At 63.3% G+C, this 56,337-nt stretch carries 54 protein-coding genes and 1 tRNA gene (1 of these 55 only partly in view); 21 read left to right on the top strand and 34 right to left on the bottom strand.

What is annotated here, in order from left to right; all coding sequences use genetic code 11:
• Positions 1 to 414: electron transfer flavoprotein subunit alpha/FixB family protein (locus GR167_RS06560; protein WP_212769873.1), on the top strand; the 414-nt coding region annotated here is incomplete at its 5' end.
• 92 nt (positions 415 to 506) lie between these two features.
• On the opposite strand, the gene GR167_RS06565 is transcribed toward GR167_RS06560, so the two are convergent.
• The 7 genes from GR167_RS06565 to GR167_RS06595 form a co-directional block, all read right to left on the bottom strand.
• A complete protein-coding gene (locus GR167_RS06565) occupies positions 507 to 1,145 on the bottom strand; it encodes a phage tail protein (protein ID WP_160972675.1) in 639 nt (212 codons plus the stop codon).
• A gap of 166 nt (positions 1,146 to 1,311) precedes the next feature.
• A complete protein-coding gene (locus tag GR167_RS06570; protein WP_160972676.1) occupies positions 1,312 to 2,142 on the bottom strand; it encodes a DMT family transporter in 831 nt (276 codons plus the stop codon).
• A complete protein-coding gene (locus tag GR167_RS06575; RefSeq protein ID WP_160972677.1) occupies positions 2,142 to 2,750 on the bottom strand; it encodes a DNA-3-methyladenine glycosylase I in 609 nt (202 codons plus the stop codon). Before GR167_RS06575 ends, GR167_RS06570 begins: the two co-directional genes overlap by 1 nt.
• A 62-nt stretch (positions 2,751 to 2,812) precedes the next feature.
• Entirely contained in the window at positions 2,813 to 3,301 is a 489-nt protein-coding gene (locus tag GR167_RS06580; RefSeq protein ID WP_160972678.1) for a GNAT family N-acetyltransferase, read from the bottom strand.
• A 71-nt stretch (positions 3,302 to 3,372) separates the two neighbouring features.
• Positions 3,373 to 5,010: a chaperonin GroEL gene (gene groL / locus GR167_RS06585; RefSeq protein WP_160972679.1), complete on the bottom strand. Its 1,638-nt coding sequence runs from the start codon at positions 5,008 to 5,010 to the stop codon at positions 3,373 to 3,375.
• Positions 5,011 to 5,048: 38 nt separating this feature from the next.
• On the bottom strand, positions 5,049 to 5,336 hold the full coding sequence (locus GR167_RS06590; RefSeq protein WP_160972680.1) for a co-chaperone GroES: 288 nt from the start codon (positions 5,334 to 5,336) through the stop codon (positions 5,049 to 5,051).
• 186 nt (positions 5,337 to 5,522) lie between these two features.
• Positions 5,523 to 6,194, bottom strand: a complete 672-nt coding sequence (locus tag GR167_RS06595; protein WP_160972681.1) for a DUF2161 domain-containing phosphodiesterase — start codon at positions 6,192 to 6,194, stop codon at positions 5,523 to 5,525.
• Between the two features lie 119 nt (positions 6,195 to 6,313).
• On the opposite strand from GR167_RS06595, the gene GR167_RS06600 reads away from it, so the two are divergent.
• The gene (locus GR167_RS06600) at positions 6,314 to 7,324 is read left to right on the top strand and encodes a TraB/GumN family protein (protein ID WP_160972682.1); all 1,011 of its coding nucleotides are present in this window, start codon (positions 6,314 to 6,316) and stop codon (positions 7,322 to 7,324) included.
• A 125-nt stretch (positions 7,325 to 7,449) separates the two neighbouring features.
• A complete protein-coding gene (locus GR167_RS06605; protein WP_160972683.1) occupies positions 7,450 to 8,370 on the top strand; it encodes a manganese-dependent inorganic pyrophosphatase in 921 nt (306 codons plus the stop codon).
• Between the two features lie 85 nt (positions 8,371 to 8,455).
• Here the strand turns inward: GR167_RS06605 and GR167_RS06610 are convergent, their stop codons facing one another.
• Complete coding sequence (locus GR167_RS06610) at positions 8,456 to 8,779, bottom strand: hypothetical protein (RefSeq protein ID WP_160972684.1); 324 nt, start codon at positions 8,777 to 8,779, stop codon at positions 8,456 to 8,458.
• Positions 8,780 to 9,029: 250 nt separating this feature from the next.
• On the bottom strand, positions 9,030 to 9,227 hold the full coding sequence (locus GR167_RS06615) for a hypothetical protein (RefSeq protein ID WP_160972685.1): 198 nt from the start codon (positions 9,225 to 9,227) through the stop codon (positions 9,030 to 9,032).
• Positions 9,228 to 9,324: 97 nt separating this feature from the next.
• On the opposite strand from GR167_RS06615, the gene GR167_RS06620 reads away from it, so the two are divergent.
• The 5 genes from GR167_RS06620 (at position 9,325) to GR167_RS06640 (ending at position 13,253) form a co-directional block, all read left to right on the top strand.
• Positions 9,325 to 10,200, top strand: coding sequence for a TIGR01459 family HAD-type hydrolase (locus GR167_RS06620; protein ID WP_160972686.1), 876 nt, complete (start codon positions 9,325 to 9,327; stop codon positions 10,198 to 10,200).
• A 102-nt stretch (positions 10,201 to 10,302) separates the two neighbouring features.
• Positions 10,303 to 10,746, top strand: coding sequence for a MaoC family dehydratase (locus GR167_RS06625; RefSeq protein ID WP_160972687.1), 444 nt, complete (start codon positions 10,303 to 10,305; stop codon positions 10,744 to 10,746).
• Positions 10,747 to 10,816: 70 nt separating this feature from the next.
• Positions 10,817 to 11,755, top strand: coding sequence for a bifunctional riboflavin kinase/FAD synthetase (locus GR167_RS06630; protein WP_160972688.1), 939 nt, complete (start codon positions 10,817 to 10,819; stop codon positions 11,753 to 11,755).
• Entirely contained in the window at positions 11,752 to 12,210 is a 459-nt protein-coding gene (locus tag GR167_RS06635; RefSeq protein ID WP_160972689.1) for a YcgN family cysteine cluster protein, read from the top strand. The genes GR167_RS06630 and GR167_RS06635 overlap by 4 nt, the downstream gene beginning before the upstream one ends.
• Complete coding sequence (locus GR167_RS06640) at positions 12,210 to 13,253, top strand: threonine aldolase family protein (protein ID WP_160972690.1); 1,044 nt, start codon at positions 12,210 to 12,212, stop codon at positions 13,251 to 13,253. The genes GR167_RS06635 and GR167_RS06640 overlap by 1 nt, the downstream gene beginning before the upstream one ends.
• Here GR167_RS06640 and GR167_RS06645 read toward each other — a convergent pair.
• Both GR167_RS06645 and GR167_RS06650 read right to left on the bottom strand, forming a co-directional pair.
• Positions 13,226 to 14,068: an alpha/beta fold hydrolase gene (locus tag GR167_RS06645; protein ID WP_160972691.1), complete on the bottom strand. Its 843-nt coding sequence runs from the start codon at positions 14,066 to 14,068 to the stop codon at positions 13,226 to 13,228. The two genes, GR167_RS06640 and GR167_RS06645, sit on opposite strands and share 28 nt — an antisense overlap.
• Positions 14,069 to 14,071: 3 nt before the next feature.
• Positions 14,072 to 14,671: a 2-hydroxychromene-2-carboxylate isomerase gene (locus GR167_RS06650; RefSeq protein WP_160972692.1), complete on the bottom strand. Its 600-nt coding sequence runs from the start codon at positions 14,669 to 14,671 to the stop codon at positions 14,072 to 14,074.
• A gap of 106 nt (positions 14,672 to 14,777) precedes the next feature.
• On the opposite strand from GR167_RS06650, the gene GR167_RS06655 reads away from it, so the two are divergent.
• On the top strand, positions 14,778 to 15,794 hold the full coding sequence (locus GR167_RS06655) for a ribose-phosphate pyrophosphokinase (RefSeq protein WP_160972693.1): 1,017 nt from the start codon (positions 14,778 to 14,780) through the stop codon (positions 15,792 to 15,794).
• A 95-nt stretch (positions 15,795 to 15,889) separates the two neighbouring features.
• On the opposite strand, the gene GR167_RS06660 is transcribed toward GR167_RS06655, so the two are convergent.
• From GR167_RS06660 to GR167_RS06695, 8 genes are all read right to left on the bottom strand, one after another.
• Entirely contained in the window at positions 15,890 to 16,513 is a 624-nt protein-coding gene (locus GR167_RS06660) for an RNA ligase family protein (RefSeq protein WP_160972694.1), read from the bottom strand.
• 84 nt (positions 16,514 to 16,597) lie between these two features.
• Positions 16,598 to 16,927, bottom strand: a complete 330-nt coding sequence (locus GR167_RS06665) for an H-type lectin domain-containing protein (protein WP_306419558.1) — start codon at positions 16,925 to 16,927, stop codon at positions 16,598 to 16,600.
• Positions 16,928 to 17,049: 122 nt separating this feature from the next.
• Positions 17,050 to 17,487, bottom strand: coding sequence for a F0F1 ATP synthase subunit epsilon (locus tag GR167_RS06670; RefSeq protein WP_160972696.1), 438 nt, complete (start codon positions 17,485 to 17,487; stop codon positions 17,050 to 17,052).
• 11 nt (positions 17,488 to 17,498) lie between these two features.
• Positions 17,499 to 18,923, bottom strand: a complete 1,425-nt coding sequence (gene atpD / locus GR167_RS06675) for a F0F1 ATP synthase subunit beta (protein WP_160972697.1) — start codon at positions 18,921 to 18,923, stop codon at positions 17,499 to 17,501.
• Positions 18,924 to 18,941: 18 nt separating this feature from the next.
• The gene (locus GR167_RS06680; RefSeq protein WP_160972698.1) at positions 18,942 to 19,817 is read right to left on the bottom strand and encodes a F0F1 ATP synthase subunit gamma; all 876 of its coding nucleotides are present in this window, start codon (positions 19,815 to 19,817) and stop codon (positions 18,942 to 18,944) included.
• Positions 19,818 to 19,830: 13 nt separating this feature from the next.
• Positions 19,831 to 21,369, bottom strand: coding sequence for a F0F1 ATP synthase subunit alpha (gene atpA / locus GR167_RS06685; RefSeq protein WP_160972699.1), 1,539 nt, complete (start codon positions 21,367 to 21,369; stop codon positions 19,831 to 19,833).
• The gene (locus tag GR167_RS06690) at positions 21,370 to 21,930 is read right to left on the bottom strand and encodes a F0F1 ATP synthase subunit delta (RefSeq protein ID WP_160973370.1); all 561 of its coding nucleotides are present in this window, start codon (positions 21,928 to 21,930) and stop codon (positions 21,370 to 21,372) included.
• Positions 21,931 to 22,388: 458 nt separating this feature from the next.
• Complete coding sequence (locus tag GR167_RS06695; RefSeq protein WP_160972700.1) at positions 22,389 to 23,135, bottom strand: methyltransferase domain-containing protein; 747 nt, start codon at positions 23,133 to 23,135, stop codon at positions 22,389 to 22,391.
• A gap of 61 nt (positions 23,136 to 23,196) precedes the next feature.
• On the opposite strand from GR167_RS06695, the gene gloB reads away from it, so the two are divergent.
• From gloB to GR167_RS06710, 3 genes are all read left to right on the top strand, one after another.
• The gene (gloB, locus tag GR167_RS06700; protein ID WP_160972701.1) at positions 23,197 to 23,964 is read left to right on the top strand and encodes a hydroxyacylglutathione hydrolase; all 768 of its coding nucleotides are present in this window, start codon (positions 23,197 to 23,199) and stop codon (positions 23,962 to 23,964) included.
• A 171-nt stretch (positions 23,965 to 24,135) separates the two neighbouring features.
• Positions 24,136 to 26,466, top strand: a complete 2,331-nt coding sequence (gene clpA / locus GR167_RS06705) for an ATP-dependent Clp protease ATP-binding subunit ClpA (RefSeq protein ID WP_160972702.1) — start codon at positions 24,136 to 24,138, stop codon at positions 26,464 to 26,466.
• On the top strand, positions 26,466 to 27,425 hold the full coding sequence (locus tag GR167_RS06710) for a M23 family metallopeptidase (RefSeq protein WP_160972703.1): 960 nt from the start codon (positions 26,466 to 26,468) through the stop codon (positions 27,423 to 27,425). The genes clpA and GR167_RS06710 overlap by 1 nt, the downstream gene beginning before the upstream one ends.
• A 151-nt stretch (positions 27,426 to 27,576) precedes the next feature.
• Here the strand turns inward: GR167_RS06710 and GR167_RS06715 are convergent, their stop codons facing one another.
• From GR167_RS06715 to GR167_RS06725, 3 genes are all read right to left on the bottom strand, one after another.
• On the bottom strand, positions 27,577 to 29,400 hold the full coding sequence (locus GR167_RS06715; RefSeq protein WP_160972704.1) for a peptidoglycan -binding protein: 1,824 nt from the start codon (positions 29,398 to 29,400) through the stop codon (positions 27,577 to 27,579).
• A 2-nt stretch (positions 29,401 to 29,402) separates the two neighbouring features.
• Positions 29,403 to 30,614 (bottom strand): biopolymer transporter ExbB, encoded by a 1,212-nt coding sequence (locus GR167_RS06720; RefSeq protein ID WP_160972705.1) that lies wholly within the window; start codon positions 30,612 to 30,614, stop codon positions 29,403 to 29,405.
• Positions 30,615 to 30,682: 68 nt separating this feature from the next.
• Positions 30,683 to 31,213, bottom strand: a complete 531-nt coding sequence (locus tag GR167_RS06725; protein WP_212769875.1) for a gamma-glutamylcyclotransferase — start codon at positions 31,211 to 31,213, stop codon at positions 30,683 to 30,685.
• A 66-nt stretch (positions 31,214 to 31,279) separates the two neighbouring features.
• On the opposite strand from GR167_RS06725, the gene GR167_RS06730 reads away from it, so the two are divergent.
• Positions 31,280 to 32,278 (top strand): DUF2125 domain-containing protein, encoded by a 999-nt coding sequence (locus GR167_RS06730; protein WP_370741260.1) that lies wholly within the window; start codon positions 31,280 to 31,282, stop codon positions 32,276 to 32,278.
• Positions 32,279 to 32,377: 99 nt separating this feature from the next.
• On the opposite strand, the gene GR167_RS06735 is transcribed toward GR167_RS06730, so the two are convergent.
• The 8 genes from GR167_RS06735 to GR167_RS06770 form a co-directional block, all read right to left on the bottom strand.
• Positions 32,378 to 33,160 carry an extensin-like domain-containing protein gene (locus GR167_RS06735; RefSeq protein ID WP_160972706.1) on the bottom strand — a complete coding sequence of 261 codons (783 nt, stop codon included), beginning with the start codon at positions 33,158 to 33,160 and terminating at the stop codon, positions 32,378 to 32,380.
• Entirely contained in the window at positions 33,157 to 34,074 is a 918-nt protein-coding gene (locus GR167_RS06740; RefSeq protein ID WP_160972707.1) for a prephenate/arogenate dehydrogenase family protein, read from the bottom strand. Before GR167_RS06740 ends, GR167_RS06735 begins: the two co-directional genes overlap by 4 nt.
• Entirely contained in the window at positions 34,071 to 35,156 is a 1,086-nt protein-coding gene (gene hisC, locus GR167_RS06745; RefSeq protein WP_160972708.1) for a histidinol-phosphate transaminase, read from the bottom strand. The genes GR167_RS06740 and hisC overlap by 4 nt, the downstream gene beginning before the upstream one ends.
• A 118-nt stretch (positions 35,157 to 35,274) precedes the next feature.
• On the bottom strand, positions 35,275 to 35,811 hold the full coding sequence (locus GR167_RS06750) for a TIGR00645 family protein (RefSeq protein ID WP_160972709.1): 537 nt from the start codon (positions 35,809 to 35,811) through the stop codon (positions 35,275 to 35,277).
• A 149-nt stretch (positions 35,812 to 35,960) separates the two neighbouring features.
• Positions 35,961 to 36,581: a 30S ribosomal protein S4 gene (rpsD, locus tag GR167_RS06755; protein WP_160972710.1), complete on the bottom strand. Its 621-nt coding sequence runs from the start codon at positions 36,579 to 36,581 to the stop codon at positions 35,961 to 35,963.
• Between the two features lie 210 nt (positions 36,582 to 36,791).
• Positions 36,792 to 37,856, bottom strand: coding sequence for a Hint domain-containing protein (locus GR167_RS06760; protein WP_160972711.1), 1,065 nt, complete (start codon positions 37,854 to 37,856; stop codon positions 36,792 to 36,794).
• A 141-nt stretch (positions 37,857 to 37,997) separates the two neighbouring features.
• Positions 37,998 to 38,909 carry a lipid A-modifier LpxR family protein gene (locus GR167_RS06765; protein ID WP_160972712.1) on the bottom strand — a complete coding sequence of 304 codons (912 nt, stop codon included), beginning with the start codon at positions 38,907 to 38,909 and terminating at the stop codon, positions 37,998 to 38,000.
• Between the two features lie 143 nt (positions 38,910 to 39,052).
• The gene (locus GR167_RS06770) at positions 39,053 to 39,481 is read right to left on the bottom strand and encodes an Lrp/AsnC family transcriptional regulator (RefSeq protein ID WP_160972713.1); all 429 of its coding nucleotides are present in this window, start codon (positions 39,479 to 39,481) and stop codon (positions 39,053 to 39,055) included.
• Between the two features lie 141 nt (positions 39,482 to 39,622).
• Here GR167_RS06770 and rocF point away from each other — a divergent pair, with 141 nt between their 5' ends.
• Together rocF and ocd are read left to right on the top strand one after the other, a co-directional pair.
• Complete coding sequence (gene rocF / locus GR167_RS06775; RefSeq protein WP_160972714.1) at positions 39,623 to 40,552, top strand: arginase; 930 nt, start codon at positions 39,623 to 39,625, stop codon at positions 40,550 to 40,552.
• Positions 40,549 to 41,592, top strand: a complete 1,044-nt coding sequence (ocd, locus tag GR167_RS06780) for an ornithine cyclodeaminase (RefSeq protein WP_160972715.1) — start codon at positions 40,549 to 40,551, stop codon at positions 41,590 to 41,592. Before rocF ends, ocd begins: the two co-directional genes overlap by 4 nt.
• Here ocd and GR167_RS06785 read toward each other — a convergent pair.
• Together GR167_RS06785 and GR167_RS06790 are read right to left on the bottom strand one after the other, a co-directional pair.
• Positions 41,576 to 42,238 carry a glycosyltransferase family 29 protein gene (locus GR167_RS06785; protein WP_160972716.1) on the bottom strand — a complete coding sequence of 221 codons (663 nt, stop codon included), beginning with the start codon at positions 42,236 to 42,238 and terminating at the stop codon, positions 41,576 to 41,578. The genes ocd and GR167_RS06785 overlap by 17 nt on opposite strands.
• Before the next feature lie 101 nt (positions 42,239 to 42,339).
• Positions 42,340 to 45,747, bottom strand: a complete 3,408-nt coding sequence (locus GR167_RS06790; protein WP_160972717.1) for an indolepyruvate ferredoxin oxidoreductase family protein — start codon at positions 45,745 to 45,747, stop codon at positions 42,340 to 42,342.
• A gap of 129 nt (positions 45,748 to 45,876) precedes the next feature.
• Here GR167_RS06790 and GR167_RS06795 point away from each other — a divergent pair, with 129 nt between their 5' ends.
• Positions 45,877 to 46,341, top strand: a complete 465-nt coding sequence (locus GR167_RS06795) for an Lrp/AsnC family transcriptional regulator (protein WP_160972718.1) — start codon at positions 45,877 to 45,879, stop codon at positions 46,339 to 46,341.
• A 17-nt stretch (positions 46,342 to 46,358) separates the two neighbouring features.
• Here GR167_RS06795 and GR167_RS06800 read toward each other — a convergent pair whose 3' ends face one another.
• On the bottom strand, positions 46,359 to 49,070 hold the full coding sequence (locus GR167_RS06800; protein WP_160972719.1) for an ATP-binding protein: 2,712 nt from the start codon (positions 49,068 to 49,070) through the stop codon (positions 46,359 to 46,361).
• Positions 49,071 to 49,494: 424 nt separating this feature from the next.
• On the opposite strand from GR167_RS06800, the gene GR167_RS06805 reads away from it, so the two are divergent.
• The 4 genes from GR167_RS06805 to GR167_RS06820 are packed head-to-tail and all read left to right on the top strand — an operon-like array spanning position 49,495 to position 55,350.
• Entirely contained in the window at positions 49,495 to 50,547 is a 1,053-nt protein-coding gene (locus GR167_RS06805) for an efflux RND transporter periplasmic adaptor subunit (RefSeq protein WP_160972720.1), read from the top strand.
• Positions 50,544 to 51,608, top strand: coding sequence for an efflux RND transporter periplasmic adaptor subunit (locus GR167_RS06810; protein ID WP_160972721.1), 1,065 nt, complete (start codon positions 50,544 to 50,546; stop codon positions 51,606 to 51,608). The genes GR167_RS06805 and GR167_RS06810 overlap by 4 nt, the downstream gene beginning before the upstream one ends.
• The gene (locus tag GR167_RS06815) at positions 51,605 to 54,652 is read left to right on the top strand and encodes an efflux RND transporter permease subunit (protein ID WP_160972722.1); all 3,048 of its coding nucleotides are present in this window, start codon (positions 51,605 to 51,607) and stop codon (positions 54,650 to 54,652) included. Before GR167_RS06810 ends, GR167_RS06815 begins: the two co-directional genes overlap by 4 nt.
• Entirely contained in the window at positions 54,649 to 55,350 is a 702-nt protein-coding gene (locus tag GR167_RS06820) for a TetR/AcrR family transcriptional regulator (RefSeq protein WP_160972723.1), read from the top strand. Before GR167_RS06815 ends, GR167_RS06820 begins: the two co-directional genes overlap by 4 nt.
• 79 nt (positions 55,351 to 55,429) lie before the next feature.
• Here GR167_RS06820 and GR167_RS06825 read toward each other — a convergent pair.
• A tRNA-Pro gene (locus GR167_RS06825) sits at positions 55,430 to 55,506 on the bottom strand.
• 300 nt (positions 55,507 to 55,806) lie between these two features.
• Between GR167_RS06825 and GR167_RS06830 the strand changes: the two genes are divergently transcribed.
• On the top strand, positions 55,807 to 56,337 hold the beginning of the coding sequence (locus tag GR167_RS06830; RefSeq protein WP_160972724.1) for an ATP-binding protein. The gene runs 1,629 nt beyond the window's last position; the window shows 531 of its 2,160 coding nt (coding positions 1-531); the start codon lies at positions 55,807 to 55,809; its stop codon lies off the right edge, out of view.

A 56,337-nucleotide genomic window follows, 5' to 3' on the forward strand; every position in this document is an offset into this window, starting at 1 on the left:
GGCCTGTCGGAATGGGTCGAGGACAAGGTCGCGGCCAGCGACCGTCCGGAACTGACCTCTGCGGGCATCGTGGTGTCGGGCGGCCGTGGCGTCGGGTCGGAAGAAGACTTCAAGATCATCGAAGCGCTGGCCGACAAGCTGGGCGCCGCCGTCGGTGCCTCCCGCGCCGCGGTCGATTCGGGCTTTGCGCCGAACGACTGGCAGGTGGGCCAGACCGGCAAGGTCGTGGCGCCGGAACTCTACATCGCCTGCGGCATCTCGGGGGCGATCCAGCACCTGGCGGGGATGAAGGATTCCAAGATCATCGTCGCGATCAACAAGGACGAAGAGGCGCCGATCTTCCAGGTCGCCGATTACGGCCTGGTCGCCGACCTGTTCGAAGCGGTGCCGGAACTGACCGAAAAACTGGGCTGAGCCCGGTTCGGACACGAAATGCGAAAGGCCCGCCAATCGGCGGGCCTTTCTGCTTTCAATCCCCCGCTGTCCGGGGCTCCTCCGCCTCAGCGTCAATTCCGCGAAGGGAAGACGCCCACGGTCGCAATGCAGAACTTCATCGACAGGGACGGCTGGTAAATCTCGACCGGCTGACTGCCACCGGAATTACCGATCATCGTGGTCACCTGCGTTGTCACCACCCCGTTTTCCATCGTCTGATCCAAAGCACCGCCGGAATTGTAGATGTCGCCGGCGCTGAATTCGCCGAACTTGTTGCCTTGCGGAGAGACGGCATTCACCGTTGCCGAAGTCGCATGCATTTCCGACGCGGCCGTGCTCGTGGCGGCATGGTTGTGCATCGGCAGTTGCGCTTGGGTCAATATCGTTGTTCCGGTCCCGAACTTCTCGCCCTGAACAAACGCAGGCTGGCCAGGCCCTTGTCCCATGCCGACCGGCACCCGACCGCGCAGATCCGGCAGGGCGAAGGTCGTACGCCCGTCGCCGCCATACATGGTGCCAAGGAGCGAAAACAGCGCCGTGTTCGCCGAAATCGGAAGCAGATCGCCATTGGCTTCCCTCCAGCCACGCGGGCAGAAATTCTGCCCGACCATGACGATATCGCCGATATAAGGTTCGGGCCCCGCCTGTGCGGGGGCAGCAATCAAACCGGACAAACAGGCCAAGACACAGGGAAGTAACGGAAAACGCATAATAACTCTCCTATAGGTTAATCAATTTTAACGCAGACCATACTGCAAACAAATCAACCCTAGGGCGACCCAGCTTTCCGGCCAAGAAAATTCCAAAAGACGGTTAAAAGCGGCCTTTCGACACCGCGGCTTCTAAAACTGACGGATGCGCCGCTTGCCTTGTCTGTCACCGGGCCAGGCTGGACAGGGCCACTCCGGCCAGCACAACCGTCGTTGCCATCAGGAACGCCAAGGACGGTACCTCGCCCAGGAACAACACCCCGCCCGCGATCGCGATCACCGGAACCGTCAGCTGCGCGACCGCCGCCCGCGTCGCCCCCAGCATCGGCAGGATCGCATACCACAGCGCATAGCCCAGCCCCGAGGTCACCGCCCCGGACAGGACCGCCAAAAGCAGGCCCGCCATATTGGCCCCGCCCATCCCCTTCGCAAGCAGCAGGATCAAAGCAATCGGCACCGCCAGCACGAAATTCGCCGCTGTCGCCTGCAACGCGTCCCCGGCCCCGCGACCGTTCAGCGAATAGATTCCCCAGCCGATCCCAGCCAACACCATCATCCCCGCCTGGATGAACGGCAGGGTGACACCGCCACCCGGCCACAGCAGCCAGACGAGCCCGGCAAAGGCCACCAATGCCCCGGCCCAGCGTATCGCTGGCACTCTCTCGCCCAGCCACAGCGCGCCCGCGAACATCGTGACCTGCACCATGCCGAACAGGACCAGCGCGCCGATCCCGGCATCCAGCGCGGTATAAGCCATGGAGAAGCCGAAGACATAAAGGCTCAGCGACAGCACCCCGATTAGCCGCCCGCGACCGCCAAGCGGCACACCGCCGCGTAGGATGAAGGACAGCAGCGCCAGCATCGCCGCTCCGGCCATCAGGCGGACGGTACCGAACAGCACCGGGTCCAGCCCCGCCTGCGCCAGCCCCATCCGGTTCAGCACCGAATTCGCCGCAAAGGCGATCATGGTCAGCACGGTGAGGCCGAACAGCCGCATCAGACCGGCTTGTCGAAGGCGGCGCGGGCGGCGGCGGCCTTGGCCCGCATCGCGCAACCCTCAGCGTGATCGTTGATCAGCCCCATCGCCTGCATGAAGGCATAGACCGTGGTCGGGCCGACGAATTTCCAGCCGCGTTTCTTCAGCGCTTTCGACAGCGCGACGGAGGCGGGCGAGGTCGATTGCGTCTGCGGTTCGCCTAAACCCGCCGGATCTGGTTCATAGCCCCAGACGAACGCGGCGATCGACCCGGCCTCGGCGACCAGGTCCTGCGCGCGGCGGGCGTTGTTGATCACCGCCTCGATCTTGCCGCGGTGGCGCACGATACCCGCGTCCTGGAGCAGGCGGTCCACGTCGGTTTCGTCATAGGCGGCCACCTTGTCGAAATCGAACCCGTCGAAGGCGCGGCGGAAGTTTTCCCGCTTGGCCAGAATGGTGCGCCAGCTCAGCCCCGACTGGAAACTTTCCAGGCACAGCTTTTCGAACAGGCGGATGTCGTCGCCCACCGGATAGCCCCATTCGTTGTCGTGATAGGGCAGGAATTCCGCCACGTCGCCGCACCATTTGCAGCGTGGCTTGCCATCCGGGCCGGTGATCAGATTGTCCATGACGTGCCCTCCCCTGCACCCCTGTAGGACCGACCCTACCGGGCGTCCGGGCCCCGCTCAACTTACAAACCGTCGAAGGCCGCCGGATAGACCAGTTCAAGCGCCGGGGCGTCGGTGCCGGGGCCCGCGATCAGCGTGTGTTCGACCGGATAGGGGCTTTGCAGATTGGCGGCGCGGGCCTGGCTGAACCCGGCCTTTTCGTAAAACCCCACCTCGCCCAGCACCACGACATAGGTGCCGCTCAGCCGCGCCCATTCGCTCAGCAGCCCCATCATCCGCTTACCCTGTCCTTGCCCCTGCCAATCGGGATCGACGGCGACCGGCGCCAGGCAAAGCCAGTTCTTCGGCGACCGCATCCAGGACAGCGCGTAATAGCCGATGAGGTCATCGCCGGCGGGCACCACGGTTTCGCCCGCCATCGCCTTGGATTTGCGCAGCTTGCGCACCAGCCTGACCTCGTCCTGCCCGCCGAAGGCGCGCTGCAGCAACCGGTCGACCTTGGCCTCTTCGCCCTTGCGCAGCTCGCGCTGAAAATCGCCCTGTATCGGCATCCCTGTCCTCCTGAAACGAAAAGGGGCAGCCCGAAGGCTGCCCCAATGTCTTCCGATATGGAAGGCAGATCTTACATCATGCCGCCCATGCCGCCCATGTCGGGCATTGCCGGTGCGCCGCCATCCTTGGAAGGCTTGTCTGCAACCATCGCTTCGGTGGTGATCAGCAGGCCAGCAACCGAGGCCGCGTCTTCCAGAGCGGTCCGGGTCACTTTCGCCGGATCGATCACGCCGAAGGAGAACATGTCGCCATATTCTTCGGTCTGAGCGTTGAAGCCGAACGAAGAGTCGGTCGATTCGCGGACCTTGCCGGCCACGACGGCACCGTCGACGCCTGCGTTTTCGGCGATCTGACGCAGCGGCGCTTCCAGCGCGCGGCGCACGATGGCGATACCTGCGTTCTGGTCAGCGTTGGCGCCTTCCAGACCGTCCAGCGACTTGCCGGCCTGAACCAGGGCAACACCGCCGCCCACGATCACGCCTTCCTGCACGGCTGCGCGGGTTGCGTTCAGAGCGTCGTCCACACGGTCCTTGCGCTCTTTCACTTCAACCTCGGTCATGCCGCCGACCTTGATCACGGCAACACCGCCGGCCAGCTTGGCCACACGTTCCTGCAGTTTCTCGCGGTCGTAGTCCGAAGAGGTTTCTTCGATCTGGGTGCGGATCTGAGCGACGCGCGCTTCGATCTCGGCCTTTTCGCCGGCACCGTCGACAACGGTGGTTTCGTCCTTGGTGATCTGGACCTTCTTGGCGGTGCCCAGCATGTCCATGGTGACGTTTTCCAGCTTCATGCCCAGGTCTTCGCTGATCACCTGACCGCCGGTCAGGATTGCGATGTCCTGCAGCATGGCCTTGCGGCGATCGCCGAAGCCCGGTGCCTTGACGGCTGCGATCTTCAGACCGCCGCGCAGCTTGTTGACCACCAGGGTCGCCAGCGCTTCGCCTTCAACGTCTTCCGCGATGATCAGCAGCGGCTTCTGCGACTGGATCACCGATTCCAGCAGCGGAACCATCGGCTGCAGCGACGAGAGTTTCTTCTCGTGCAGCAGGATCATGCAGTCTTCCAGATCCGCGATCATCTTGTCGGGGTTGGTGACGAAATAGGGCGACAGGTAGCCGCGGTCGAACTGCATCCCTTCGACGACAACGGTCTCGGTTTCCAGACCCTTGTTTTCCTCGACGGTGATGACACCTTCGTTGCCGACCTTCTGCATCGCGTCCGCGATCTGCTGACCGATTTCGGCTTCGCCGTTGGCCGAGATGGTGCCGACCTGGGCAACTTCAGCCGAGTCGGTCACTTCGCGGGCCATGTCCTTGATCGCCTGCACGACTTTGTCGGTGGCCAGGTCGATACCGCGCTTCAGGTCCATCGGGTTCATGCCGGCGGCAACCGATTTCATGCCTTCCTTGACGATGGCCTGGGCCAGAACCGTCGCGGTGGTGGTGCCGTCGCCGGCTTCGTCATTGGTGCGCGAAGCGACTTCTTTCACCATCTGCGCGCCCATGTTTTCGAACTTGTCTTCCAGTTCGATTTCCTTGGCGACAGATACACCGTCCTTGGTGATGCGGGGGGCGCCGAAGCTCTTGTCGAGGACCACGTTGCGGCCTTTCGGGCCCAGGGTCACCTTGACGGCATCGGCCAGGATGTTCACGCCAGCCAGCATGCGGTTGCGGGCATCGGTGTTAAATTTGACGTCCTTAGCAGCCATGTTCTTTGCTCCTGTTTCTTAAATCTGTTGCGCGACGATCAGGACAGGATGCCCATGATGTCGGATTCTTTCATGATCAGCAGCTCTTCACCGTCGATGGTGATCTCGGTGCCGGACCATTTGCCGAACAGGATCTTGTCGCCTTCCTTGACGTCCATTGCGATGCGATCGCCGTCGTCGTCCTTGGCGCCTGCGCCGACTGCGACAACCAGGCCTTCCGCCGGCTTTTCCTTGGCGCTGTCGGGGATGATCAGCCCACCTGCGGTTTTCTCGTCGCCTTCAACGCGGCGAACCAGCACGCGGTCATGAAGCGGAGTAAATGCCATCTCTGAGTCTCCTTGGCTCAGTGTTTCTCCCGGGCTCCCTTCGTCATGAAGCAGAGCCGTTAGCACTCACCCTTGTCGAGTGCTAACGGCGCATAGTTAGGAAGATGGCGGGGGTGAGTCAACAGCCGCGATGTGAAAATTGGACGAAGCTCAAACGCCAGTGGGAACAGGGGTGGAACGCCGGTGTTACCCCGCCGGGGACAGCGCCGCCCGGCCCGCACCGGACAGCGCGTAGATGCCCGTTTCCACCCGTTCGAACCAGCCGTAGTGATTGTCCGCCATCACCCTTGTCGCCCGCTTCACCCCGGTTTCCCGCGCCACCACGGAGCCCTTCGACGCACCGTTTTCGGCCAGGAAGGCGGCGCAGCGCAGCGCCTCCTGCCGATAAGACGTCACCAGCCCGCTGCGCACCGCACCGCCCTTGTTGGGATCGCCTTCGCGGCGTTCGAATTCATTCATCAGCGACGCCTGCCGCTTCTTCACCTTGCGCGGCTGGAACGGCGCGGGGTCGTGATGCACCTGCACCTCGCCCGCCTCCAGGTGGACCGAGATCACCCCCAGCCCCAGCCGCTTGCACAGTCCCAGATTGCCCTTGAACGCCCGCCACCCGGCCCGCCCCTTCCAGCGCGGTACCGCGACATAGACCTGATCGGTGATCTTCTGCCGCTCCACCGCCTGCTGCAGCAGGGTCAGCGAAAACCCGGTTTTCAGTTCGATCACCACGGGCGCTTCGCCGTCCCGCACCGCCATCACGTCGGCCGCGCCGATTTCCGCCTTCACCTCGAAGCCGAGGGTCTCGAAGAACGCCTTCACCGGGCCGTAGAGATCGGTTTCGACGGGTTTTGTTTTCTCGCTCAACGACAGGCTCCAACGGATCACGACACGCAAAGCAACCAGATGGCGAATTCTTTCCGCCAGACACTCTTGCCGAGATTGCGCTTTCTGCTAACCTCCCGCGAAATTAGAGGAGAATTCAAGTGCTGCGCCTTTGGCTTATTCTTTCTTTTGTCCTGTTTGCCCATCCGGCTTTCGCCGTTTGCGACGGCGAATCCGGTTTCTGGTCCTTGCCCGAACCAAAACAGCAGCAATTGCGGGACCGGGCCAATCAGAAGCCCTTCCCCGAAGGCATTCTCTGGCAGATCGAAAAGAATGGCGTGACGTCTCACATCGTTGGCACGATGCATCTTTACGATCCGCGTCACGACGATACGATTGCCCGCGTGAACCCGCTCCTGGACCAGGCCGAACAGGTCTTCTTGGAGATGAGCAGCGATAAGGAAGCAGTCTTCCAAGAAGACCTGACCAGCAATCCCGATCTTTTTCTCCTAAACGAAGGCCCCAGCCTTATCGATCTGTTGGGCGAAGACAGCTGGAACCGGCTGCTTCCGCAGCTCAAGTCACACGGCATCCCGGGCTTCATGGCGGCCAAATTTCAACCATGGTTCCTCGGCATAACCCTGGCAATCCCGACCTGCGCGACCCGCGATCTGAGCCAAAAGAAAAAGGGACTGGACCGCATGGTAGAAACGGCATCAGAGCAACGGGATCTCATCATCCGTTCGCTTGATGACGTGCAGGGCATGATTGCGCTCCTTACTCAGGATCCGCTGGAAAAGCAGGTGGAAGAGATGAAATGGAGCCTGCAATTCGAGCTGTCGGATGTGATGTCGGGTGGCAGCGACCTCGCGGATCACTATTTTCGCGAACAAACCCAGCTCGGCTGGGACTACCTGACCTACAGGGCCGTCAGCCACTACGGCGAAAAACCCGAGGACCGGGACAGGATTCTGTCGCTTCTTGACGAATTCCTGGTCACTCTGGTCGACAAGCGCAACGCGTCCTGGGTCGAAACCCTGGCACAGGAACTGGCCCGCACGCCGTCCTTCGTCGCCGTGGGCGCGCTGCACCTGCCGGGGGAAAACGGCGTGCTGGCACTGCTGGAACGGCAGGGGTTCACCATCACCCGGCTGCCGCTGACCGAGGGCTAAAACCGATCCCGGTGCCGCACTGCGGCATCAAGGTCACACCGCAGCGCAGATAGGTGACAATCCGCCCCGGCCCTTCTATAAGGCGCGCAAAATCGACTTTCCGCGCATATGAAGGATTCTCTGACATGACCATCCAGGTTTTCGGCCACAAATCCCCCGATACCGATTCCACCGGGTCGCCCATCGTCTGGGCCTGGTACCTGAACGAAGTCAAAGGCGTTGCCGCCGCCCCGAAACTGCTGGGCGAACCCAACACCGAAGCCGCCTTCGTGCTGAAGCGCTGGAACCTGGACAAGCCGGAAATCATTTCCGACGTCGAAGCCGGCGCGCCGGTCGTCATCGTCGATACCAACAACCCCGCCGAACTGCCGGCGTCGATCAACGACGCCGACATTCAGGCGATCATCGACCACCACAAGCTGGTCGGCGGGCTGGAAACCAAGGGCCCGATCGACATCACCATCCGCCCGCTGGCCTGCACCGCGACCATCATGGTCGACCTGATGGGCGACGACGCCGCCAAGATGCCCGACGCGATCAAGGGCGCGGCGCTGAGCTGCATCCTGTCCGACACGCTGGAATTCCGGTCGCCCACCACCACCGATCACGACCGTGAAGTGGTCGAAAAGCTGGCCGCCGACCTGGGCATCGACATCAAAGCCTATGCCGCCGAGATGTTCGAAGCCAAATCGGACGTGTCGGCGTTTGCCGATGCCGAACTGCTGCGGATGGATTCGAAGGAATACACCATCGACGGCACCGAATTCCGCGTTTCGGTTCTGGAAACCACCGCGCCGAAGATGATCCTCGACCGCAAGGACAGCCTGATGGCTTCGATGGTGGACGTCGCCAAGGAAGATGGCGCCGATCAGGTGCTGCTGTTCGTCATCGACATCCTGAATGAAGAAGCCACCCTGCTGGTGCCGAACGACCTGGTGAAAACCGTGGCCGAGAAAAGCTTCGGCGCCACCGTTGACGGCGACACCGTCGTCCTGCCCGGCATCATGAGCCGCAAGAAGCAGATCATTCCGAACCTCAAGGTCTGATCACCGTCTGGTCACGGCCCCGAGCTTCAAACGACAACACCCGCGGACATCTCCGCGGGTGTTTTTCTTTGGCAGGCAGGGGGGATTAGTCGCGACCGCCATTCCCGTTGCCGCTGCCCGCACCATCACCCGCACCACCAGCGGAAGCCGTTTCCTCACCGCCCTTGTAGCCGCTGCCATCCTCCGGTGCGTCCCCGCCCAGGCCGCCACCGGCTTGGCTGCTCACGTCCTGCACCATGTTGCCCAGCTGTTCGTCCTCGCCGGGGGTGTCGATGCTCTGTTCCTGATTCACATCATGATATTGCGCATTCACGACATCATCCTCGTCGGCCCAGGGGTTCGCGTGCGAAGCCATCACCGGCGCCGCCGTACCCAATGCGATCACGATAGCCAGAGTCGTCTTTTTCATATCGACTTACCTTTCACATACATTCGTTGTCTGCTGCGTCTTCACGCTGGAAAGGCATATATAAGATTTAACTTTTATTTTGATCATATATTTCAGAAAGATGCCGCCCGTAGGCGAAAAACGGCGGCTTTCGGCCTTCAGCCTGGGCGGGTTACCGCCACGGGCAGGCGGCAGAGTGTCGCGCCAAGACAGTTTCACACGGCACCGCACGGCGCGGGATACCGCTTCGCCACCCCTGACCGCCCGGCCCTCAGCCGCGCCGGGAAATATCGCAGGCCGGATGGGTCAGATGCACGCCGTTGGCCAGGCAATCGGCGCAGAAATAGCCGCAGCCGGCCTTGGCCCAGACCTCTTCGGGTTCCGCCGTCAGCGCCTTGCCGCAGCCATCGCAATGCAGGTCCTTGTACAGCTCGGCCAGCTTGACCGAGGAAATCTCGAATATCTCCATCCGACCCTCGCAAAAATCCTAGTTTACGGGTGGCGCCGGTCCGGCACCCCTGTCATATCTTCGCCCCGTATGGTGACCCCAGAACAGGCACGTTTGCATGACACAGATCATTTCCGCCCTTTCCGAAGTTTCCGACCGCTACGACGCGCTGTTCGTCGATCTGTGGGGCTGCGTCCATAACGGCGTCACCGCCTATCCCGAAGCGGTCGCGGCGCTGCAGGCCTATCGCCAGAAGGGCGGCATCGTGGTGCTGGTGACCAATTCGCCGAAACCCCGGCTGGGCGTGGTCGAGCAGCTGAAAATCTTCGGCGTGCCGGAAGACGCCTATGACACCATCGCCACCAGCGGCGACAGCGCCCGCGCCGCGATGTTCGAGGGCTATGTCGGGCAGAAGGTTTACTTCATGGGCGAATGGGATCGCGACGCGGAATTCTTCGAGCCGCTGCATATCCTGGAACACCCGATCGACATCACCCGCGTGCCGCTGGACGAGGCCGAAGGCATCGTCTGCTGCGGCCCGAACGATCCGATGGCCGACCCGGAGGTGAACCGGGCCGATTTCCTTTATGCCAAGGCCAAGGGGCTGAAGCTGCTTTGCGCAAATCCCGATATCGTGGTCGACCGTGGCGAGGTGCGCGAATGGTGCGCCGGTGCCCTGGCAAGGCTTTATACCGAGATGGGCGGCGAGAGCCTGTATTTCGGCAAGCCGCACCCGCCGATCTATGACCTGGCGCGGATGCGCCTGGCCGCGATCAACCCCGACATTGCCGACAGCGCGATCCTGGCCATCGGCGATGGGGTGCATACCGATATCCAGGGCGCGATGGGCGAAGACATCGATTCCCTGTTCATTTCCGGCGGGCTGGCGCGCGAGGATACCAAAACGTCGCAGCAACCCGACCCGGAGGCGCTAGAAGCCTACCTGAAAAGGGAAAAATCGGCCCCGACATTTACGATCGGGCAGCTGCGCTAAGCGAAAAAGGGCTTGATTTTCTGCGTCTGCAAAGTAATAAAGTTGCCGAAACGCCCTTCGGGGCGGTGATTTATTACTCGCCCAGAAAAATCGGAGGGTCGGATGTTGGACAACCTGCCGCGCGGAACGATCTGCATCGAAGATATCGAAATGGGGATGACGCGCCATCTGCGCAAAGTCGTCACCGATGAAGATATCGAGATGTTCGCCAAGGTATCGACCGACCACAACCCGGTGCACCTGGACGACGATTACGCCCGCGACACGATCTTCAGCGGCCGCATCGCCCACGGGATGCTGACCGCCGGTCTGATCTCGGCGGTGATCGGTGAACAGCTGCCCGGTCACGGCACCATCTACATGGGCCAGACGCTGAAATTCCTCGCCCCGGTGCGCCCCGGCGACATGGTAACCGCCGAGGTCGAGGTGATCGACATCGATTTCACCAAGCGCCGGGTGAAGCTGGATTGCCGCTGCATGGTCGATGGCAAGAAGGTGCTGGCGGGCGAAGCCACCGTGCTGGCGCCGTCGCGTAAATTCGACTGATCCGTCCCGCATGGCAGCCCTGACCGCAACAAGGCTTGCGCCTGCCTGCGCGCGGGGCTAACCCTGCGCCATGCGTATCATCCGGGATTACAGCTTTGTCACCGATGAAGATCGCGGCGCCTCGGCCGCGATCGGCAATTTCGACGGGGTCCATCTGGGCCACCAGTCGGTGATCGAAATCGCCCGGCGCGAGGGCGCAAAGATCGGCGCGCCGCTGGGCGTGATGACGTTCGAACCCCACCCGCGCCAGTTCTTCGCCCCCAACGCCCCCGCCTTCCGCCTGATGAGCCGCGAAGCCCGCGCGCACCGGCTGGAAAAGCTCGGCGTCGAAAAGCTCTATGAGCTGAATTTCAACGCCACCCTGTCGTCGCTGACGCCCGAAGATTTTGCGGCGAAGGTGATCCACGAAGGGCTGGGCCTGAAACACGTGGTGGTGGGTGCCGATTTCTGCTTCGGCAAGGGCCGGGCCGGCGATGTCGAGGACCTGAAACGCTTCGGCGCGGAACTGGATTTCGGCGTCACCGTCGCGGAGCTGCTGAAGGGCGACGGGATCGAAGTGTCCTCGACCGCGATCCGCAACGCGCTGAGCGAAGGCCGCCCGCGCGACGCCGCCAAGATGCTGGGCCACTGGCACCGGATCGAGGGCGAGGTGATCGGCGGCGATCAGCGCGGCCGCGAACTGGGCTTCCCCACCGCCAACATGTCGATCGACGGGCTGCACCCGCCGAAATTCGGTGTCTATGCGGTGCTGGTCGATATCCTGGAAGGGCCGCACAAGGGCCGCTATCACGGCGCCGCTTCGATGGGGGTGCGGCCGATGTTCGGGGAAAACCGCCCCAACCTGGAAACCTACCTGTTCGATTTCAAGGGCGACCTGTACGGCACCAACCTGTCCATCGGGTTGGTCGATTACCTGCGCCCCGAGGCGAAGTTCGACAGCCTGGACGCATTGATCGATCAGATGAACGCCGACTGCGCCAAGGCGCGCGACATCCTGGAAGCGCTATGAACAGCCCCAAGCTTCGATGCCGGTTCTGGGAAACCGTCCCGCTGGAAAAGATGACCCATGACGAATGGGAAGCGCTGTGCGACGGCTGCGGCAAATGCTGCATGAACAAGCTGGAAGACGAGGAAACCGGCGAAGTGGCGCTGACCAATATCGCCTGCCGGTTGCTGGACGACGAAACCTGCCGCTGTTCGCAATACCCGATCCGCCACCAATTCGTGCCCGAATGCATCGTTCTGAAGCCGCAGAATATCGAGGAAAACCTCTATTGGATGCCGCAGACCTGTGCCTATAAATTGCTGTGGAACGGGCAGAAGCTGAAGGATTGGCACCCGCTGATCAGCGGCGATCCGGAAAGCGTGCACCTGGCGGGCGTATCGATGCGCGGCCGCACGGTGCCCGAATTCGAAGTGCCCGAAGAAGACTGGGAAGAATATATTATCGAGGAGCCGACCTGATGTTCTTTGCCTCTGACAATGGTGGGCCGACCCATCCGCAGATCCTTGAAGCGGTCACCAAGGCCAACGAAGGTTACCGCAGCGGCTATGGCGCCGATGCCGAAATGGACCGCGTGCGCGCGATGATCCGCGAGTTGTTCGAGGCGCCCGAGGCGGCGGTTTACCTGGTGGCGACCGGCACGGTGGCCAATTCGCTGGCGCTGGCCACCCTGTGCCAGCCCTGGGACGCGATCTTCTGCACGCCGCTCGCCCATATCGAGGAAGACGAAGGCAACGCGCCCGAATTCTACACCGGCGGCGCCAAGCTGACGCTGGTGGGCGAAGGCGACAAGATGACGCCCGAGCAGCTGCGCGCCGCGATCGCGGCCAAGGGCGGCAGCGTCCACAACCCGCAGCGCGGGCCGGTGTCGATCACCCAGGTGACCGAACGGGGCCGGGTCTATAGCCTGACCGAGATCGAGGCGCTGTGCGGCGTGGCCAAGGAATTCGACCTGCCGGTGCATCTGGACGGGGCGCGCTTTGCCAATGCGCTGGTCGCGCTTGGCTGCACCCCCGCCGAAATGACCTGGAAGGCCGGTGTCGACGCGGTCAGCTTCGGCGGCACCAAGAACGGCTGCATGGGGGTCGAGGCGGTGATCTTTTTCGATCCGAAACACGCCTGGGAATTCGAGCTGCGCCGCAAGCGGGCCGGGCACCTGTTTTCCAAGCACCGCTACCTGTCGGCGCAGATGCTGGGATACCTGACCGGTGACCTGTGGCTGCAAACCGCGCAGCAGGCCAATGCAAATTGCGACCGTCTGGCGGCCGGGATGCGGGAACTGCCGGGGGTGGAATTCATCGCCGAACCGCAGGCCAACATCATCTTCGCCAAGATGCCGCGCGCGCTGCACAAGCGCCTGTATGACGCCGGAGCCTATTACTATCTCATCGAGGGCGAGCTGGAAGGCGACGACCCCGACGAATTGCTTCTGGGCCGGTTCGTCTGCGACTGGTCGATCGGCGCCGAGGGCGTGGATCAGTTCCTTTCCGCCGCGAAGGGCTGATCCCCCACCGCTTCGTTTTCCAGGAAGTCGCGGATCATCGCCGCCACCACATCGGGATGGGTGATCGGGGCCATGTGCCCCGCCCCCGCGACCGTTTCCACCCGGCAATTGCCGATCCGCCGGTTCAGGCCGGCGGCCACCAGACGGGCCACTTCGGGCGTCTTTTCGCCCTCGATCACCAGCACCGGCATCGCCAGGTCTTCCAGCGCGCCGCTGTGCAGCAGTCCCGGCGCGTCCTCGATGATTTCGGGGGCGGCGGCGTCGATCATTCCGATGGTCTGCGCCATCTTCTTGCGCAGGTTTTCCGGCAGGCTGTCCCAGTCGCGGCCATCGCCCCAGACATCGGAAAACACCCGCGCCGCCGTCATCAGGTCGCCCGCCTCCAGCGCCTCGGCATAACCGGCCAGTTCCGCGTCGTGACGGTCCCGCGCCGCCGGATCGTCGGCATAGGCCACGGCGAAGAACACCGGTTCGATCAGCACCAGCGAGCGCACCAGATCGGGGTGTTCGGTCGCCAACCGCAGCGCCACGGTGGCGCCGAAGGAATGGCCGATCACATCCATCGGCCATTTCAGGAATTCCGCCGCCATGTCGGTGGTGATCCGCTGCAGCGGGCCGCGATCGTCCCAATCGCCGCTTCTGCCGTGACCGGGCAGATCGAAGGCCGTCATGTGCAGCAGGTCGCTTAATCCCGCCGCCATCCCCTTCCACGCGCCGGTATGGCCCAGGGTGCAATGGATCAGCAGCGCCTCGCGCGGGCCGTTGCCGAAATCGGTCCAATAGGTCGGGAAGCCGCCTTTCAATCCTTCGGGCATCGCTCAGATCTTACCTGCGAGATACAGCTCCAGGTCGTCCAACCGGTCCTGGCCCCAGAACTTTTCGCCGCTGTCGGTGATGAAGAAAGGCGATCCGAACACGCCCTCGGACACCGCCTGTTCCAGGTTGGCAGCATAGGTTTCCGCCCCGCTCAGCAATCCGCTATCGGCCAGCGAAGGATCGAAGCCCGCGCCTTCAAGGCAGGACTTGATCACCGCGTCGTCGGCAATGTCCTTGTCCTCGACCCAGCAGGCTTTCAGCAGGCAATGCACCAGCCCCGGAAGATCGCCGCCCCCCGCCTTCTGCGCAGCGATGATCGCGTAGGAGGACGGCGCGGCATTGGTCGGCCAGAAGGCCGGTGTCATGTTCAGCTCCATCCCCAGCTTGCGCGCCTGGCGCGGCAGTTCCTGCGCCCGGTAGGCGATCCGGCTCGGGTGCCGGGCGGGCAAGGGGGCGCCGCCGGTGCGCGGAAAAGCGGCGACAATATCGAAGGGTTTGTAAGTGACGGTGGCACCGTGGCGTTTCGCGCTTTGCTCTAATCGATCACCTACGAGATAGGCATATGGCGAAAGCATCGAAAAATAGTAATCAATATGTGCCATCTGCGACTTTCTCTCCCACTGCATAGGTTTGCCTGACCGTAGTGAGATGGTAAGCGGTGTCAACGACACGATTCTGTCATCTCGACCAACCTGGGGAACCGTCGACATGTCCAACCTTAAAGAACCTAAACTCATCGCCGGCAACGCAAACAAGCCGCTGGCGCAGAACATCGCGCGCCGGATGTCGATGCATCGGGGCAAATCCATTGGCCTGGTCGATGCCCGGGTCGAACGTTTCAACGATCAGGAAATCTTCGTCGAGGTCTATGAAAACGTCCGCGGCGAGGACATGTTCATCATCCAGCCGACCTCGAACCCGGCGAATGACAACCTGATGGAACTGCTGATCATGTCCGATGCGCTGCGCCGTTCGTCGGCGTCGCGGATCACCGCCGTGATCCCCTATTTCGGTTATGCCCGCCAGGACCGCCGCACCAAGGCCCGCACCCCGATCAGCGCCAAGCTGGTCGCCAACATGCTGGTCGAGGCGGGGATCGAACGGGTTCTGACGCTGGACCTGCACGCGACCCAGATCCAGGGCTTCTTCGATATCCCGGTAGACAACCTCTATGCCTCCCCGATCTTCGCGCTGGACATCAAGCATCAGTTCGCCGGATCGCTGGAAGACGTGATGGTGGTGTCGCCCGACGTCGGCGGCGTGGCCCGCGCCCGCGAACTGGCCAAACGGATCAACGCACCGCTGTCCATCGTCGACAAGCGCCGCGAAAAGCCCGGCGAAGTCGCCGAAATGACCGTGATCGGCAATGTCGAAGGCAAGAAGTGCATCATCGTCGATGACATGTGCGACACGGCCGGGACGCTGTGCAAAGGCGCCGAGATTCTGATGGAACACGGCGCCAGCGAAGTACACGCCTATATCTCGCACGGGGTCCTGTCGGGCCCGGCGGTGGAACGGATCACCAATTCGGTTATGAAATCGCTGGTCATCACCGATTCGATCCAGCCGACCGAGGCGGTTCTGGCGACCCCGAATATCCGCATCCTGCCGACCGCACCGATGTTCGCCCAGGCGATCCTGAACATCTGGAACGGCACCAGCGTGTCGTCGCTGTTCGAAACCGAAACGTTGGACCCGATCTACGAGGGTCAGTTCAAGAGCTGATCTGAATTACAGGTCTGAAAAGGGCGCCCTATGGGCGCCTTTTTTGTTTGGCGGGTTGCTATCTCAGAAAGTCCCCTGCTCGGGCGAACCGGACGTCAGACATCCGCCAAACGGTTTGGGATCAGGTCCGCTTTCATCAAGTGCGTTTCGGACTGAACGTGCCCTTCCCTCACATACTTCCCCATACGGGTTGGCATGTCGGCTTCTTGGAAGGCACCGGCGATCCTCACCACGAAACCCTCCTGACTGGTCAGGTCCAAAGAGCCGGCAAGCTCGACGACTAGGTCAGCCGTATAAGCGCCGCGATAAAGCGTCGGAACGGGCGTGATGCCCAATTCCTCAAACCGCAGCAACGTCAAATCCCACGGCTGGATTTCATCACCTATGATCCATGCAAAGCCGAGAAAATATGAGGGCAGCGCATCATAGGCCACGGAATGACGCGCGTAGAGGTTTTCACCCACGATGCGTTCATTCTCTGCAAGCTGCGGTGAAACCGCTGCCGCGAAGGCCTTAAGCCAGTCTCGGGACGGATGATAGCGGCTATCAGGGCTGCGGGCATGAGAACCGCCGGAATGGATGGTGGTATTCTCACCGTCCATCTTTTCGGTCACCACGAGATCGGATTCATTCAACCCTTCAAGTGACGACATGATCTTGTCATCGCTTGTCGCGCCGGGGGAAATCGGCAGGTGGAATGTGCGGCCATATTTTTTCATAGAGAACCTATTACATTCAATATCGGCAATCCGGCGACCAAGGCCGCACCGGTACAAAAGCAGCCGCCCAATCCTCGGCCTATCTCAGGGAATGTCCCATTCGTCGTCGTCGCGCAATTCACCGATCGCCATCCACGACACTCGGATACGCGCGATCCTAGTATTGTCCCAGGTGCTGAAGACCATTTCGAAATCGCTTGTCGTGATGTTCTGCGCGGTCAGGTCGGCGCGGATATTGGTGGAATAGTCCACGTCCCACAGCGACACAGAACAGGTCACCGACGGGGCCGATTTGAAAGGTTCGCTGAAATGAACCTTGGCGCGGCGTTCGCGGCTGCCTTCGCCGGTCCACATATCGCCGCCATCTTCGAAATCGGAAAACAGGGCCACGTCGCCCTGATCGATACCAATCAAATTCGATTTTATTTTCTTCATGGCCGGAAAGTTGCCCCGCGACATCCGGCGCGGTCAACCATTAGTCGTGAAAAAGGCCCCTCGAAAGGGGCCTTTTCGCATTCCGGTCTGAACCGTTCCAATCAGAAATTGGGCTGGTTCGGATCGAGCCCGATATGGGTGCCCATGGCAACCATGTCCGCCAGCAATTTGGCGGCATCGTCAACCGGACCGGGTTCGTTATGGAAGAATTCCTTCGCCTTGTTCAGCGCATCGGCAGCGGCCTGGACCATGCTGTCGATGTCTTCCTGCGTCACGTCGGCACGCGGGATCGCGCGCTCGGCCAGGACCGAGATCGAGGTGGCGCTGATTTCGGCGAAACCGCCGGTCACGACATATTCGATCTCGCCTTCCGGGCCGCTGACATGCAGCACGCCGGGGCGCAGGGTGGTGATGGTCGGGGCATGGCCGGCCATCGCCGTCATGTCGCCATCCGCACCCGGAATCTGAACCTGCTCAACCACGAGCGAAGCAAGGCTCCGCTCGGGGCTGACCAGATCGAATTGCACTGTCTCAGCCATTAAGGGCCTCCTTAGGCTGCTTCAGCAGCCATTTTCTCGGCTTTTGCGATCACTTCGTCGATGCCGCCAACCATGTAGAAGGCTGCTTCGGGCAGGTGGTCGTATTCGCCGGCCACAACCGCCTTGAACGACGAGATGGTGTCTTCCAGCGGAACCTGAACACCGTCCGAACCGGTGAACACTTTCGCAACGTCGAAGGGCTGCGACAGGAAACGCTGGATCTTACGGGCGCGGGCAACGGTCAGTTTGTCTTCTTCCGACAGTTCGTCCATGCCGAGGATCGCGATGATGTCCTGCAGCGACTTGTAGCGCTGAAGAATACCCTGAACCTGGAAGGCCACGTTGTAGTGTTCTTCACCCACAACCGCCGGATCCATCAGACGCGACGAGCTATCGAGCGGGTCAACGGCCGGGTAGATACCCAGTTCCGAAATCGCACGGTTCAGAACGGTGGTTGCGTCCAAGTGGGCAAAGGTGGTTGCCGGTGCGGGGTCGGTAAGGTCGTCCGCAGGCACGTACACGGCCTGGATCGAGGTGATCGAACCGTTCTTGGTCGAGGTGATGCGTTCCTGCATCGCGCCCATGTCGGTTGCCAGAGTCGGCTGGTAACCCACGGCCGAAGGAATACGGCCCAGAAGCGCCGACACCTCGGAACCCGCCTGGGTGAAGCGGAAGATGTTGTCGACGAAGAACAGAACGTCGGTACCGGACTGGTCGCGGAACTGTTCTGCCAGCGTCAGGCCGGTCAGAGCAACACGCGCACGTGCCCCCGGAGGTTCGTTCATCTGACCGTAAACCAGGGCAACCTGCGATTCTTCCAGGTTGTCGGGCTTGATCACGTTGGATTCGATCATTTCGTGGTACAGGTCGTTCCCTTCACGGGTCCGTTCACCAACACCCGCGAACACCGAGAAACCCGAGTGCACTTTTGCGATGTTGTTGATCAGTTCCATGATCAGAACGGTCTTGCCCACGCCGGCGCCGCCGAACAGGCCGATTTTACCGCCCTTGGAATAGGGGGCCAGCAGGTCGATCACCTTGATGCCGGTCACCAGGATTTCCGACTCGGTCGACTGTTCGTCGAATTCCGGGGCGGGCTGGTGGATGGCGCGGTATTCTTCCGCGTTCACCGGGCCTTTTTCGTCAACCGGTTCGCCGACGACGTTCAGGATGCGGCCCAGGGTCGCGTTGCCGACCGGCACCGAGATCGGTGCGCCGGTGTCGACCACTTCCTGACCGCGGACCAGACCTTCGGTCGCGTCCATAGCGATGGTACGGACGGTGTTTTCGCCGAGGTGCTGAGCAACTTCCAGGATCAGGGACTTGCCGTTGTTTTCGGTGGTCAGTGCGTTGAGAATTGCCGGCAGTTCGTTTTCGAACTGCACGTCCACAACGGCGCCGATCACCTGGGTGATTTTGCCTTTTGCGTTAGCCATTGTTTCGTCTCCGTTCTCTTAGAGCGCTTCAGCGCCCGAGATGATTTCGATAAGTTCGCTGGTGATCACGGCCTGACGCGAGCGGTTGTACTCGATCGTCAGTTTGTCGATCATCTCGCCCGCGTTCCGGGTCGCGTTGTCCATTGCGGACATCCGCGCCCCTTGTTCGGACGCACCGTTTTCCAGCAGTGCCGAGAAGATCTGCGTTGCCACGCCACGCGGCAGCAGGTCGGCCAGGATGGCCTCTTCGTCGGGCTCATAATCGTACAGGGTGGCGTCCCCTGCATCTTCCTGCGCTTCGAAAGAAGCCGGAATGATTTGCTGAGCGGTCGGGATCTGGGAGATCACCGACTGGAAGCGGTTGTAGAAGATCGTTGCCACGTCGAATTCACCGGCATCGAAGCGATTCAGAAGATCGCGCGCGATGTCCTGCGCGTTGACGTAGCCGACGTTTTTCACCTCGGACAGATCGACATGGCCGATAGAAAGGTCGCCCAGGTCACGTTTCAGTTGTTCACGGCCTTTTTTGCCGACGGTCAGGATCTTGACCGTCTTGCCTTGAGCGATCAGCTGTTCGGCTTTGGCGCGTGCCAGTTTTGCGATCGAGCTGTTGAAGCCGCCGCAGAGGCCACGCTCTGCGGTCATGACCACCAGAAGCTGCACCTGGTCGGAACCGGTACCCGACAGCAGCTTGGGCGCGCTGTCAGAGGAACCGACCGAGGCCGCCAGCCCGGCCAGAACGGCGTTGAACCGTTCCGTGTACGGGCGCGAGGCTTCTGCAGCATCCTGCGCGCGGCGAAGTTTCGCCGCGGCAACCATCTGCATGGCCTTGGTGATCTTCCGAGTGTTCTTCACACTCTCGATCCTGTTTTTTAGGTCCTTGAGACTCGGCATTGCCTAATCTCCCTTATGCGAAGTCAGCTGCGAAATCGTCCAGCGCGGCTTTGACTTTGTCGGCCAGCTCACCTTTGACCTTACGGTCGTTGTTGGTGATGTCTTCCAGCAGATCGGCGTTCTTGCCGCGCAGGTGCGCCAGCAGGCCCGCTTCGAAGCGCGCAACGTCGCTCACTGCGACCTTGTCGAGGTAACCATTGGTCCCCGCGAAGATCATGCAGACGATTTCGGCGTTGGTCAGCGGCGAATACTGCGGCTGCTTCATCAGCTCGGTCAGACGGGCGCCACGGGCCAGCAGCTGCTGGGTCGAAGCGTCGAGGTCGGAACCGAACTGGGCGAAGGCCGCCATTTCGCGATACTGAGCCAGCGACAGTTTCACCGGACCGGCAACCGAGGACATCGCCTTGGTCTGGGCCGACGAACCCACGCGCGACACCGACAGACCGGTGTTCACAGCAGGACGGATACCCTGGTAGAACAGTTCGGTTTCCAGGAAGATCTGGCCGTCGGTGATCGAGATCACGTTGGTCGGAATAAACGCCGACACGTCGCCGCCCTGGGTTTCGATGATCGGCAGCGCGGTCAGCGACCCTGCGCCGTGATCTTCGTTCAGCTTCGCCGAACGTTCCAGCAGGCGGGAGTGCAGGTAGAAAACGTCGCCCGGATATGCTTCACGCCCCGGCGGACGGCGCAGCAGCAGCGACATCTGGCGATAGGACACGGCCTGCTTGGACAGGTCATCATAGATGATCAGCGCGTGCTTACCGTTGTCGCGGAAGTATTCCGCCATCGCGGTTGCGGCGTAGGGGGCCAGGAACTGCATCGGCGCAGGGTCCGAAGCGGTCGCGGCAACGACGATCGAGTATTCGATCGCGCCGGTTTCTTCCAGCTTCTTCACCAGCTGGGCAACGGTCGAGCGCTTCTGACCGATTGCGACGTAAACGCAATACAGTTTCTTGCTGTCGTCGTCGCCGGCGGCGTCGTTGTAGGATTTCTGGTTCAGGATCGCGTCCAGAGCAACGGCGGTCTTACCGGTCTGACGGTCACCAATGATCAGCTCACGCTGGCCACGGCCGATCGGGATCATCGCGTCGACCGATTTCAGGCCGGTTGCCATCGGTTCGTGAACCGATTTACGCGGGATGATGCCGGGGGCTTTCACGTCGGCGATGCGACGCTCGGAAGCGGCGATCGGGCCCTTGCCGTCCAGCGGGTTGCCCAGACCGTCAACGACGCGGCCCAGCAGGGCTTCACCGGCGGGAACGTCCACGATGGCCTTGGTCCGCTTGACGGTGTCGCCTTCTTTAATGTCACGGTCGGAACCGAAGATCACGACACCGACGTTATCGTTTTCCAGGTTCAGAGCCATCCCGCGGATACCACCGGGGAATTCGACCATTTCACCAGCCTGGATGTTGTCGAGGCCATAGACGCGGGCAATACCGTCACCGACGGAGAGCACGCGACCAACCTCGGCAACTTCGGCTTCCTGACCGAAGTTCTTGATCTGGTCCTTCAGGATCGCAGAAATCTCTGCTGCTTGGATACCCATTTATCCGACCTCTTTCATTGCATTCTGGAGGGAGTTGAGCTTGGAGCGGATCGAGGTATCGATCATCTTCGAGCCCACTTTAACGACAAGACCGCCGATGAGATCTTCATCAACGGTCGCATTGATTTTAACATCTTTCCCGACCCGCGCGGCCAGGGTTTTCGCCAGTTTGTCCGCCTGGGTCTTGGTCAGCGCCTTGGCGCTGGTGACCTCGGCGGTCACTTCGCCCTTGTCTTCGGCGATCAGCGCGGCCAGCTGATCCAGCAGCTGCGGCAGAACGAACAGGCGGCGTTTCTGCGCCATCAGCGCCAGGCCGTCCCGCAGGACCGGTTCCAGGCCCATCTTCGCGGCCAGCGCGGCGATGGCGTTTTCCTGGTCGTCGCGCGACAGCAGCGGCGAGCTGATCACGGCGCGCAGATCGTCGCTTTCAGCCAGCGCGGCGGCAAGATCGGTGACATTGGGTTCGATCTTCGCGAGAGACTTGGCCTCTTTCGCGAGCTCGAAGATGGCGGTGGCATAGCGCGCGGCAATGCCTGAGGAGATCGAAGCTGGTTCGGACACGTCCACCCTTCCGACTTTTATGGCCCCGTCTCGGGCCGCTCGGACCCGCCCCGGGGGCGTTTGGATCATTGACCTTCGTCAAAGTATCGAAATCGGCGTGGGTGTAGCAGAGCATTCCTCACCTAGCAACATACTATGAAATCTTTGTATGCGAAAGAATACCGCACCTTTTCATGCACTTAAGCAAGGTGCGACTGTTTGGACGCCTTTTAGAGGGCAAAAAAAACAGCGCTTTTCCACAGCTTTTTCGATTCCCTGCCCGAGATGGCGGCAAATCCGTCAAAAACTGTTATCGCTATCGGGATCGATCCGCGCCGATGCGGGGCCGTTTCAATGCCGCCGGACGGTATCGTTCTACCTCCCGCAGGGGGCAAATCACAAATTGGCGACTGGGCCGCATTTCGCCGAACCGACCCCAGAACGCGCCGAGGCCCCGGCCATGGGAACATCGCCCGCGCCTAGACCGGTTTCGGTTCCTTCGCCGGGCTGGGCGACAGGATCGACAGCGGTTTCTTGACCGCCTCGCGCAACCCCGGCCCGCTGGGGGCGTGGACGCGCTTGGACACCTCGACCATGATCACCCCGCCGGACACCACCACCGAAAAGGAATGGCCCATCCGTTCCAGCATATCGCCGGTCTTGCGCCAGAACCGGCGCGGCGACGGTGGCTGGTACAGCGCGGTTTCGTTGCGTTCGGGCATGAAGTGGTGCCGCTTGAGCTGGGTTTCCAGCTGGCTCAGCGTATAAGGGCGGCCGAAACCGAAGGGCGTCGCGTCGCTGCGCGACCACAGGCCGGCGCGGTTGGGCACGATGAACAGCGCCTTGCCGCCCGGCCCCAGCACCCGGAAACATTCGTCCAGAACGGCGGTGGGCTGTTCGCTGGTTTCCAGCCCGTGCATCAGCACCAGCTTGTCGACATGGCCCGTCTCGATCGGCCAGGACACTTCTTCGCAGAGCACCGATAGGTTGGGCATCCCGGCAGGCCAGGGCATCACTCCCTGCGGCCCGGGCATCAGGGCGGTCACCCGCCGCGCTTCGTTCAGGTAAGGGCGCAGCAGCGGCACGGCGAAACCGAACCCCACCACGGTCTGGTTATGAGCCTCGGGCCATATCTTCAGCACCTGATCGCGCACGGCTTTCTGCGCCGCACGGCCCAACGTGCTGCGATAATAGAAATTGCGCAGGTCCTGCACATCAAGATGCATTGCAGCCGGTCCCTCGATCCGCCACTGTAGGGACAGAATAGCAGTCGAAGGAAGAAACGCCATGCCCCTTGAGCTTGTCACCATCCCCTGTCTCAAGGACAATTACGCCTATCTGGTGCATGACGCCGAAAGCGGCGAAACCGCCGTGATCGACGTGCCCGAGGCCGGGCCGATTTCCGCCGCGCTGAAGGAACGGGGCTGGACGCTCAGCCATATCCTGCTGACCCATCACCACTGGGACCACATCGATGGGGTGGCCGACCTGCTGAAGGATCACCCCGCGAAGGTGATCGGGGCGGAGGCCGACGCGCACCGCTTGCCGCCGCTCGACATCGCGGTGGCCGAGGGCGACACGCTGAGGATCGGCGGCGAGCCGGTGCAGGTGATCGACGTGTCGGGCCACACGGTCGGCCATATCGCGTTCTATTTCGCCGACAGCAAACTGGCCTTCACCGCCGACAGCCTGATGGCTTTGGGTTGCGGTCGGCTGTTCGAGGGCACCCCGGACCAGATGTTCGACAGCCTGTCGAAACTGGCCGCCCTGCCCGCCGATACGCTGATCTGCTCGGGTCACGAATACACCCAATCGAACGGGAAATTCGCGCTGACCATTGATCCCGACAATCCGGCGCTTATCTCTCGTATAGAGCAGGTCCAAAAGGCGCGTGCAGAAGGCAAGGCAACGGTCCCCAGTCTGTTATCGGAGGAACTGGCGACCAATCCTTTCCTGCGCTGCAACGATCCCAAGGTGAAGGCCTCGGTTGGCATGATCGATGCACAACCTTCTTCAGTCTTCGCCGAGATCAGGAAGCGCAAGGATAGTTTCTGAGCGCACGCCCAGCGGATCGGCAAACGGACGTTTTGTGAGGTTACACCGGTAGAAAACACTTGAAGCCGCCGCCATATCGACCAAACTTTAATCCTAACAGGTGATGGTCGGACGGACGTTGTAGGTTACAGGCTTCGATTTTTTCGACCCAACTATGGAAGGAGCACTGCCGTGCCTTCATTCTCGAATACGCTGGAACAGGCAATTCATGCCGCGCTGGCCCTGGCCAATGCGCGCAAGCACGAATTCGCCACGCTGGAACATCTGCTTCTCGCCCTGATCGACGAGCCCGATGCCCTGCGCGTTCTCAAGGCCTGTTCGGTGGATACCGAGGAACTGCGCGGCACCCTGATCGAATTCGTCGATGACGACCTGTCCAACCTGGTCACCGAAATCGACGGGTCCGAAGCGGTGCCCACCGCCGCCTTCCAGCGGGTGATCCAGCGCGCCGCGATCCATGTCCAGAGCTCGGGCCGCACCGAAGTGACCGGCGCCAACGTGCTGGTCGCGATCTTCGCCGAGCGCGAATCGAACGCCGCCTATTTCCTGCAAGAACAGGACATGACCCGCTATGACGCGGTCAACTTCATCGCCCATGGCGTGGCCAAGGATCCGTCCTATGGCGAAACCCGCCCGATCACCGGATCGGACGATGCCGAGGACGAAGGCCCGCAAAGCACCGGGCCGGAAACCATCGATCCCAAGGAATCGGCGCTCGGCAAGTATTGCGTCAACCTGAATGTGAAGTCGCAGCAGGGCGATATCGACCCGCTGATCGGCCGCCAGCACGAGGTGGATCGCTGCATCCAGGTGCTGTGCCGCCGCCGCAAGAACAACCCGCTGCTGGTCGGTGACCCGGGCGTCGGCAAGACCGCCATCGCCGAGGGCCTGGCGCGCAAGATCGTCGCCGGCGAAACGCCCGAGGTCCTGGCCCATACCACCATCTATTCGCTCGACATGGGCGCGCTGCTGGCCGGCACCCGTTACCGCGGCGATTTCGAGGAACGGCTGAAGGCGGTGATGACCGAGCTGGAAGAACACCCCGACGCGGTGTTGTTCATCGACGAGATTCACACCGTGATCGGCGCAGGCGCCACCTCGGGCGGCGCGATGGATGCGTCCAACCTGCTGAAACCCGCGCTGCAGGGCGGCAAGCTGCGCTGCATGGGGTCGACCACCTACAAGGAATTCCGCCAGCATTTCGAAAAGGACCGCGCGCTGTCGCGCCGGTTCCAGAAAATCGACGTGAACGAACCGTCGGTGGAAGACGCGGTGAAGATCCTCAAGGGCCTGAAACCCTATTTCGAAGATCACCACGGCATCAAGTTCACCAATGACGCGATCAAGGCGGCGGTTGACCTGTCGGCGCGCTATATCAACGACCGCAAACTGCCCGACAAGGCGATCGACGTGATCGACGAAGCCGGCGCGGCGCAGCACCTGGTCGCCGAATCCAAGCGTCGCAAGACCATCGGCGTCAAGGAAATCGAGGAAGTGGTCGCGAAGATCGCCCGCATCCCCCCGAAGAACGTGTCGAAGGACGATGCCGAGGTTCTGAAAGACCTGGAAAAATCGCTCAAGCGCGTGGTGTTCGGCCAGGACAAGGCCATCGAAGCGCTGGCGAGCGCGATCAAGCTGGCCCGCGCCGGGCTGCGCGAACCGGAAAAGCCGATCGGCAACTACCTGTTCGCGGGCCCGACCGGCGTCGGCAAGACCGAGGTGGCGAAACAACTGGCCGATCAGCTGGGCGTGGAACTGCTGCGCTTCGACATGTCGGAATACATGGAGAAACACGCGGTATCCCGCCTGATCGGCGCGCCTCCGGGCTATGTCGGTTTCGACCAGGGCGGCATGCTGACCGACGGCGTCGACCAGCACCCGCATTGCGTGCTGCTGCTTGACGAGATCGAAAAGGCGCACCCGGATGTCTACAACATCCTGCTGCAGGTGATGGATCACGGCAAGCTGACCGACCATAACGGCCGCACGGTGGATTTCCGCAACGTGATCCTGATCATGACCTCGAACGCGGGCGCCGCGGAACAGGCCAAGGCCGCCATCGGGTTCGGCCGCGACCGCCGGACCGGCGAGGATACGGCGGCAATCGAACGCACCTTCACGCCGGAATTCCGCAACCGTCTGGACGCGGTGGTCAGCTTCGCGCCGCTGCCGAAGGACGTGATCCTGCAGATCGTCGAAAAATTCGTGCTGCAGCTCGAGGCCCAGTTGCTGGACCGCAACGTGCATATCGAACTGACCAAGCCCGCCGCCGAATGGCTGGCCGACAAGGGTTACGACGACAAGATGGGCGCCCGCCCGCTGGGCCGCGTGATCCAGGAACACATCAAGAAGCCGCTGGCCGAGGAATTGCTGTTCGGCAAGCTGGCCAAGGGCGGCCTGGTCAAGGTCGGCGTCAAGAACGGCGAGATCGAGCTGCGCATCGAAGGCCCCGGCCAGCCCCGGCTGTCCGGCGACAAGCCGCCGCTGCTGACCGCGGACTGATGAAACCCGGCCCGATTATTCTGGCCCTCGCCCTCGCAGCGACATCCGCTGCGGGGGCGCCGCTTTTTCAGTGGCCGGTCGACTGCACCCTGGGCGACGATTGCTATATCGAGGATTACGTCGATCACGACGCGGACACCGGCGAAATCCGCGATTTCGCCTGCGGCATCAAAACCCGGGACGCCCATAAGGGCACCGATATCGCGCTGCTGTCCTTCGACGAAATCGACACCGGCGTCACCGTCCGCGCCGCCGCCTTCGGCCGGGTCGAGCGCATCCGCGACAGCATGGCCGACGACCGCCTGATGCGCGGGGTCACGTCGCAAAACGCCTGCGGCAACGCGGTGCTGATGACCCATGGCGACGGCTGGCAAACGCTGTACTGCCACATGAAACTAGGGGCGATTTCGGTGAAACCGGGCGACGTACTGCAACCGGGCGACCCATTGGGGCTGGTCGGGCTTTCTGGGCAGACCAACCACCCGCATTTGCATTTCCAGGTCATCAAGGACGGCAAGATCATCGATCCCTTCGATGCCAGTGCGGAGGCAGGCGAAAGCTGCGGCGATCCGGTGGAAACGCTGTGGGCCGACCCGGCGGAATATGATCGCACCGGGCTGCTGACCGCGGGCTTTGCCGACAAGGTGCCCTCGATGCAGGCGGTGCGCTCTGGCGCGGCCCGGCTGGAGGACGCGAAGGCAGACGCGCCGCTGGTCGTCTACACGCTGGCGGGCGATGCCGAACCGGGCGATCTCCTGACGCTTTGGGCGACGGGGCCGCAGGGCGAAGTGTTCCGCCAGCAAATCCCGCTCGACGATCCGCAACGCGCCGTGATGCGCGCCATCGGCCGCAAGGCTCCCGCCGGGGGATGGCCGAAGGGCGCCTATCAGGGCGAGGCGCTGCTGAGCCGCGACGGCGCGGTGATCGCGCATCGCTTTGCCCATGTGACGGTGGAGTGAAGACCCGGTTTTGAACGCGGAGGGAACCCGGCGCTCGCGCGCCGGGCTTGGGGGCCAGCCCCCAAACCCCCGAGGTATTTCAGCCAAGATGAAACGGGAAATCGCCGCGTGTCCGGCGTGGCGCAGGCATGCCGCGATGCCGGAGGGCGCTCTACCGCTCGGTCAGCTTCAGCTCGATCCGGCGGTTCTGCGCCCGGGCCTCATCTGTATCGTCGGTGTTGACCGGCTGGTACTGGCCGAACCCATTGGCGCTCAGCCGTTCGGGCGGGATGCCGAGGTTCTGCACCATGAAGCGCACCACCGACAGCGCCCGCGCCTGGCTGAGTTCCCAGTTGTCGGCGAATTCCGCCCCCGGCCAGATCGGCCGGTCGTCGGTATGGCCGTCGACCCGGATGATCCAATCGATTTCTTTCGGAATATCGGCCGAGATGTCGCGCAGGATCGAGGCCACATTGGCGATCTGCGCCGCGCCCCCTTCGGACAGGTCGGCGCTGCCCGAAGCGAACAGGACCTCGGACGAGAACACGAAACGGTCGCCGACGATGCGGACCCCTTCGCGGTCGCCCAACAATTCGCGCATCCGGCCGAAAAATTCGCTGCGGTAATTCTCCAGGTCCTTCTTTTCGGCCTCGAGCCGCTGCTTTTCCTCTTCCAACCGCAGCCTTTCGGCCTCTTCCAGCTGCCGCCGTTTGCGTTCCTCGGCCGCCGCACGGGCCAGCGCCGCGTTCAGGTCGGAGCCCAGGGATTCGATCCGCACCTTGGCCGAGACATCGCGTTCCTTGTAATCGTCCAGCAGCGCCTGGAGGCTGCCCAACTGGGTCCGGAGCGCCGCGATTTGCTGGTTCAGCAGGGCCTGCTGGCGCTGCGCCTCGGTCGAGATGGCCTTTTCCTGCGACAGCGCCTCGTTGGCTGCCGCCGCCAGCGCCGCCTGCCGCTCGGCCTCGCTCAGGTTTTCGCCGGCCGCCTGTTCGGCGGCCAGCTTCGCCGCCAGCGCCTCGGCCAGACGCTGTTGCAGGGTTTCCTTATCCGTGGCCAGCGCCGCCTCGGCCTCGCTCAGCCTGGTGCGCAGGTCGGCAATCGCCTGTTCGCCACCCTCCGCCCGGGCCAATGCCGTCGCGAGTTTCGCGGTCAGGTCCTTGCTGGCCACATCGGCGGCGGCCAGCAGCGTCAGGGTCTCCTCGGCCTTGCGGCGCTGTTCCTCCAACGCCAGCGTCATCGCGGTCAGTTCCGCATCCGCGTTTTGCAGCTTCTCGCGCAGCGCCTCGGCCGCAGCGGCCTCGGCAAGGCGGGCCTTTTCCTCCTCGCTGAGCGCGTCTTCCAGCTCCCCTACCCGCGCAGTCAATCCTGCATTGGCGGTCTGGGCCTCGGCATTCTGAGCCTGCAGGTCGGCGATCAGCGCCTCCAGCGCTTCGCGTTTCGCGGCGGCCAGACGGGCGGCTTCGGCACCCGCGTCGATTTCGTCGCGCGCCTGCGCCAGGGCGAGGTTCAGCGCCTCGCGCTCATCGATCAGCCCGGCGCGTTCCTGTTCCAGAGACGCGACAGCGCCCAGGGCCTCGTCGCGCTGCGCCAGGAGTGACGCGACCTGCGCCTCGAAATCGGTGATCTTCAGATTGGCCGCGTCCAGCGCCGCCGCCGTGCTGTCGCGTTCCGCGGTCAGCGATGCGATCAGCGCCTCGCGCGCATCCGCCTGTTGTCGTGCCGCCGCCAGCGTCGCGTCGAGCTCGCCCACCCGTTCGGTCAGTTCCGCGCTGCGCCGCTTTTCCAGCCCCAGGGCATCGGCCAGCGCCGCCACCTCGGCCGACAGCGCGTCGAGCTTGCTTTCCTGTCCCGAGATCGTTTCGCGCAGCACGAACTGCACCACCATGAAGATGGTCAGCACGAACATCAGCACCAGCAGAAGGCCGGTCATCGCATCCACGAAACCGGGCCAGATCGAGCTTTGGAAACGCTGCCCGGTGCGGCGCGACAGGGCCATGATCAGCCCTCCCTGTCCCGGGTCCGGGCGCTACGCAGGGTGGGAAGGTCGGCCTCGGCGATGCGGCCCTGGGCCACCAACCGGGTCAGAGAGGCGATGTCCATCCGCAGCTCGGCCATGGTTTCCTGCCGCCCGGCGCTGATTTCTTCGAGGATGCGCAGCAATTGCACGTCGATCGAGCGCAGCCGCATCCGGCTTTCGGCATCCATGCCTTCGCCGACCTCGCGCTCGCCAAGCACCTCAACCAGCCGTTCCTGCCCCTCGGCCACCCGCTCCAGCGCATCGTTCACCGGGCGGTTGCCCGCCAGCCGGTCGGTCAGCCGTTCGATGGAGACGGCCAGGCTGCTCAGTTTGTCGTCGACGCTGGCACGGCCCGCTTCGGAATGCTCGAACAGCTGCCGCATCCGGTCCATCTGTTCCAGCATGTGATCGAGGATCTGCGTCGCGGCGGAAAATTCGCCGCCGCCATCGGTTTCGCCCGAGGAAAAGCCCAGCCGGGTGATCGAGGACAGCCATTCTTCCAATTCGCGGTAGAACCGGTTCTGGCCATGTCCGGCCAGCAGTTCCAGCAGCCCCACCACCAGCGACCCGGCCAGACCCAGCAGGGACGAGCCAAACGCGACGCCCATGCCGCTGAGCTGCGCGTCAAGCCCGCTCATCAGCCGGCCGAAGGTTTCGACGCCGCTTTCGCCCTCGGCCGGGGCCAGGCTGCGAATGGTGTCGACCAGCGCGGGTACCGTGGTGGCCAGACCGTAAAACGTGCCCAAAAGCCCCAGGAAGATCAGCAGGTTGACGATATAGCGGGTGATTTCGCGCGCCTCGTCGATCCGGGTGGCGACCGATTCAAGGATCGACTGGGTCGAGGAGGAACTGATCTGCATCTGCGCGTTGCGGCTGCGCAGCAGCGTCGCCAGCGGCGCCAGCAGCCGCGGCGCGCGCAGGTATTCCTGTTCGGTATCGCCGGAAACGAAGTTTTCGATCCAGCGGACCGAACTGAACAGCTGCACCATCTGCCAGAAACAGGCGATGACCCCCATCGCGAAGACGAACAGGATGAACCCGTTGAGATAGGGGTTGGCCTCGAACACCGGCAGGATCCGCGGCAGCGCCAGGACGACGACGAAGCCGCTCAGGCCAAGCACCAGAAGCATCAGCAGAATCTGGCGGACAGGTGGTGAAAATTGCGGCTCCGCCTCGCGGTCCGTCTGTACCATTCGGACAGATCCCCGGCTTTGTTTTGGTTGCCGGAACCTTAGTCCGGGAAACCCTTGAAGCCAAGGACTTATGCGCGGATACCGCGTACCCGCTCGCTCAGCCAGTCCAATTCGGGATCACGAATTCCCAGCTCGTGCAAATGGGTGGCGGTGTTGTACAGATATTCGGCATTCGGGCCACGCCCGCCATGGGCGCGGGCGATCACCCGGGCCTGATCCTCAAGCGCCATGCCGCCGCAATACTGCACGTGGCCGGGATCGATGACATAGGTCACCGCCTCGACCCGGCGGCCATCTGCAAGATCGATCTGCAGCTGTTTTTCCAAGTAGGCCGAACTGATCAACTCGCGTTCGCGCAGGTAGTCCAGCACGCGGGTCTCCTGCTCGGGATACACCGCCAAGGCCAGCCCGTTGCAATGCACCGCCTCGGCCTCGTCCAGCGCCAGGACCAGGCCCGGTTCTTCCTCGGTGCCGCGATGGTGGATCGACCACATGCAGAAACTGCGGTGATATCCGGGCAGCCGCGCCAGCACGCGTTCGGCCGGGTCGAAACCCGGGTTCCAAAGCAATGACCCATATCCGAAAACCCACATCGTCATGCCGCTGGTCCTTTCACCCTGTCCCTTGTAAACACCAGACCGTGCAGAAGGAAAAGGGGTGCGCGGGTGAAACGGTTGTTGATTGCCATCCTGGTCGCGGCCGGGCTCTGGGCCGGCTATTGGGTGGTCGGGTCGCGCGGGGTCAAATCGGACTATAGCGACTGGTTCGACGCGCGCCGGGCCGAGGGCTGGTCGGCCGACTATTCCGACCTGGCGGTGCGCGGTTTTCCCAACCGGTTCGACACCACCTTCACCGATCTGGTGCTGGCCGATCCGACGACCGGATGGGCCTGGCAGGCGCCGTTTTTCCAGGTGTTCCGGCTCAGCTACAAACCCAACCATGTCATCGCGATCTGGCCCGATCAGCAGCTGATCGCGACGCCGGGCGACAAGTTCGACCTCAGCAGCGCCCGGATGCAGGCCAGCCTGGTGACCGATCCCAAATCCAACCTGACGCTGAACCGCGCCAACCTGGTGGCCGACACGCTGCAGATCGCGCAGCGCGGCCATGACGCCACCACGATGACCGCCCTGCACGCCGCCGTGCAACGGCAGGTGGGCGAGACCGCGCTGTATCGCGTCGCGCTGGCCGCCGACGACCTGGCGCCGTCGTCGCGGTTCCGTACCCTTGTACAGAGCGACGGGCTGCCCCGCACCCTGTCGGCCTTCAGCGCCGATCTTCAGGTCGGTTTCGACCGACCCTGGGACCTGAGCGCGATCGAGCAAAGCCGCCCGCAGCCGCGCCGCATCGACGTCAAGCTGGCCGAGGCGAAATGGGGCGATCTGGAACTGGCGCTGGCCGGGGAACTGGACATCGACGATCAGGGCCGCCCCAAGGGCCGCCTGACCGTCAAGGCGCGCAACTGGCGCGAGATGCTGAACATGGCGGTGGCCGCAGAGGCGATTTCGCAGGGTTTCGCCGATCAGCTGGAAAGCGGGCTGAACCTGATCGCCGGGCTGGCGGGCAATCCCAAGACGCTCGACATCCCGCTGGATTTCCGCCGCGACCTCGTCTTCCTCGGCCCGGTGCCGATCGGCGCGGCGCCACTGCTGCGGCTGCGTTAAGAACCGCCCTGACGGCATCGCCCGCGCGCGCGGGCGACATTCGCGGGCGCGCGCCCGCGACCCGCTCCCCAAACGGCCCGAAAACCTGCCCTCCGCAGCCTAGCGGCAATAGGGCCCGCTGCGATAGCGCGCGGTGTCGAAATGGAAATGATCGCGGTGATAGCGGTCGCTTTCTGGGCTCAGAACCGTGCCGAAGGGACCGCAGGCCGCCTTGTGCATCTTGCGCAATATCCGGCCCGGCTTGCGCTTGCCCCAGTCCTTCAGGACCGAGATTTCCTTGCCATTCTTCAGCGTCACTCCGCCGATATCGATGGCCCGGCCCTTGCCGTGTTCGGAAATCCGCGCGCCCTTGCGGTTGTTACGGGTGCGGCAGGAATAGCTGGCCATCACCCGCAGCTCCGCCACGCCGCCGCCATGCCGCCCGACGGCGGGCATCACGCCCTTTTCCACCCATGTCTTCAACGCCTTGGCGGTGGTGCAATCCGTCACCGCCGGCTGGCTGAGCGCCACGCCGGACACTTGCCGCAGGCGGATCGCCTCCTGCACGCCGCACCCGGACAGCTTGCCCGGCACGTATCCGACCGGTTCGCCGACCAGCTTGGGATCGTTGCAGACCGTGCCGCGGCGGCGGTCCTTGCGCGACTGGATCGCGTCGCTGAATCCGCTGTCGTCCCGGGTTCTGGGCCGCAGCAATTGCAGAAGCCCCTTGCGGTCTTTTTGTTCCGTTTGCGGCTGCACGCCCAACACGCGCGGGGTGACGTCGGCGATGATCGCCTGCGCCAGATCGCCCCGGGCCACCGGACGCAGCGACGTTCCCGGCGGGTTGGCAGCGGCCGCTTGGGCCAGTGTCACGCCGATGAGGAACGCCACGATCCGTTTCATTCTTTCGCCTGCACCCTGCCGAAATCCGGGGCTTCGGTATCCTGCCCCGCTTCGATGATACCACGGCGGATCGCCCGGGTGCGGGTAAAATAATCGAACAATTCGTCGCCGTCGCCGGTGCGGATCGCCCGCTGCAGCGCGAACAGTTCCTCGGTGAAGCGGCCGAGGATTTCCAGCGTCGCGTCCTTGTTGGTCAGGAACACGTCGCGCCACATGGTCGGGTCCGAAGCGGCGATCCGGGTGAAATCGCGAAACCCGGCGGCGGAATACTTGATGACTTCCTGGTCCGACACCCGGCTCAGGTCGTCGGCCACGCCCACCATCGTATAGGCGATGAGGTGCGGGATATGGCTGACCACGGCGCAGACCAGATCGTGGTGTTCGACCTCCATCCGTTCGCAATTGGCGCCAAGCGCCTGCCAGAACCGTTCCAGCCTTGCGGTCGCCTCTTCGTCGGCACCGTTGGGCACGATCAGGCACCAGCGGTTGTCGAACAGGGTGGCGAAACCGGATTCGGGGCCGGAATGTTCGGTCCCCGCCATCGGGTGGGCGGGCACGAAATGCACTCCCTCGGGGATATGCGGGCCAACCGCCTCGATCACCGATTTCTTCACCGATCCCACGTCGCTGACAGTGGCGCCCGGTTTCAGATGCGGCGCGATTTCGGCGGCGACCGCCCCCATCGCGCCAACCGGCACGCAAAGCACCACCAGATCGGCATCCTGCACCGCCTCGATCGCGCTGTCGCAGACCTTGTCGCACAGCCCGATCCGGCGGGCGGTGTCGCGGGTTTCCTCTGACCGGGCATAGCCCGTCACTTCCCCCGCCACGCCCGCGCGTTTCATCGCCCAGAACATCGAACTGGCAATCAGCCCCAGTCCGATCAGCGCCACGCGGTCGTAGATCGGGGTCATGCCCCGCCCTCCTTGAACTGCCCGATGGCATGGGCCACGCGGCGGCAGGAAGGTTCATCGCCGATGGTGATGCGCAGGCAATTGGGCAACCCGTAACCGGCCACCTTGCGCACGATCAGCCCCTGGGATTTCAGATAGGCGTCGCAGGCATCGGCCTCGCCCTGATCGGCGAACCGTGCCAGGATGAAATTGGTGTGCGATTCGTCCGCCGCCACGCCGTGTTTTTCCAGCGCCCCGATCAGCCAGGACCGCAGCCGCGCGTTTTCCGCCCGGCATTTTTCGGTATAGGCGGTGTCGCGCAGCGCTGCCTCGGCGGCGGCCAGCTGCACGGTGGACAGGTTGAAGGGCTGGCGCACCCGGTTCAGCACATCGATGATGTCGCGCGGCGCATAGCCCCAGCCGATCCGCAACCCGCCCAAGCCATAGATCTTGGAAAAGGTGCGGGTCATGATCACGTTTGAGCGGCTCGCCACCAGCGACGCGCCGCCGTCATAGCCCAGTTCAAACTCGGCATAGGCGCCGTCCAGAACCAGCAACGCCTGCTCCGGCAGCCCGTCGGCCAGCCGCGCGCAGTCGTCCAGATCGATCATCGTGCCGGTCGGGTTGGCCGGGTTGGCGATGAACACGATCCGGGTCTTGTCAGTGCAGGCCGCCAGGATCGCGTCGACATCCACCACCCGGTCCTTTTCCGCCACCATCACCGGGGTTGCACCGCAGGCATGGGCCAGGATCGGGTACATGGAAAACCCGTGTTCGGTATAGATCACCTCGTCGCCCGGTCCGGCATAGGACTGGGTGACGAATTGCAGCACCTCGTCCGATCCCACGCCGCAAATCACCTGATCGGGATCGATGCCGTGGGCTTCGCCGATTGCCGCGCGCAGCCCGGCATGGTCGGTCGCCGGATAGCGATGCAGTTCATAGGTCGCGCGGCGGGCAGCCTCGATCGCGGCGGGGCTGGGCCCGAACGGGTTTTCGTTCGAGCTGAGCTTCACAACATCGGACACGCCTTCGACATGGGCCGCACCACCGACGTAAAGCGCGATTTCCATGATGCCGGGCTGGGGCGTGATCTTGGTCATGTTCGTGTCTCCTTCGGCTTTCCATACCAAAGCCGCTTCGGAAAGGGGAAGATCGAAACCGCCCGGCGAGCACGCCGGGCGCGTCTCATTTTAAAGGCGTTGCCGAACTGCCATGCCCTCAGGCCTTCTTCGACCGTGCCGACAGCCAATCCATCGCCGCCATCAGCACACCCGAGGCCACGAAGACCAGGTGAATGGTCACCAGCCAGGTCAGTTCACGGTCGCCGAACACCTCTTCGGCGGACGCCTGACCGATTTCCATGAACCGCTTCAGCAGGTGAATTCCCGAGATCGCGACGATCGAGGCGATCAGCTTCATCTTCAGCCCGCCGAAATCGACGGTGCCCATCCAGCTGGGCCGGTCCACCGTATCGCCGATATCGAGCTTGGAGACGAAGTTTTCATAGCCCGAGAACAGCACGATCAGCAAAAGGTTCGCCGCCAGCGTCAGGTCGATCAGCGTCAGCACCACCAGGATCGACTTGTCGACGCTCATGGTCAGGACCTGCGGCACGTAATAGGCCAGTTCGCGCACGAAGATGACGGTCAGCATCGCCAGCGACACCGCAAGCCCCAGATACATCGGCGCCATCAGCCAGCGCGAGGCGAACAACCCCTGTTCGAATTTCCGTTCCAACGCAGGTTTCTGCGACATGTGTTTTCTCCACTCTGCTCAACTCAATAACGGCTTGCTAGTCCGGGCGGCGCCTTGCGCCAATGCGACCAACTGCGCATAGAAAAACCCGCCACACGAGGCTTCGTGCGGCGGGTTTTCCGAAACTTGCGAATTTCGGCGAAGAACCCTTAGTTCTTCGCGTAGAATTCGACGACCAGGTTCGGTTCCATGATCACCGGGTAGGGCACGTCGCTCAGGCCCGGGGTGCGCACGAAGGTTGCGGTCATCTTCGAATGGTCGGCGTCGATGTAATCGGGAACGTCACGTTCGGGCAGCTGAACGGCTTCCAGCAGGACGGCCATTTGCTTCGACTTGTCGCGGACCTCGATCACGTCGCCTTCTTTGACGCGATAGGAGGGGATGTTCACCGGCTGGCCGTTGACCAGGACGTGGCCGTGGTTCACGAACTGACGTGCAGCGAAAACGGTCGGCACGAACTTGGCGCGGTAGACGACGGCGTCCAGGCGGCGCTCCAGCAGGCCGATCAGGTTTTCACCGGTATCGCCTTTGACACGCTCGGCTTCGCCGTAGATGCGGCGGAACTGCTTTTCGGTCAGGTCGCCGTAGTAGCCCTTCAGCTTCTGCTTGGCGCGCAGCTGGGTGCCGAAGTCGGACAGTTTGCCCTTGCGGCGCTGACCGTGCTGGCCGGGGCCGTATTCACGACGGTTGACGGGGGATTTCGGACGGCCCCAGATGTTTTCACCCATCCGGCGGTCGATTTTGTACTTGGCAGACGTGCGTTTGGTCACGGCTGATCTCCTTCTAAAGGGCGTCGCCCCGATGGGCGACTATGAAGGGCGTTGTCCTCTTGGGTTTCCCCATGACAGGCATCCCCTCGCGGGGGCCACCAACACCAATGAAGCCGCGCTTATATCCGGGTTTGGGGGAGAGTCAAGCGATGCAAGCAAGGATATCGTGGCCCGGGGACGCAAAACGCGCCCTGTTCCGGGCCAGGGCCCTCAAGCCGCCTCGTACATCAGGATCGCCGCTTCCGACTGGCTCAGGTTGCGGCGCGCGTAGCCGCCATAGGAATGTGGGTCCAGTTCCAGTTCCGGATAACGCGACAGCAGCCGCATCCGGTCGGTGTCTTCCAGCGTGCTCAGCGCCGCGTTGGAGGGATGGAAGCTTTCGGTTTCCACCCCGTTGGCCCACAACACCTGGTGGTTGCCCAGCAGCAGGTGGATATAGGTCACTTCGCGCAGCTGCGTGTCGACGGTGACCCGGTTGCCATCGACCAGGTCGCGCGCCGACACCAGAACCTCGGGCGTGTTGAACAGGGCGCGGGCCACGTCGCCGCGCACCAGCATCCGGTGGCCGGGCGACACCAGCAATTCCTCGTCCGGGCGCTGCACCCCCAAGGCACCGGCGCGGATGCGGATCGGCCGCAGCTTCGGCATCGCGAACAGCCGCGCCCCGGTCATCCGGCGGCTGCCGATCCAGAGGATTTCCTGCGCCCCGTTATCCTTGGTCTGCACCTTGTCGCCTTCGCGCAGCTGCTCGACCAGCTTCGGCCCTTTCGGGGTTTCGATCCGAGTGCCGGGGGTAAAGCAGATCACCCCGCCGCTGCCCGCGCTCATGTGATTGGCCTGCATCGCATCCAGCGTGTGATGCACCACCCACAAGTCCCGGTCCGCCGGCGGTATCCGCCCCATGAACATCAGCAGCGGCAAGGCCCCGCCGCCCACTTCGATGACCGTCAGGGTGAAAGTCCGCGTGCCGTCGGTGACGACGATATTGCTGTCGGTCAGCAATTCGTCGACCTCGACCGCGTCAAGGTCGGTCGTGTTCTGCTTCGCTGCCCCCACCAGACGGCGCACCATACGCGCAGCCCGTCGGCGGAGATTGGCCTCTCCGTCCGCCTGATCCAAACGCAACAGTTCCGTTGGCCCGTCCACCCTCACCGCATTGCCATGCCAGGACCATGCGGTCCCGACGCTCAGCGCATGCACCGGGGCGGCTTCTATGCCGTCTGTTTTTGTTTGTGACCAGGAAATGACGAACGTGCCGCTAAAGCCCGTTCCCATGCCTGATACCTGCCTCTTCGTTTTTTATAAACTTAAGTATATCCAAGGCGCACGCCCCTGCAAACCCGCAAAGTCATAAAAAGGCATGAAAAAACGGCCAATTGGTCGCAGTTTTCGTCGCAGACCAACCTGCGACAGGTATCAAAAGTCTAGGTTCAGCCGGATCGAGCCCACCACCTGGCCTTCGCTCTGGCCCTCGAATTCCTCGCCCAGCCAGGTCACGCCGTAAAAGCCGCTGCTTTTTTCGCCCTGCCAATGCACCCCTGCGCGCAGCCGCTGGCGGCTGTCGGTCAGCGCGTATCCCCGGCTGGCGGGCAGATAGGCCGAGTCCGTCACATGCGCGATATCGGCACCGATCACGAAGGTGCGCCCGGGGGCGGAATTCTGCATCGTGCGATAGCGCTGGCCGCTGACCGGATCACGCACCAGCAATTCGCCGCGGCCGATCTGGCCGATGGTGATGTCGGCGCCCGCCCGCAGCATGGTTTCCACGCCGATCCGGGTTTCCACGAAGGGGCGGAACGCCGCCTGCCCCAGCATATATTCGCGCCCCAGTTCCATCACGAAGGTCGGATGAACGCCGTTACCGATCTGGCCGCCCAGCGTGGTGTCCGAAGCCTCCTCGACTCCCAGAACGTCGTGCAGCGTGGTCTGGAAATCGTCGAGCCCGGTCATCGGGCCGGTCATCACCATGTCCAGCCCCATCGAAATCTCGGCCTTGCGCTGCTGGTAATGGGTGTGCATGCCGAAGGACAGGATACCGGCAAAGGGCCGGTCGCCCGCCGCCGGGGACACCAGGTTGTCGGGACCGATGATTTCACCGCCGAAGCGGAATTCCAGCAACTCGCCGAACCGGTCGGGCAGTTCCCCGTCCCAGCCGGTGCCGTAAATACGGCTCGACGCGACGGAGCCGCTGCGCCAGCGGTCCTGGGTGTCGCCGATGAAATCGTTATTGATCAGCCGCCCATAGCCCAGCCGCACGCGTTCGCCGGCGTCGGCCTGAGATGTCAGGGTCAGCAACCCGAGGGCAGCGGCGGTCAAGAAACGGATCATGCGATCATCCCAAATTTAGCGCCCCCCAGCGTCGCATCTTGGTAAACGACCCGCCGGGGAATTTCTAGTGCAGCGAAGCCACAATCGGGCGATTTCGCCCGATCCGTTGCAGCTGTGGCAAGAACCATGCCCAGACAATCCTGCTATTCCGTTACGCTGTTCAACAGCAGGCTGGTTTCGCTGTTCAGCACGCCCTTCACCTCGCGCATTTCGCGCAGCACCCGGTCGAATTGCGGCAGGGTTTCGGCGCGGATTTCCACCACAAGGTCCCAGGACCCGTTGGTGGAATGGACCGAGGTGACCTCGGGAATCTTGCGCAGGGCGCGGATCACCATGCGCGACATGCTGCCCTGCAATTCGATCATGGTGATGGCGCGTATTTGATCGCGGTAATCTGCATCGGTTTCGATGGTGAATTTGCGGATGCGCCCATCGGCCAGCAAGGCGTCGATCCGGTTCTTCACCGTGGTGCGCGACACGCCCACGATATGGGCCAATTCGGTGACCGAGGCGCGGGCATTTTCCTTCAGCGCGGCGATCAGGCGGCGGTCGGTGGTGGACAGGTCGGACATCATAATCCCCGGATATTTCTCAATTCGAAACTTACTATTTCAATTTGCAAAAGTGAACGATCAATTTGGCCAATTTTTCCTCTGAAAACGGTCAACCGGATCGGCAGATTTGGGCGAAACAGCAATTTCGCAGGATTTCCGATGACCCCGACCTGTCACATCGTCGGCGCCCCGGTGCAGACCGGCGCCTCGCAACCCGGCTGCCTGATGGGGCCCGCCGCCTTCCGCACTGCCGGATTGCCCGACGCCTTGCGGCAACTGGGCTGGGACGTCACCGACATGGGCGACGTCGCCCTGCCCGATACCGCGCCCGTCGCCCATGGCAACGGCGCGGTGCGCAACCTGGCCGAAATGATCGGCTGGACCCGGGTGTTGTCGCAGGCCGCCTATGAGGCCGCCACCAACTGCGACCTGCCGGTCTTCATGGGTGGCGATCATTCTATGGCCGCCGGCACCGTCAGCGGCGTGGCCCGCGCCGCTGCCGAAGCGGGCCGGCCGCTGTTCCTGCTGTGGCTCGACGCGCATCCCGACCTGCACACGCTCGACAGCACGACAAGCGGCAACCTGCACGGCACGCCGGTCGCTTACCTGACCGGGCAGCCCGGTTTCGACGCCTTCCCGCCGTTGGCCGCGCCGGTCGATCCGCGCAACATCTGCATGATGGGCATCCGGTCGGTCGATCCGGCCGAACGCGCGCTGATCGCGGACCTGGGCATCACCGTGCACGACATGCGCGCCATCGACGAAACCGGCGTCGCCGCGCCGCTTTCCGCCTTCCTGAACCGCGTGGCGGCGACGAACGGCATCCTGCATGTCAGCCTCGACGTCGATTTCCTCGACCCCGCCATCGCGCCTGCCGTGGGCACCACCGTCCCCGGCGGCGCGACGTTCCGCGAAGCGCACCTGATCATGGAAATGCTGCATGACAGCGGGCTGGTTGGATCGCTGGACCTCGTTGAACTCAACCCCTTCCTGGACGAACGCGGGCGCACGGCGCTTTTGATGACCGATCTGGCCGCCAGCCTGTTCGGCCGCCGCGTTCTGGACCGCATGACACGGAGCTTCGCATGACCCAACCTTCCGACAAGGCGCTGGTGCCTTTCGTTTCCGTCGACAACATGATGGCCTTGGTTAACGCCACCGGGATCGAGGCGATGCTGCGCGACCTGGCGGGGTATATCGAGGAAGACTTCAAACGCTGGCCCGAATTCGACAAGACCCCGCGCGTCGCGTCCCATTCCGCCGACGGGGTGATCGAGCTGATGCCGACGGCGGATGCCGACAAATACGGCTTCAAATACGTCAACGGCCATCCGAAAAACATCCGCGACGGCTTTCAGACCGTCACCGCCTTCGGCGTGTTGTCGAGCGTCGCCAACGGCTATCCGCTGCTGGTCACGGAAATGACCGTGCTGACCGCCCTGCGCACCGCCGCGACCTCGGCGCTGGTGGGAAGCTACCTTGCGCCGAAAGGCGCGAAGGTAATGGCGATGATCGGCAACGGCGCGCAATGCGAATTCCAGGCGCTGGCCTTCAAGGCGATCTGCGGCATCGACACGGTGCGGCTGTACGATATCGACCCGGCGGCGACCGAAAAGGCCGTGCGCAACCTGGCGAAAAGCGGCCTGACCGTCATTCCCTGCCGGTCGGGCGAAGAGGCGATAGAGGGCGCCCAGATCATCACAACCTGCACCGCCGACAAGCAATACGCCACCATCCTGACCGACAACATGGTGGGCAGCGGCGTGCATATCAACGCAATCGGCGGCGACTGCCCGGGCAAGACGGAACTGCACCGCGATATCCTGCTGCGATCCGACATCTTCGTGGAATACCCGCCCCAGACCCGGATCGAGGGCGAAATTCAGCAGCTCGACGACACCCACCCGGTGACCGAGCTGTGGCAAGTCATGCGCAATGAGGCGGCGGGGCGGCGCGATCCGCGCCAGATCACCCTGTTCGACAGCGTCGGCTTCGCCATCGAGGATTTCAGCGCCCTGCGTTTCATCCATGACCGCATCAGGGGCACGGCGTTTTTCGACCATCTGGACATGCTGGCCGACCCTGACGATCCGCGCGACCTGGTCGGCATGGTCAATCGCGCGGCTTGATCACCTGCAGGCGCGGGTCGTCCTGCGCCATTTGCAGGATCAGATCGCGTTCGGCGTCGAAATCATGCGGCACGTCCTTGGCCGCGCGGCGGCCGGACAGCGACAGGCTGGAAAAGAAATCGAACCCGTGCAGGCGGATTTGCGCAAACGGCAAGGCGCAAAGCGCGGCCGTGGCGATCATGCCCGTCGAGGGCCGGCTGCCCAGCTTGCCCATCAGGTCCTGCGACAGGGCGGAGGGCGTCAGCACGAAACCGGGCCGCCGCGCCAGCGCGTAATCCAGCCGCTTGCGCTTGCTGCTGGCCCAGAACACGCGGGCCGGTGTCAGGTCGTCCAGCACTTCCTGCGGCAAGCGGACCGAGGTGAAAATCCAATCGGTGCGCGCGCCGTGGCTGGCGTCCGTTCGCCCCGGCGCCGTGTTCAGCCGCACCACGATATCGGCCGCGTCGATCTGCGCCCCCTGCTGCGTGTCCGCCAGCGCCCGCGCATTGCCCACCAGCGCCACGGATTTGCCCCGGACCTCATCGGCCAGCGCCGCGAACGGGGTCGCGAAAGCGGCCAGCGCGGCCTCATCCCCGGCGCGCTTGGCAAGCAGGAAACGAATCCGGTCCCAGAACGGAATCATCGGGCGGGGCGGGGTTTGGGACATCTGGCAACCGGCAGTCTTCAAGGCCCTAAGGGGCGGGGAGCAAAGCCCCGCGACATTGCCCTATCCGGGGGCCGAGGAAAACCCGTGATCTGGCCCCGCGATCAAAGGATACCGGTTTCGGCCACCACGCGCCGCACCTCATCCGCCGCCTTTTCGCGCACCGGGCCATAGCCGCGAATTTCCATCGGGGCGGCCAGCACCTGCTGCACCCGGTCATGGGTATCGACACGGTAAGCGGCGGGGATGCGATCCAGCGCCTCCTCGAACCAAGCCAGCAAGTCGCGATCCAGCTTGCGGTCGGCGGTGCGTCCGAACGGATCGAAAGCGGTGCCGCGCAGGCGTTTCATCCGGGCCATTCCCTTCAGCACCGGCGTCATCCACGCGCCGAAACTGCGCTTGACCGGGCGGCCGCGCGCATCCTTTGCCCCGGGCAGGAAGGGCGGCGCGAAGTGGTACTGAACCTTGTAATCGCCCTGGAATTCCCCGGCCAGTTGCGCAGCGAAGTCCGGCTGCGTCATCAGCCGGGCGACTTCGTATTCGTCCTTGTAGGCCATCAGCTTGAACAGCGATTGCGCCGCCTGCGCGATCAGATCATCGGGCAGATGTGGCCGCAACGCGCCGATCCGGTTACGGAAACGCTGCGCGTAGGCGGCATCCTGATAATCGGTCAGGAAGGCCGCGCGGCGGTCGATAACGGTTTCCAGGTCCTGCGCGGCCGGTTCTTCTTGCTTCAGCATCGTTGCCAGAAGCGAAGGCTCGGCGGCATAAATCCGACCCAGGTCAAAGGCCAGCGCGTTCTTTTCCACCGCCACGCCATTCAGCAGGATCGCCTGTTTCATCGCCAGTTCCGACACCGGCACCAGCCCCCTCTGCCAGGCCGCGCCGAGCAGGATGATATTGGCGAACACGCTGTCGCCCATCAGCTGTTCCGACATCCGGTTGGCATCCATCGACAGCACGTTGTCATCGCCCACGGTCGCCCGCACCAGCGCTTCGCGCTCGTCGATCTTCAGCTGTGCATCGCGGTGCAGCACCAGATCGCCGGTGGGCATTTCCGCGATATTCAGCACCGTACGGGTGCCTTTTCGGTAATGCACCGACGCCTTGGGCGCAGAGGCCACCACTGCGTCGCAACCGATCAAGGCGTCGGCCGATCCTTCCTCGATCCGCACCTGGTTGATCGCATCGGGGCTGTCGCCCAGCCGGACGTAACCGATCACCGTGCCGAATTTCTGCGCGAAGCCGGTGAAGTCCAGAACGCTGGCGCCCTTGCCCTCCAGATGCGCGGCCATGGTGATCAGCGCACCGACGGTCACGACACCAGTGCCGCCCACGCCCGCGACCAGCAGGTCGAAGGGGGTGGTGAGATCGGGCAGTTCGGGCTTAGGCAGCCCTGCCAGATGCGCGGCGACATCCAGGTCGACCGGTTTGCGCTTGCGCCTCTCAGCCCCTTCCAGCGTGACGAAGCTGGGGCAGAAGCCGTTGAGGCAGGAAAAATCCTTGTTGCAGCTCGACAGGTTGATTTTGCGCTTGCGGCCGAATTCGGTTTCCTTCGGCTCCACGCTCAGGCAGTTGCTTTCCACCGAACAATCGCCGCAGCCTTCGCAGACCAGATCGTTGATGAAGGCGAACCGCTTGGGGTCCTCCATCTTGCCGCGCTTGCGGCGTCGGCGCTTTTCGGTGGCGCAGGTCTGTTCGTAGATCAGGACCGAAACGCCCTCGATCTCGCGCAGCTCGCGCTGCAGCCGGTCCATGTCTTCGCGCGGATGGAAGGTGGTGCCGGGCGGGAAATCGGCCGCGTCGAACTTGCCGATATCGTCCGAGGCCAGCGCGATCCGCTCCACCCCTTCGGCGCGGCAGGTCTGGGCGATGCCCTGCACCGAAACCGGCCCGTCCACCGGCTGCCCGCCGGTCATCGCCACCGCGTCGTTGAACAGGATCTTGTAGGTGATGTTGGTGCCCGCCGCGACCGCCTGCCGGATCGCCAGCGATCCGGAATGGTACCAGGTGCCCTCGCCCAGGTTCTGGAAGATATGCCCTTGGCCGGTGAATTTCGACGCCGCCACCCAAGGCACGCCCTCGCCGCCCATCTGGGCGTAACCGATCGTGTTGCGGTCCATCCAGCTTGCCATCACGTGGCAGCCGATCCCCGAGGCGGCGATGCTGCCCTCGGGCACCTTGGTCGAGGTGTTGTGCGGACAGCCCGAGCAGAAATAGGGCGTGCGGGTGGCGCCGGGCACCTGCAGAACGGGCGGTTTCACCGCGATCAGCTTGCGGGCCTTTTCCACCAGCCCTTCCTCGGGGAAGAACCGGTCGAGCCGTTCGGCCACCACGCCGACCAGCTTCAGCGGGCTCAACTCACCGGTCCAGGGCAGCAGCGGATCGCCCGCCGCACGGTGCTTGCCGACCATCTTTTCCGGCTTGTCGCCCGGCCAGTCATAGAAATATTCCTTGAACTGGCTTTCGATGATGCCGCGCTTTTCCTCGACCACCAGCACTTCGCGCTTGCCGCGCACGAAGGACAGCGCATCGCGCCGCGCCAAGGGCCAGACCATGCCGACCTTGTAGATATCGACACCCAATTGGCGGCATTTTTCCTCGTCCAGCCCCAGAAGGCGCAGCGCCTCCATCAGGTCCAGATGCGCCTTGCCCGCGGTGACGATGCCGAATTTGGCGTCCTCGATATCATAGATGCGCTTGTCGATCGGGTTGGCTTCAACGAAGGCTTCCACCGCCGCCAGCTTATGGGTCAGCCGGGTTTCGATTTCCGGGCTGGGCAGGTCGGCGGTACGCACATGCAACCCGCCCGGGGGCGCGGTGAAATCGGGCTGCACGAAGGCGCGGTCGGGCTGCAATTCGACCGATGAACCGCTTTCGACGGTTTCGGAAATCGCCTTGAACCCGACCCAGGTGCCGGAAAACCGCGACAGGGCGTAGCCGTATTCGCCGAAACTCAGGTATTCGGCGACCGAGGCCGGGGCCAGCGTCGGCATGAACCAGGCCATGAAGGCGACGTCGGACTGGTGCGGCATCGAGGATGACACGCAGCCGTGGTCGTCGCCCGCAACCACCAGAACCCCGCCATTCGGGGCGGAGCCATAGGCGTTGCCATGCTTCAGCGCGTCGCCCGACCGATCGACCCCCGGCCCCTTGCCGTACCACATGGAAAAGACGCCATCGACTTCGCAGGACGGGTTGAGCGACGCCTGCTGCGCGCCCAGAACGGCGGTAGCGCCCAGGTCTTCGTTCACCGCCGGCAGGAATTCGATCCGATCCTGCTTCAGCTTGTCCCGGCTGCGCCACATTTCCAGGTCGAACCCGCCCAAGGGCGAGCCGCGATAGCCCGACACGAACCCGGCGGTGTTGCGCCCCGCGTCGCGGTCGCGGCGCGCCTGGTCGAACAGCACCCGGACAAGGGCCTGGGTGCCGGTCAGGAACACCCGCCCGGCGGGCCGGTCGTAACGGTCGGAAAGCTGATAGGTGTCGAAGGCGCGGGGCTGTTGGGTCACGGCGGAATCCTCTTTTTTGGAAGATTTACCTGAGAAGCGCCGGAAAATTTGGTCAATATACTGGGCGTTTTGCGATTATTGTGGTAATTATTTTCACTAACGGATCACATACGAACTGAAATTTCGCCCATGCTGCCTGAGACCGATCAGAAAATCCTGCGACTGCTGAAGCGCGACAGCCGCATTTCCAACGCCGATCTGGCCGACCAGGTGGGGCTGTCGCCGTCCTCCTGCTGGCGACGGGTGCGCGCACTGGAGGAAAGCGGCGCGATCCGCAATTACAGCGTGGTGCTGGACGACGAAAAGATCGGGCTAGGCTTCCAGGCCATCGTGCATGTCCACCTGACCCGGCACGATCCGGAAAAGCTGCAGCAATTCATCAGCGCCATCGGCAACAAGGAAGAGGTGCGCGATTGCTATGCCACCACCGGGGAATCGGATTATCACCTGTTCGTCAGCTGCCGCGACCTGAACGCCTATAACCGGTTCCTGGAAGAGTTCCTGTTCCGCCTGCCCGCCGTCGCCAGCGCGCAAAGCAACGTGGTGCTGCGTTCGCTGAAACATCAGGGCGTGACGGCGGCGCGCCACGCCTGACCCGGATCAGGCCCGCATCAGGACGGAACGCGCGTATCGCTCGTGTCTGCCGGGTCGGCGATATACCAGTCCTCAAGGATCGCCTTCAGGTCATCGAGCTTGACCGGCTTGGTCAGGATGCCGTCCATCCCGGCCGCGAAACAGACCGACGGCTCTTCCTTCAGGGCGTTCGCGGTCACAGCGATGATCGGGGTCTTCGCCCGCCCGGTTCCGGCTTCCTTTTCGCGGATCGCGGCGGTCATCGCATAGCCGTCCATTTCGGGCATGTGGCAATCGGACAGGATCAGCCCGTATTGCCCCGCCTGCCATTTTTCCAACCCTTCCTTGCCATTCCCGGCAAGATCGCAGGCATAGCCCAGCATCTGCAACTGGCGGGTCAGAACATCCTGGTTGATCCGGTTGTCTTCGCAGATCAGCACAGGCAGCTCCCCGGTCTGCGCCGGCGCATCGGTTCCGGCCTGTTTGCCGGGCGCTTCGGGGCGGCTGCTTTGCCCCTGGCGCAACGCCTGAATACCGTTGAGGATATCGCCGAAATGCACCGGCAGGCGGTGGGACACATAGATCCCCGGGCTGACCATCCCCTTGGCGGTGCTGCGGCTGGGATCGAGAACAAGAACCTTCGTCCCCCGGCCCAGCCCGCGAATGTCTTCCAGCAGCGCGTCGTTTTCGCCTTCCGAAAAGCTGCCCAGCAGGACGATCGGGTCATCTTCGGCCTGCGCGACCGAGGACAGCAGTTCCCGCCGATCCAGGATCCTTTCGAAACTCGCCCCGTGGGCCGGGAAGAACTTCGGGAAACAGTCGCTTTTGTCCGGAATCTCGACAAAGCCCAGCAACCGGGCACCGCCCAGATCGTCCCTGGCCTCCTGCCTCTCCGCCGTTTTGAGCGGCAGATTGACGGTGAATTCGGACCCTTTGCCCAGGGTGCTTTCGACATCGATACTGCCACCCATCATCGCCACCAGACGGTTGGAGATCTTCAGCCCAAGCCCGGTGCCGCCGAATTGGCGCGCGGTGGATGTGTCGGCCTGCTGAAAGGCGGTAAACAGCCCGTCAATCGTTTGCTGCGACATGCCGATACCGTTGTCGACGACATGCAAGCGGATCGCGCCGCAGTCATCCAGATCGGCATAGACTTCCACCATCCCGGCATGACCATCCGCCCGTTTCGAAAACTTGACCGCATTGCCGACGAGGTTGAGGATGATCTGGCGCAACCGGACCGGATCGCCGATCACGAAGCGCGGCACCCGCGGATTGCAGTAATTCAACAGCTTCACGTTTCCGGCGCGCGCCGTCGTCGAAAAGGTTTCGATGGATCGCTCGACCAGCTGAAGCAGATCGAGCTCCACTTCTTCCAGGTCGAGCTTTCCGGCCTCGATCTTTGACACATCGAGGATATCGTCGATCACCCGCAGCAGGTGGTCGGCGGATTCGTTGATGGTTTCCAGCAACCGGCGCTGGCCGTCGGTCAGATCCGTCGAGGACAGGATTTCCACCAATCCCACCACGCCGTTCATCGGGGTGCGGATTTCGTGGCTCATATGCGCCAGGAAGGAACTCTTGGCCTTGCTGCCCTCTTCCGCCCTCTGGGTCTGGACTTCCAGTTCGCGGGTCCGTTCCGCGATCTTTTCCTCCAGCCCGACATTGAGCTGGCGCAGCTTTTCCGCCGTTTCGCCGAACGCATTGAGCGCCCGGGCCATATCGCCGATTTCGTTCTGCATATCGAGATGCGGAATGGCGATGCCGGTTTCCCCCTTGGCCATCCGGCGCGAAATGTCGGAAATATTCCTGATTTGCCGCGACAGGCGTTTGCCCAAGAAAAGCCCGGACAGGATCGATCCGGCCGCCACGAACAGCAGCGCGGCGACGATGATGGTCACCATCTGGCCGCTGATCCTGTCATATTCGAACCGGGCGTCCTCGACCCGGTACAGGGCATCCGCGCGCAGTTCCTCCATCAGATCGCCCAGGCCGTGATAGAGCTTTTCCGAACTGCGCCGCAGACTCACCAGCGAGGCATTCACCGCGTTGAGCGCCTCAAGCTGGGAGAAATACAGCCGTGACAGCGTTTCAATCTCGGAAACCTGACTGTCCGGAAGCGATGCATTTTGCAACTCCGCCCTGACCGGGGCCAGGAATTCGGAGGCATCGACATTCGCCAACCCGCCACTCGTAGCGGCCTCCATATCCCGCGGTTCCGGCCACTGTTCGAGCATCACCATGTAAGCGGCCAGGGATACCGTCTTCAGCCTCTCGGCAATCTCCGACCGGGTCGTTTCGATTTCTCCCAGAAGTCCCTGGGCGTTGCCCAACCCGAGGCGGGTGATCTTTTGCAGTTGGCTGTCGACTATCCGCTGGTAAAGGCCGATCTGCTTCAGCCCTTCTTCCATGATCGAACGCCGTTCATCGTTACTCACGACGGAGGCCGCGACGGTCAGATGTGCAAGGGCGTTTTCGAACAGGGCCTCCATCCTTTGCCGGTCCGGTTCGAGATCGGCCAGCCCCCCGTTGAACCGGCTTGCCAGAATGCGCGTTTCCAGCCGCCTGATTTCATTGCTCGAAAGATAGATCGTCGTGACGTGGGAAAGGATTTCTTCCTCATAGGCACGGACGGAATTGACCCGGCCCAGCATCGAAACGGCATCGAAGAAGAACGCACCGACCAGCGTCAGGGCGCTGACCGTAATCCCAACCAGGAGGCCAAGTTGCGAAGAAACCTTCAACCCCACGGTTCATCTATTCCTTTTTTCCACAACAAGGCCAATCTTGAAATTCATAAATAGCAATAGCCGCAACCCTAGAGGGAACGCTTTCGTCTGCAATAGCATCAATATGCTTCCCTCGGGAAAGATTCTTTCAACGCCTGTTTTTTGACCCAACAGATCACGCCAATGTAAAACATCCGCCCCGGCGCTCATGCTCAAACGGCAAAAAACGACGCTTTTATAGGCCACTTGACGCTCAGGCATCCGGATGGGGCCGTCTGCCTGCCGCGAAACAGCGGCCGGAGGCCCCCGGGGACAGGCCGCAAAGACAGCCAACGCGCCGACGAACGGTGCTATGATCGCGCCGGACGGCGGCCGCCGCCAGCATTATTGACGCCAATGTCATTATGACATATTCGCCATTTCGACCAAGCCAATTGGAGGTTTCATGATTCGACCTTCCTGCCTTACCGCCATTGCCATCTCCTGCCTGCCCGTCGCGGCAATCGCGGAAACCGCTCTGCCCGTCGAAATCGTCACGGTGCAGGCCGCCCCCAACATCATCGACGGCCGGCTCGTCGGTACGATCGAAGCTGCAAATTCCTTTCCCGGCGCCTTCCGCGCCAGCGGCCGCATCGTGGAAATCGCCGTCGACACCGGCGACCGGGTTCCGGCCGGAACCATCATCGCACGGCTCGACGCGACCCAGGCCGAGGCCGCGGTCGCGGGCGCCCGGGCCGGGATCGAAGCGGCCGAAGCCGCCTTGCGCCAGGCCGAACAGGCGCGCGACCGCGCCCGTAACCTTCTCGAACGCGGCGTCGGCACGCAATCGCAGCTCGACGCGGCGGAGGAGGCCTTCCTGAGCGCGCAGGCGACGCATAACCAGGCCGCCGCCGGGCTTGAGACCGCGCAACAGGCCGTCAAGGATACCGTCATCGTCGCTGACGACGATCTGATCGTGCTCGACAAACTGTCCCAGCCCGGCGAAATCGTCGGCCCGGGTCAGGAAGTCCTGACCCTCGCCACCGAAGGCCGGCTTGAGGCGCTGTTCCTGTCCCCCGACATGTCCGGACTGGAGGAAATGCGCGGCAGCGAGGTTGAACTGCGGCCCGAGGAAGGGCCGTCGGTCACCATCACGATCACCGAAATTTCCCCCGTCCTGACCTCCAGCGGTACCGTCGAAGTCCGCGCCGCGCTTCCGCCCGGCGCCGGTGACTGGCTCAGCATCGGCGACACGGTCGAAGGCCATGTCCGCCACGAAACCACGCCGCTGCATTCGGTGCCCTGGACGGCGCTTTCCGCCACCAGCGACGGCCCGGCGGTCTGGACAGTGGACCCCGACACCATGGCCGTGCATCTGAGCGTGATCGAAATCGACAGCTACGAAGACGACCGCATCGCCATTTCCGGCGGCCTGTCCGACGGGACGATGGTGGTCGGCGCCGGATCGCAGGCGCTTTACGAAGGCAAGATCGTCAAGCCCGCAGGAGACAGCCAATGAAACCGATGATCCTGGCGGCGGCGCTGGCCCTGCTTCCCCTGCCCGCCCTTGCCGAAGATGCCCCCGCCGCTGCAACAGAGCCGCGCCCGGTGATTTCCGAAATCGTGACCGCCGATCCGGCCCGCGCCCGCAGCTTCGCCGGAGTGATCGCCGGTGAAAATGTAGCGAACCTGGGCTTCCTCACCGGCGGGCGGGTGTCCTCGGTTCCGGTTGCGGCGGGCGATCAGGTCATGCAGGGCGACACGTTGGCCACGCTGGACGAGGTCACGCTGGAACAGGACCTGGCAAGCGCGCGCGCGGCGCTGGCCGCCGCCGAGGCCAAGGCGACGCTGGCCGAACAGCAATTCGAACGCACCCAGACGCTGAACGAACGCGGCGTGGCGAGCACCGCCGTGCTGGACGCCGCCCGCGCCAATCGCGATGCCATGGCCGCCGAGGCCGAAAACGCCCGCGCCAGCCTGACCCGGGCCGAGGACGCGGCGCATTACGGCGTGCTGAGCGCGCCGCATGACGCAATCGTGCTGTCGGTACTGGTAGACCCCGGCGCCACGGTGTCGGCGGGGTCCGCGGTCGTCAAGCTGGCCGATCCGGTCGGCCGCGAAGCGCTGATCGACGTACCCGAAGCCTTTGCCGGCCTGCTGCCCTCCGACGCGGCCTTCATCCTGCGCCGCCACGCCAATGACAGCGCCAGCACCGGCGCCCATCTGTCGGTCATCGAACCGGTGACCGAAACCGGCCTCGGCACCCGCCGCCTGCGCCTGACCCTGGACGACCCGCCCGAGGATTACCGCATCGGCAGCCTGATCGAGGCGACCTATGCCGAAGTCAGCGCGCCGGTCATCACTCTGCCCCGCGTCGCCATCGCCGACGGCCCCAAGGGCCCCGGCGTCTGGCGCGTCGAAGGGGCGGATCGCCAGGTTCATTTCCTTGCCGTCACCCTGGGCACTGAGATCGGCGACCGGGTCGTCGTCAGCGAAGGCATCGCCGTCGGCGATGAAATCGTCACCCGCGGCGTGCACAGCCTGACCGAAAACCAGAACGTGGGAGCCCGTCTGGAATGAAAAGCTTCAACCTCTCCGACTGGGCGCTGGCCCACCGTTCCTTCACCTGGTTCCTGATGATCGTCTCGATGATCGCGGGCGCGATCAGCTATGCCTCGATGGGGCGCGAGGAAGATCCCTCCTTCACCATCCCGACCATGGTGGTGGCCGCCTCGATGCCCGGCGCCACGGCCGAGGAAATGCTGACCCAGGTCACAGACCGGATCGAACGCAAGTTGCAGGAACTCGACGGGCTCGATATCACCCGCTCGGTCACCTATCCCGGCCAGACGGTGGTTTACGTCGATCTTGGCGACGATGTGAGCGGCGACGAAATCGATGCCCGCTGGATCCGCGTACGCAACCTGATGTCGGACATCAGGGGCGATTTCCCGCAGGAATTCAAAGGGTTTTCCTTCAACGACGATTTCGGCGACGTGTTCGGCAATGTCTTCGTATTCACCGCCGACGGGTTTTCGCCCGACGAGGTCAAGACCTATGCCGAACGGGTCCGCGACAAGGTTCAGACGCTGGATGCCGCCGGCAAGGTCGACCTGATCGGCACCCGCGACCGGGTCGTGCATATCGAATTCTCCGCCACCCGCCTGGCCGCTTTGGGCCTTGATGGGCAAAGCGTTCTGCAGGCGCTTGCCGTGCAGAACCAGATCGTGTCCTCCGGATCGATCCAGACCGCGAACGAACGCATCCTGATCCGGGTCAGCGGCCAGTTCGACGATGTCGAAGCGCTGGCAAATGCGCCGCTCAGGATCGGCGGCGTCTTCTTCACCCTGGCCGATGTCGCCAAGGTCACCGAAGGCTATGACGATCCGCCGCAATCGCTGGTGCGCTATAACGGCAAGGAAGCCATCGGGCTGATCGTGGGGATGCGCAAAGGCGAAAACATCCTCAAATTCGGCGAAGAGCTCGACGCGATGATGGAGCAGCTGGAAACCGGCCTGCCGATCGGCATCGAGATCCACAAGGTCGCCGACCAGCCCAAGGTGGTGGAAGAAAGCGTCGGCCACTTCCTTCAGGCGCTGGCCGAGGCGGTGGTGATCGTTCTGGCGGTCAGCTTCGTGTCGCTTGGCGTGCGCGCGGGCTTCGTCGTGTCGCTGGCGATCCCGCTGGTGCTGGCGCTGACCTTCGTGGTTCTCGACATCATGGGGATCACGCTGCAGCGGATTTCGCTGGGGGCGCTGATCATCGCGCTCGGCCTGCTGGTCGATGACGCCATGATCACCATCGAAACGATGATTTCGCGGCTCGAACTGGGCGACAACCGGCGCAAGGCGGCGTCGCATGCCTGGACCTCGATCGCCTGGCCGATGCTCAGCGGCACGCTGATCACCGCGGCGGGCTTCATCCCGATCGGGCTGAACGGATCGGCGGCGGGCGAATACACGATTTCGCTGTTCTACGTCATCGGCATTTCGCTGCTGATCAGCTGGTTCGTCGCAGTGATGTTCGCCCCCGTGCTTGGCGCCACCTTCCTGCCGAAGAACTGGAAACACCACGATCCCGCCCCCGGGCCGCTGCGCCGGTTGTTCCACGTGATGCTGCGTTTCGCGATGCGGTTCCGCTATCTCACCATCGCGCTGACCATCGGCATTTTCGCCGTCTCGGTGGTGGGGCTGGGCAAGGTCGAACAACAGTTCTTCCCGACCTCGGACCGCCCCGAAGTGGTGGTCGACGTGTCGCTGCGCCAGAATGTCAGCTTCTTCGCCACCGATGCCGAAATGGCGGCCTTCGACGACTGGCTGAGCCAGCAGGAAGGCGTCGAATACTGGACCACCTATGTCGGTGACGGCGCGCCGCGTTTCGTGCTGACCCTGCAGGGCCCCACCGCCGGGCCGCATGTCGGCCAGGTGGTGATCATGACCACCGGGGCAGAAGCGCGCGACCGGCTGGCCAAGGCGATCGCCGACTATTCCGATCAGCGGCTCGGCGTCGAATTCTTCGCCAAGTTTATCGAGCTGGGGCCGCCGGTCGGCAAACCGGTGCAATACCGCATCACCGGCCCCGATGCCGATGTCCTGCGCGACCGCGGCCGCGACCTGGCCGCGGTGCTGGCCGGCGACGACCGGCTGCACTCCATCAGCCTGGACTGGAACGAACCGGTGCGCGTCGTGCGGGTCAACCTGGATCAGGCGCGGCTGCGCCAGCTCGGCCTGACGCAGTCCGACGTCGCCGGGGTTCTGGCCAGCCTGTTCGAAGGCAGCCGGGTCACCCAGCTGCGCCAGGGCCGCGACCTGGTCGACGTCCTGATGCGCGGCGAGGCCGAGGACCGCACCTCGCTGGCGGCGCTGCAGAACCTGCAATTCGCCGGCGCCCGCGGCGTGCCGATCCCGCTGTCGTCGATCGCGACGCTGGAATGGGTGACCGAACAGCCGATCCTCTATCAGCGCAATCGCGAACCGGCGATCACCGTCAGCGCCGCGATCCTGACCGAGGACCAGCCCGCCACCATCGTCGAGGCGCTGGCCGACGATATCGCCGCCTTCCAGGACAGCCTGCCGCGCGGCTTCGACGTGGCGGTCGGCGGCACCGTAGCGGAAAGCGCCGACAGCCAGGCGCCGATCATGGCCGCCGTACCGATCATGGTGTTCATCATCCTGCTGCTGACCATGATGCAGGTGCAAAGCTTCCGCACCATGTTCGTGGTGATGGCGGTGGCGCCGCTGGGGCTGATCGGGGTGGTCGCCTCGCTGCTGGTCTCGGGCGCGCCGCTGGGCTTCGTCGCCTTCCTGGGCGTGCTGGCTCTGATCGGCATCCTGATCCGCAACTCGATCATCCTGGCGCAGGCGATCGACGACCTGATCGCCGAGGGCAAAAGCCGCTGGGACGCGGTGTTCCTGGCCTCGGACCAGCGGGCGCGGCCGATCCTGCTGACCGCCGCCGCCGCCTCGCTGGCGCTGATCCCGATCTCGCGGCAGGTGTTCTGGGGCCCGATGGCCTATGCGATGATGGGCGGCATCATCGCCGGTACGCTGATCACGCTGATCTTCGCCCCGGCGCTTTATGTCGCGGTCTACCGGGTGCGGCCAACGGATAAGGGGGCGTCATGACCACTGACGACAATCCCGACCACCGCACCCGCGTCGGCCAGCAGCGCCGTGAACGGATGCGTGCCCGCCTGATCGAGGCCGCCACCCTGGTCTTTGCCGAACGCGGCCCCGAGGCGGCGCAGATCGAGCACGTGATCCAGCAGGCCGGCGTGTCGCGCGGAACGTTCTACAACTATTTCCGCACCACCGACGAATTGCTGCTGGCCGCCAAGAACGCGCTTGGCGTGGAAATGATCACCATGGTCCATCAGGCCTCGGATATCGCCGCCCCGCCGTCGCAGCGCCTGGCCGAGGGGGTCAAGGCCTTCATCGACCTGATCCAGCGCCACCCTTTGCTGCTGGAATTCACCGCGCGGCTGGGGATGCGCAATTTCGACAATGGCGGGCTGGTTCCGGCGGCGACCGAGGAACTGCTTTGGGATGTGATCGACCGCGATGCCGCGGCCGACCTGACCCCGCAGATGGCGAACGACATCCTGCAGGCCTCCACCCTCGCCATCATGCTGCGGCTGCGGGACGGCGAAACGGTCGATATCCCGGCCTTCGTCGCGGCGATGCTGAGGATGCTCGGCCATCCGGCGGCAGAGGCCGCACGCGTTTCCGAACGCCCCTTCACCCCGCTGGACGTGCCCGCCGACAGCCTGATCACCCGAAGCGAAACGGCGCGCCGGACCGGGATGTCGTCGCCCCGGGCCTAGCCGCCCGGCACACCGCGCGGCCCGCCACGCTCAACGACCGCAGAAATTAAAAAAGGCGCCCGAAGGCGCCTTGTTTTAATGGTCGGAGTGAGAGGATTCGAACCTCCGGCCCCTGCCTCCCGAAGACAGTGCTCTACCAGGCTGAGCTACACTCCGATCCGGATTGACCGACCTATGAAACGCAAGCGCGGGACTGCTTGCAGGCGGCAATCGTGAAGTGGTCGCTCTATCGGCAATTCGCCGGGCATTGTCAAGCACCCCATCGCGCAAAAAGAACAGGCTTTGCACCTCGGCATAAGATTCCTTGCCCAAGCCCATTGCCAAGGAGAAAACGCAAGACCTTCGCCCAGGGAAATGGGCCAAACGCAGCGATTGCGCTTGGAATTCCCGAGTTTAGAGGCAATCATGCCGAACCGCGTGTGAATGCAGTATGAGTAAGGTACCGGAAACGCTGGAATGACGCAGCAACAGGCACGTTCTGATTTTTCGAAGAATCTCGACCGGCATATCAAGGCAAGCCGGTTTGCGGCCATTGCCTGGCTCGTCCTGTCGCTTCCCTGGCTCGCCTATTTCACCTTCGCGCAGGATTATACCCGGCTTGGCATTCTGGGCTTCAGTGTCGCCAACCAGGTTTTCGCGCTGGCCCTGTTCCGGATCGGCCGGCACTATGCGGCGCGGGTCTACTGGCTGTCGGTGCAGATCGCGACCTTCCTCGTGGGCGGCTATTACCTTGGCGGAGCAAGCGAGGCGGATCTGCTGTTCCTGTTCGTGCTGGGCCTGCCGTTCCTGTTCTTCTGCTGGCGCAACGAACGCACCACCCTGATCGTGTTCGAAACGCTGGTGTTGCTTGGCTCGATCGCGACGTTTTCCTTTGACTGGCTCGACCTGCATACGCAGTGGTTCAGCTACCCCGCGACGCGGCATCTGAATGCCTCGCCGGAACTTTATAACTTCAGCCTGAAACTGACCGTCGCCGTCCTGCTGATT

Origin of the sequence: Thalassovita mangrovi (assembly GCF_009857745.1) — a bacterium.
GTDB lineage: Bacteria > Pseudomonadota > Alphaproteobacteria > Rhodobacterales > Rhodobacteraceae > Thalassobius > Thalassobius mangrovi.

What these genes read in the sequence shown, in the direction of transcription:
- GR167_RS06660 (WP_160972694.1), bottom strand. Translation starts at nt 16,513, where the DNA reads ATGAAAAAATATGGCCGCACATTCCACCTGCCGATTTCCCCCGGCGCG.
- atpA (WP_160972699.1), bottom strand. Translation starts at nt 21,369, where the DNA reads ATGGGTATCCAAGCAGCAGAGATTTCTGCGATCCTGAAGGACCAGATC.
- GR167_RS06820 (WP_160972723.1), top strand. Translation starts at nt 54,649, where the DNA reads ATGACCACTGACGACAATCCCGACCACCGCACCCGCGTCGGCCAGCAG.
- GR167_RS06770 (WP_160972713.1), bottom strand. Translation starts at nt 39,481, where the DNA reads ATGTCCGACCTGTCCACCACCGACCGCCGCCTGATCGCCGCGCTGAAG.
- GR167_RS06590 (WP_160972680.1), bottom strand. Translation starts at nt 5,336, where the DNA reads ATGGCATTTACTCCGCTTCATGACCGCGTGCTGGTTCGCCGCGTTGAA.
- GR167_RS06710 (WP_160972703.1), top strand. Translation starts at nt 26,466, where the DNA reads ATGAAACCCGGCCCGATTATTCTGGCCCTCGCCCTCGCAGCGACATCC.
- GR167_RS06715 (WP_160972704.1), bottom strand. Translation starts at nt 29,400, where the DNA reads ATGGCCCTGTCGCGCCGCACCGGGCAGCGTTTCCAAAGCTCGATCTGG.
- atpD (WP_160972697.1), bottom strand. Translation starts at nt 18,923, where the DNA reads ATGGCTAACGCAAAAGGCAAAATCACCCAGGTGATCGGCGCCGTTGTG.
- hisC (WP_160972708.1), bottom strand. Translation starts at nt 35,156, where the DNA reads ATGACCAAGATCACGCCCCAGCCCGGCATCATGGAAATCGCGCTTTAC.
- gloB (WP_160972701.1), top strand. Translation starts at nt 23,197, where the DNA reads ATGCCCCTTGAGCTTGTCACCATCCCCTGTCTCAAGGACAATTACGCC.
- GR167_RS06740 (WP_160972707.1), bottom strand. Translation starts at nt 34,074, where the DNA reads ATGACCCCGATCTACGACCGCGTGGCGCTGATCGGACTGGGGCTGATT.
- rocF (WP_160972714.1), top strand. Translation starts at nt 39,623, where the DNA reads ATGACCCCGACCTGTCACATCGTCGGCGCCCCGGTGCAGACCGGCGCC.
- groL (WP_160972679.1), bottom strand. Translation starts at nt 5,010, where the DNA reads ATGGCTGCTAAGGACGTCAAATTTAACACCGATGCCCGCAACCGCATG.
- GR167_RS06620 (WP_160972686.1), top strand. Translation starts at nt 9,325, where the DNA reads ATGACACAGATCATTTCCGCCCTTTCCGAAGTTTCCGACCGCTACGAC.
- ocd (WP_160972715.1), top strand. Translation starts at nt 40,549, where the DNA reads ATGACCCAACCTTCCGACAAGGCGCTGGTGCCTTTCGTTTCCGTCGAC.
- GR167_RS06785 (WP_160972716.1), bottom strand. Translation starts at nt 42,238, where the DNA reads ATGTCCCAAACCCCGCCCCGCCCGATGATTCCGTTCTGGGACCGGATT.
- GR167_RS06810 (WP_160972721.1), top strand. Translation starts at nt 50,544, where the DNA reads ATGAAACCGATGATCCTGGCGGCGGCGCTGGCCCTGCTTCCCCTGCCC.
- GR167_RS06575 (WP_160972677.1), bottom strand. Translation starts at nt 2,750, where the DNA reads ATGGACAATCTGATCACCGGCCCGGATGGCAAGCCACGCTGCAAATGG.
- GR167_RS06610 (WP_160972684.1), bottom strand. Translation starts at nt 8,779, where the DNA reads ATGAAAAAGACGACTCTGGCTATCGTGATCGCATTGGGTACGGCGGCG.
- GR167_RS06750 (WP_160972709.1), bottom strand. Translation starts at nt 35,811, where the DNA reads ATGTCGCAGAAACCTGCGTTGGAACGGAAATTCGAACAGGGGTTGTTC.
- GR167_RS06640 (WP_160972690.1), top strand. Translation starts at nt 12,210, where the DNA reads ATGTTCTTTGCCTCTGACAATGGTGGGCCGACCCATCCGCAGATCCTT.
- GR167_RS06565 (WP_160972675.1), bottom strand. Translation starts at nt 1,145, where the DNA reads ATGCGTTTTCCGTTACTTCCCTGTGTCTTGGCCTGTTTGTCCGGTTTG.
- GR167_RS06670 (WP_160972696.1), bottom strand. Translation starts at nt 17,487, where the DNA reads ATGGCTGAGACAGTGCAATTCGATCTGGTCAGCCCCGAGCGGAGCCTT.
- GR167_RS06680 (WP_160972698.1), bottom strand. Translation starts at nt 19,817, where the DNA reads ATGCCGAGTCTCAAGGACCTAAAAAACAGGATCGAGAGTGTGAAGAAC.
- GR167_RS06650 (WP_160972692.1), bottom strand. Translation starts at nt 14,671, where the DNA reads ATGGCACATATTGATTACTATTTTTCGATGCTTTCGCCATATGCCTAT.
- GR167_RS06695 (WP_160972700.1), bottom strand. Translation starts at nt 23,135, where the DNA reads ATGCATCTTGATGTGCAGGACCTGCGCAATTTCTATTATCGCAGCACG.
- GR167_RS06645 (WP_160972691.1), bottom strand. Translation starts at nt 14,068, where the DNA reads ATGCCCGAAGGATTGAAAGGCGGCTTCCCGACCTATTGGACCGATTTC.
- GR167_RS06605 (WP_160972683.1), top strand. Translation starts at nt 7,450, where the DNA reads ATGACCATCCAGGTTTTCGGCCACAAATCCCCCGATACCGATTCCACC.
- GR167_RS06765 (WP_160972712.1), bottom strand. Translation starts at nt 38,909, where the DNA reads ATGATCCGTTTCTTGACCGCCGCTGCCCTCGGGTTGCTGACCCTGACA.
- GR167_RS06635 (WP_160972689.1), top strand. Translation starts at nt 11,752, where the DNA reads ATGAACAGCCCCAAGCTTCGATGCCGGTTCTGGGAAACCGTCCCGCTG.
- GR167_RS06615 (WP_160972685.1), bottom strand. Translation starts at nt 9,227, where the DNA reads ATGGAGATATTCGAGATTTCCTCGGTCAAGCTGGCCGAGCTGTACAAG.
- GR167_RS06805 (WP_160972720.1), top strand. Translation starts at nt 49,495, where the DNA reads ATGATTCGACCTTCCTGCCTTACCGCCATTGCCATCTCCTGCCTGCCC.
- GR167_RS06760 (WP_160972711.1), bottom strand. Translation starts at nt 37,856, where the DNA reads ATGGGAACGGGCTTTAGCGGCACGTTCGTCATTTCCTGGTCACAAACA.
- GR167_RS06580 (WP_160972678.1), bottom strand. Translation starts at nt 3,301, where the DNA reads ATGCCGATACAGGGCGATTTTCAGCGCGAGCTGCGCAAGGGCGAAGAG.
- GR167_RS06815 (WP_160972722.1), top strand. Translation starts at nt 51,605, where the DNA reads ATGAAAAGCTTCAACCTCTCCGACTGGGCGCTGGCCCACCGTTCCTTC.
- GR167_RS06625 (WP_160972687.1), top strand. Translation starts at nt 10,303, where the DNA reads ATGTTGGACAACCTGCCGCGCGGAACGATCTGCATCGAAGATATCGAA.
- GR167_RS06725 (WP_212769875.1), bottom strand. Translation starts at nt 31,213, where the DNA reads ATGACGATGTGGGTTTTCGGATATGGGTCATTGCTTTGGAACCCGGGT.
- GR167_RS06570 (WP_160972676.1), bottom strand. Translation starts at nt 2,142, where the DNA reads ATGCGGCTGTTCGGCCTCACCGTGCTGACCATGATCGCCTTTGCGGCG.
- GR167_RS06720 (WP_160972705.1), bottom strand. Translation starts at nt 30,614, where the DNA reads ATGGTACAGACGGACCGCGAGGCGGAGCCGCAATTTTCACCACCTGTC.
- GR167_RS06795 (WP_160972718.1), top strand. Translation starts at nt 45,877, where the DNA reads ATGCTGCCTGAGACCGATCAGAAAATCCTGCGACTGCTGAAGCGCGAC.
- GR167_RS06735 (WP_160972706.1), bottom strand. Translation starts at nt 33,160, where the DNA reads ATGAAACGGATCGTGGCGTTCCTCATCGGCGTGACACTGGCCCAAGCG.
- GR167_RS06655 (WP_160972693.1), top strand. Translation starts at nt 14,778, where the DNA reads ATGTCCAACCTTAAAGAACCTAAACTCATCGCCGGCAACGCAAACAAG.
- GR167_RS06630 (WP_160972688.1), top strand. Translation starts at nt 10,817, where the DNA reads ATGCGTATCATCCGGGATTACAGCTTTGTCACCGATGAAGATCGCGGC.